Raw genomic sequence first — 54,771 nt, forward strand, 5'->3', positions numbered from 1 at the left:
GGGGGCCCCCCCGACGTTTCGGTGGGTTTCTGGTGGATTCAGCGAACTAGCACTGGGTGACCGGTGTGGCCTCGGTGATGCCGTATTCGGCCCGTCCGTCAAAGAGCAGCGGAATCAGCGACCGGCCCGGCTGGGCCAGGCTCACGTAGGCGCCGCCGTCCTTCTTCGTCCAGCTGATGCCGTGCAGCTTCATGGTCTTGCGGGTGTCCTTCAGCTGTGCGGCGCTCAGCTGGTAGCCGCACATCGGGTTGGTCTCCACGCCGGCGGAGGTGGTGGGCAGCATGTTGTCCTGGCCGGAGAAGTAGATGACACCTGAGCGGTCGGCGCCGGCCTGCGTGGCGCGTTCTGCTGCCTGCGCCGATTGCCGGGCCAGGGCCCCGCGGTTCTCCATCATCATCGACATGGTGCCCATGGCGCTGGAGTACTGGTCGGCGACGCGGCGGCGGTTCACCGCGGTGGCGCTCTGGTCTGCGTCGGCGGGGACGGCGCGTGACGCCGTTTCGGTCAGCTGGCCGGTGATGTGCCTCAGCCCGGTGTAGTTGCGCAGGATGCGCGCCTGGTGGTCGCCGGCGATCTGCTGGAACGCGACACCGTCCTTGACCAGCTCACCGTAGATGCCGGTGGTGTGTCCGCCGGCCTCGATCTGGGCCCCGGTGTAGTCGTTGACCATCCGCTGGGACAGGCCGTGGATCCTGGTATCGACGTTGCGGTTGCGCGGCCACAGCACCAGCGCCTGGGTGTCGTAGTACTCCCGCGGTCCGAACTCGTGCAGGTCGTTCATGACGTCCGGCTTCCAGTCGCCCATGATCTTGGCCAGCGTCTGGGCCTCGGGCGTTTCCAAGCCGAGGAAATCGCGGTTGACGTCGACTCCGTCGGCGTTGCCGCGGGTGTTGGCCTTCCATCCGTCGGGGTTGATGTTGGTGAACAGGACGGTGCTTTGCTGCAGCAGGCGTTTCCAGCTCGGGTCGTTGGTGGTGGACATGTCGCGGGCCATCTGCAGGCAGCCTTCGCGGCCGGAGGGCTCGTTGCCGTGGATGGAGCAGTTGAACAGGACCACCGAACCCTTTGAGGCGGTGGCCAGCGGTTGGGGTTTCGGGTAGCCGACGGAGATGAGTTCGATGGGTTGCTTGTTCCCGGATCGGCCGACGGTCTGGACCGTCACCCGGTCGCTGGAGGCATCGAGCTGGTGCCTGAACTTCCGCGCCTGTTCCACGCTGGTCCAGGTGGCGCCGTTGCTTTGTTCGAACGGTGTCTTCAGTCCGTCTTCGGGCGCTGCTGCCAGCGCGCGTTGGAGGGAATCGCCGTCGGTTTTCATGCCGGCCACCGATGCCGGGGCATCGGCTGCCTGGGCGGACGGGGTGGTGGCGGAGGTGAATTGGCCGGACGTCAGCAGGACTCCGGTCATGGCCGTGGCGCAGATGGCAGCAGTGATGCGAGTTCGTTTCATGCTGTTGCTCCTCAAAAAATGAGCCGCACTTCCAGCGTCGGTGGTCGGCACCGCACTGTGTGGCCCATCGGTCCTCCCATCCGATCAGGGGGCCTCCGGGGAGTCAAGGTTTGCAGAGGCAACTACTTGCGGGTAGGAAAAGATTTCGCGACGCAGGGCGACCTCGCTTCGTTTATTAGGTAAGGCTCAGCTAATATCGTGCCGTGAATCAATCGAAATTACCCGTCGTGCTCGAGGCGCGGGGGCTGGAGCTGTCCTATGGGGGCGCCGCCGTCGTCCACGATGCTGATCTGCGGCTGGAACCCGGACGCATCCTCGCCCTGGTAGGGCCCAATGGCAGCGGCAAATCGACCCTGTTGCGGGCGCTGGCCCGGTTGCACGACGCGACCTCGGGCAGTCTGGGCATCGAAGACGGTTCCGGATCCACCGATGCGCTGGCCCTCAAGCGCAGCGACTTTGCCCAGCGGGTCACCCTGCTCTCGCAGAGCCGTCCGGTGCCCAACGGGCTGAGTGTGCGTGACGTCGTGGAATTCGGCCGCCACCCCTACCGGGGGCGTTGGCGGGCAGCAGACCCGGACGGTGCGGCAGCCGTGGATCACGCCATGGAGTTGACCGGCATCGTCGCCCTGGCCGATCGCGGAGTCGACGAGCTCTCCGGCGGACAACTTCAACGGGTCTGGCTGGCCAGCTGCTTGGCCCAGGACACCTCGGTCCTGCTGCTGGACGAGCCCACCAATCACCTGGACCTGCGCTACAAGGTAGAGATCTTCGACCTGATCCACGAGCTGGCCCGGGACCACCAGGTCGCGATCGGTGTCGTCCTGCATGATCTGGACGAGGCAGCCGACGTCGCCGACACCGTCGCCGTGCTCTCCGCAGGGCGGGTGGTGGCCACGGGCCCGGCCCACGAGGCCCTCGACGCCACGTTGCTGAGCCGTGTCTACGCGATTGAGATCGTCACCCACCTCGATCCGTTCACCGGCCGGCTGCGCACCCGTGCCGTCGGCAAGCGCCAACATTCGCTCATCTGACCCACCACCATCACCCACACCCCAAGGAATCCCATGAAAGCACTGCGCTCCCTGACCATGATCGCCGCGGCGACCCTGCTGTTGGCCGGCTGCGGCACCACCGAGGCCGTCACCTCGGGCGCTTCGGCCGCCCCGTCGTCGCCGGCCGCCGGCCCCATCACCCTGAAGGATGCCCGCGGGAAGACCATTGCGCTGGACCATCCCGCAACACGCGTCGTCGGCACCGAATGGGGTGCTGTGGAGAACCTGGTGACGCTCGGGGTGATGCCCATTGGCGCCGCCGACGTGAAGGGCTACGGTGCCTGGGTGAAGGCGGAGCCGCTGGAAGGTTCCGTCAAGGACATCGGCACCCGCGGGGAGCCCAGCTTCGACACGGTTGCTGCCCTGGACGCGGACCTGATCGTTGCCACCAACGACCTCTCCGACTCAGTCATCAAGCAGCTGGAGGACCTTGCGCCGGTCCTGGTGCTCACGTCGGCCGATGCTGACCACCAGATCCAGCAGGCCGAGGACAACCTCGAGCTGGTTGCCCGGGCTACCGGCACCGAGAAGGAAGCCGCAGAGGCCATCGCCAAGTACGACTCCGCGGTGGTCGAGGGCAAGAGCGCGCTGCGGGAGGCCGGGATCACCGGCTCCCGCGTTGCGTTCGCCGACGGGTGGGTTGCCGATGGGCAGGTGTCCGTGCGCCCCTACGTCAAGGGATCGCTGCTGACCGACATCAACACCGAGCTCGGGCTGGACCCGGCATGGACGCTGAAAGGCGACCACGCCTACGGGCTGGCCCAGACAGACGTGGAGGGCCTGACCACCATCGACGCCGACCGATTCGTCTACATCGCCAACGACACCGACGGGGACTTCACGGACGCGCTGAAGGACAACGCCGTGTGGAAGTCCCTGCCCTTTGTGAAATCTGGCCAGGTCCACCGCCTCGACGACGGGGTCTGGATGTTCGGCGGCCCGTCGTCGATGACCCAGTACGTGAAGTCCCTGGTCGCCTCCCTGACCGCGAATTCCTAGGGAGCCGGAGCGCATGACCGTCACCACGAGCAGACCCGCCACCACTGGCTCCGTCGGCACCGATGTGCCGCAGGAGTCGCCGGGCCGTTCCGGCGTGGGGGTCTGGGCCATCGTTGCCGGCGGGCTCGCGCTCCTGGCAGTCTTTGCCCTGGTCCACATCACGCAGGGCACCGCATCCGTGGGACCGCGCGAAGTGCTCGGCCTGGTGTTCGGAAACGGCGACGACCAGCAGGCCGCCGTCCTGGTCGCCTCCCGGATACCGCGTCTGGTGGCGGGGCTTCTGGTGGGACTGGCGCTTGGGCTGGCCGGTGCTGCACTGCAGTCGGCCACCCGGAACGTGCTGGCCTCACCGGACACACTCGCGGTGGACGCCGGCGCCCATCTGGCGATTGTCGCCGTCGCTGCCTTCGGCATCAGCCTGCCCTCGCTGCTCTCCGGCGGGTTGGCCTTTGTCGGGGGCCTGGCCGCGGCGGCCCTGGTCATCGCGCTGTCCGGGGCGGGGGCCAGCGGCAGCGGCGGACCGATGCGGCTGGTGCTCGCCGGCTCAGCCCTGGCGTTGGGCCTGGCCTCGGTCACCTCGTCGCTGCTGTTGCTCTTCAGCGAGGAAACCACCGGGCTGCTGGCTTGGGGCAGCGGCAGCATCGGGCATACGAGCAGCAGCGACCTGCGTGAGTTCGCGCCGGTGATCCTGCTGGGCGCCGTGGGGCTGCTGCTGATCGCCCGACGGCTGGACCTGCTCTCCCTCGGCGACGATGCCTCCCGGTTGGCCGGTGCCGATCCCCGCGTGGCGCGGGTTGCCGCCGTCGTCCTCGCCGTCCTGTTGGCCGCATCGGCGGTGACCATCGCCGGTCCCATCGGTTTCGTGGGCCTCTGTGCGCCGGCGATCGTGCGGCTGCTGGCCTCGCGGGTCCGCGGCCTGGCCCGGCACCGGACGCTGCTGCCGGTGTCCGCGCTGAGCGGTGCCGTGGTGGTCATCGGCTCCGACGTCGTCGTCCGCGTGCTCCTCGGAGCGCGGGCCGGGGTGGAGGTGCCGACCGGTGCCGTCACCACGGTCTTCGGTGCGGTGTTCCTGGTGGTGCTCGCGTACCGGATGACCGACGCCGGCAGCAGTTCGATGGGGGATACCCTGGCCCGTCTGCGCCCGCGGGCCGTCCATCTCGGCGTGCTGGTGGTTTTGGTGGTGCTGCTGGTGGGGTTGGTGTGTGCCGGGGCATTGCTCGGAGATGCCAAGTTGCTCCTGGGTGATGTGTACAACTGGACGACCCAGCAGTCCGGACCCACGGTCACCGCGATCCTGAACACCCGGATGCCGCGCGTCACCGCGGCATTACTGGCCGGTGCCGCCCTGGCGCTTGCCGGGGCCCTCATCCAGTCGGTGTCACGCAACGCGCTGGCGGAGCCCGGGATCATCGGGGTCTCCGCCGGCGGCGGCCTCGGAGCCATCGCCGTGATCACCTCGGTTCCGGCGGCCGGCTCCTGGCTAGTGACCGGTTCGTCGTTGGCGGGTGCGGCCGTGACGGCCCTGCTGGTGTTCGGGCTGGCCTTCCGGGGAGGGCTGCAGCAGAACCGGCTGGTGCTCATCGGCATTGGTGTATCCGCCGGGTTGATGGCGATCATCGCGGTGCTGCTGGTCTCCACTGATCCCTACAACCAGACCAAGGCCCTGACCTGGCTGTCCGGGTCGACCTATGGGCGGAACTTCGCGTCGGTTATTCCGCCATTGGCAGCCCTGGCCCTGGCTATCCCGGTGTTGGCCGGCATGCGGCGCGATCTGGACCTCCTCGCCATGGACGACGATTCCCCGCGCGTGCTGGGTATCCCGTTGACCGCCGCGCGGCTGGTGCTGCTCGCGACCGCGGTGCTGCTCACCGCAGGAGCCGTCGCTTCGGTGGGCGTGATCGCCTTCGTGGGACTGGTGGCCCCGCATGCAGCACGCAGCCTGGTGGGCGCCCGGCATTCCCGGGTCCTGCCGGTAGCCGCCCTGCTGGGTTCCTGCACGGTGGTTCTGGCGGATCTCATCGGTCGCACGGTGATCTCCCCGGCGCAGATCCCGGCGGGCATCATGACCGCACTGGTCGGCACCCCCTACTTCGTCTACCTGCTGTGGCGGTCGCGGACGGCCCGGTAGTAGACCGGCTATGCGGTGTCCTCCACGTTCTCGCCGTTGATGACGGCATCGACCAGCAGTGCTGTGCCTTCATAGGGGCCGAGCTGGACGTGGAAACTGTGCAGGTCATCCACGGTGCCGACGTCCTCGCCGGAGAAGGCATCACTGACCTCCGACCCGGGTTCCAGGTCCTCGGAGCGGACGGTCCCGGCGATGTCCTGTCCGGAGAAGTTCAGGACGGTCACCTCCTGGCGGCCCGATTCCAGGGCGTGGACCATGACCAGCATTCCCTTGTGCGAGACGTCCGGGACATCGAGCAGGCCTCCCTGGGCGATGCCGTGCTCCTCGCGGACCTCCAGGACGCGGGCCAGTCGGCGGGCGAAGGATGACTCGTCCTGGAGCTGCTCCGGCAGGGTCCCGTACAGTGCCTGGGCGCGGGGCATGCCGGAGGTCGATGTCGTGGCCTCCGGGTTGAAGCCCATCAGGTCGTGGGCGCCCCGGTGGATCCACCGGGTATCGCCGCGGGAGAGCAGGTCGGTGACATCGCCGCGGCCCAGCGGGAGCATGCCGCACAAATCCCAGCCGGAGAGGGCGAAGACCCCTGGCTGGAGCGCGTTGTACATGGCCAGCAGCAGGTGGACCCGCTGGATCTCGTCCTTCTGCGCGTCGCTGATCGACCCCAGCTCGGTGATGCCCAGGACAGCGGTGATCACGCTCGCGGTGGTGCAGGCGATCCCATTGGCGGTGAAGACCAAGTTGTAGGGTGCAGCCTCGCCGGTGATGCCCTCGCGCAGGGTCTGCTGCACGTGGGCCGCCAACTCCGCGCCGGTGAAGTCCCGGCCCTCGAGTTCAAACACGTCATCCTGGTGGGCGCTGGCGAAGTGCACGAGTTCGTAGGTGAGCTCGTCATGGTTCTGCAGCGCGTGCACCAGGGAGGCCTGATCCACGCCGATCTCCTGGGCCAGGCGCAACGTCAAGCGCAGGAACTCGGTATCCGCGGTGACCAGCGCGTGGTGGTAGGCCGGGCGGGTCACGAAGTCGTAGGACAGGTCGGGGCCGGCGGCCGAGGTGGCCTTGATGTCGTCGATGCCCAGGTTCAGTTCCTGGAAGGTGAAGCCCCCGACCTTGCGGACCATGCTGCCGATGATCTGGTTGGCTGCGGCCGAGAGCGGGTGTCCTTCGGACCAGCCGGGCGTCTCCTCGGAACTCTTCTCCACCCCGAGGAAACCGTTGGCGTCCAGGCGCAGGGCGCCGGTGCCCAGGTCGACCAGCGAGTGCAGGGCATCTCCGACCACCAGCCGCATGCCCGCGAAGGAGGGATCCAGCCAGTTGATGGAGGGCTGGCCTTCCTTGAAATAGTGCAGGTAGACCCACCGGTGGTAGGTGCCCTCGGTATCGAGCACCGGGGGAGTGGCGCTCCAGTTCGTCTCCTTCACCCCCGGTTCGAAGAAGATGACCCGCTGCAGTTCGCCGATGATGTAGCCGGCTTGCTGGAGTGCCCGCTCGGTGGCGACGTCGATGTTCACCGCGTCGTGTCCCTCCGGGACGTCGGGCAACAGCGCCCAGTCCTCTTCGGGGATGTCGATCATGTGGTAGATCCCCGGATAGTCACGGAAGTTCATCTCGGCCAGCCGGAAGTCGGCACCTTTGCCCGTGTGCCCGGGGACGATGTCATCGAGGATCGTGCCATCGTGCTCCGCCGCGGTGGCGCACATGGCCCGGAACTCGTCCTCGGTGCCGAACAGCGGGTCGATGGCCATGCTGATCCGGTCGAAGTGCCCGTCCACGCTGGGGGTGTGGTCCCAGCCGGTCACACCGCCGGCGACCTTGACCGGGCCGATGTGGATGCCCTTGATGCCGATGCGCTGGAAGGCGGTCCAGAGCTCGGCGTCGCCGAGGGTGGCCAGGAAGGTCTGCTGGGGCCGGGTCATCAGCGACAGCGGGTAGGCGGTGAACCAGACGGAGGCCTTTTCCACGGCGGCCCGGGGGTTGGGGTGCGCGTACGGGTTCTGCCACATGCTGGCCTGGCCCGAGAGCTGGCGGGCCAGCGTCTTGGCGTCGCCGAGCATCGATTGGTTGCGCAGCCACTCGACGTAGACCCGGTTCCGGGCGTCCGGGGCGAAGGGCGGCCGGTCGGCGGTGAAGTGCCGCCGCCGTGCCCTGGGCCGGAGGGTGCGTGGCCGGGCCGGGTAGAACTGCTCGTCGAAGCTGGTTTCCGTCGTCGCGGCGTCGGCTTCGGGGGTCGGATCCGCTGCGGCCGGCACCTCGGAGGCGTCATCGTGCGGGGACTGCGGATCGGTCACGGGGCTACCTCCACGAACGGGTGTCCGGACATGCTGATCCGAACCGGCTGATGCACACACTGCCAGAAAGGGTGGGCGTTCCACTAGTCCGGCGCCGCCGGTGAGGGGACGTTACGCGGCGCCGGCCTCGTCCAGTTCGCTCAGGCGTGCATTCTCATCGGCCAGGCGGGTCTTGCGGACGCTCCAGGTATGGGTCAGCACCAGCAGCAGGGCCCCGGGAACGAGCCAGAGCGCCAGCTTCAGCAGGTCCATGCCGATCGCCTGGCCCGGGAAGTAGGCGATCGTCTGGACCGCATGCAGCCAGGCATTGCCGTTCCAGAAGGCGCTGAGCCCGGCGAAGAGTCCCGGCTGGACCTCGGGGACGAAGATGCCCCCGGAACTGGTGAAGTTCAGGGCCACGAAAAGCAGCGTCAGCACCGGCGTCGTCCAGTGTTTGAGCATCGGATGCAGGCCCATGCCCAGCAGGATGATCGCCGAGACGTAGAGCCAGGAGATGAGCCAGGAGCCCCAGATGTTGGCGTCGATGATGTGGTAGATCGGTCCGGCGATGATCATGCCGATGCCGGCGACGATGCCGCCGGCGCCGGCTGCCAATCCGAACCGGCCGGGCAGGCGGAAGCGCCCCATGTGCCCGGAGATGGGGATGGCGCTGGCGTAGCCGCCGATGCTCAGGGCAACCAGCAGGAAGAAGAGGCCCTGGCCGGTGCTGTCGTGTTCCCCGGCGGGGACCACATCGTCGATCTTCAACGGCAGGTGCTGCTGGTAGGCGACCGGCAGGAAGACCTTCTGTGCAATGTTCGCCGTGGTTTCCGAAGCGGCGCTGGAGATCATCAGCGTGGCGGCGTCCTGGCCCGGGGCGTAGGCGGCGTAGATCTGGCGGTCGGTGATCAGCTGCCGCGCGGTGTCCGCGTCGGAGACGGTGCGCACATCGAGTTCCTCGCCTGACTCGTTCTTCAGGGTCTGGGCGAAGACCAGCGTCTGGGGCGAACTGCCGACGACGGCGACCGGCAGGTGATGGGGGGCCGGCTGGTGGAAGGCCCCGAGGTAGGCCAGCCCCATCACGGTGGCCAGGAAGAAGGGGATCAGCATCATCAGGCCCAGCGGCTTCCAGACCCCGCTGGTCCTCGGGCGGCGGGGAGTGCTCTGGCTGTGCCGCGGCTCGGGCTGGTCCAGGATGTCGTCGGTGCGGGGTTCGGGGCGCTCATAGGCAGTCTGCAAAGTCATGTTGCCTCAAGAATACTCCAATGTTGCACTATGCAACAAAACGAAGGTGGCCGACCGCGAACCGATGGCCGCCACCCAGTGCCTAGGATGGGGGAATGGCCCACTCAGCGCGCGAAGCCGACATCCGCCAGACCTATGAACAGATCCAGGAGCTCTCCCGGCGGATCACCGACAGGTCCCGGAAGCTGGGCGAACCGCTGACGTTCGTCGAGCATTCGCTGCTGCGCTTCATCGCCTCCACGCCGGGCGCCCGGGCCATCGACATCGCCACGGCCTTCTCGTTGAACCGTTCCACCGTCTCGCGCCAGGTGGCCGGGTTGGCCCGCATGGGACTCGTCTCGGAGCTGGAGCACGACGCCGGGGCGCCGGCTCGGGGCAGGATCCTCGCCTTGACGCCGGAGGGCGATGCCAAGCTGGCGTTGGCCGCCGAGGCCCAGCAGGAAAGCCTGCGCGAACGCCTGGCCGGCTGGGACGACGACGAGGTCCACGCGTTCGCCGCGGCACTGGCCCGCTACAACCACCCCGGCTGAGTCAGCCCACCAGCAGGGCGGCGTGGTCGCTGGCGTACCGGCGGGCCCGGCGGATCTTTCGGGCATACAGCGGAACGCACACCACGATGGCGAGCACGAGCAGGACGGACAGGATCGTGATGAAAGGGTCCTGGGGCTCCTCCACGGCAAACCTGGCGTACTGCGTCAGCAGCGAGGCAAAGAGGTAGCCCAAGCTGAAATTCGCCAGCGGCAGGACCACCGGGACCACCGCTGCCATGCGGGCAGCCCCGAGCTGTTCGTCCTCATCGAGGGGGAGGTCCTTGTTCTTCAGCACCACCTTGCTGATGACCCGGTGCCGGGACACGTTCGCGCCCGAGGCCTCACGCAGTGCGGTGCCCAGGGGGTAGGTGGAGATGGCCGCGGCGAAGGTGGTCGCCAGCAAAATCCCCTGCAGGTAGAACGAGAGCGAGGACAGGGCCTCGCCGAGTGGCGATCCGGCGTGGGTGAGCCCGAACCCGAAGATACCGAGCAGCAGGCCGGCACCCAGGACCTCCCCGACGACGCGCAATTTCCGGGTGGTGATCGCCCGGGCCTCGGGCATCCACGAGAGTTCGGACAGGTCGTTGGCCACCGCGGGGGTGTCGGAGGGTTTCCGCAGGAAGCCCCGCCAGACCGCCGCGCCGCACACCACGAACAGACCCAACCCGGTGAGCAGGGGAGGAGCAGGCGAGGAGCCCGCAGCCAGCTGGCCGGCTCCCAGCATCCCGAACAGCACGATCAGGGTGCCGCCGATGGTGGTGGCGACGAAGAGTGCGACTTTCATGAGGCGGGCGCTTTCCTGAAGGCAAGGGTGTTCGGCAGTCCGTCCACCGTAACCCCCGCCGCACGCCGACGTGAGAAATCAGACGAAATTGACGCTGACCAGTAGTGATGCCCCGTGATGGTTCTAGGCTTCCCGCATGGCAATCGACCTTGAAGACATCTACCGTGACCTGCACGAACACCCCGAGCTCTCCTTCCAGGAGCATCGGACGGCGGGCATCGTCGCCGAACACCTCCGCCGGCTGGGCCTGGCGGTCCACGAGGGCATCGGGGGAACCGGCGTCGTCGGCGTCCTGGGCAACGGTGCCGGACCCACCGTCCTGCTGCGCGCCGACATGGAAGGGCTGCCGGTGCAGGAGGAGACCGGACTGGACTACGCCAGCCGCGCCCGTGCCACCGACCCGGACGGCAAGGACGTCCCGGTGATGCACGCCTGCGGCCACGACGTCCACGTCACGGCCCTGCTCGGTGCCGTCGAGCGGCTCGTCGCCGAGCGGTCGGACTGGAGCGGCACGCTCATCGCCCTCTTCCAGCCGGCCGAGGAGCGCGGCGGCGGCGCCCGGGCCATGGTCGAGGACGGATTGTTCCAGCGGGTGCCCACCCCCGACGTCGTCCTGGGCCAGCATGTGGCACCGTTCCCCGCCGGCTGGGTCGGGGTGCACTCCGGTGTGGCCATGGCCTCCGCCGATTCCCTCAGCGTCACCCTGCACGGCGTCGGTGGACACGGCTCGCGCCCCGAGGCCTCGATCGACCCGGTCATGATGGCCGCGGCGACGACGATGCGCCTGAACGGCATCATCTCCCGCGAACTGGCCGCCACCTCTTCGGCGGTGTTGACCGTCGGCCAGATGCACGCCGGCACCAAGCACAACATCATCCCCGACCACGCCACGCTGGGCATCAGCCTGCGGGCCTTTGACGACGCGGTCCGCACCCGGATCCTGACGGCCATCGACCGCGTGATCCGCGGCGAGGCAGCCGCCTCCGGTGCCGTGCGCGACCCGGACATCGTGCACGATGACCACTTCCCGGTCACGGTGAACGACGCCGAGGCCACCGAACGCACGCGGGCGGCTCTGGGCGCTGTCTTCGGCGGGGCCCAGGTCATCGATCCGGGGCATGTCTCCGGCAGCGAGGACGTCGGTGTGCTGGCCACCGCTGCCGGAGCCCCGTTGGTCTACTGGTTCCTGGGAGGAGCCGATCCGCAGGTCTTTGCCGGTGCCGCGGATCCGGTGGCCGTGGCCTCCGCGCTGCCCTCGAACCATTCATCCCGGTTCGCCCCGGCCATCCAGCCGACCCTGGACCACGGAGTCACCGCCCTGGTGACCGCGGCCCGGGAGTGGCTGGGGTCGGCGTCGTGAACGCCTGAGCCGGCCCGCTGCTAGGCGGCGTGATGTGAGGTGAGCTGGGCGTGGACGACGATGTTGTCCGCATGCCGCCCAATGCTCTTGTTGAACGCCCCGCCACAGGTGATCAGGCGCAATTCGGATCCGTCGGTGTTGCCGTAGGTGTCCATGCTGGAGAAGTCCGGCTTGGGGACCTCGACGATGCGGGTCACGGTGAACACGGCCACCTGTCCATCGGCGCGGGTGACGGAGATCTTGTCCTTTTTACGCAGGTCTCCGAGTTTGAAGAAGATCGCGGGGCCTTCTTCCTTGATCGCGGTGACGTGTCCCAGGATCACGGCCGGGCCCTGTTCGCCGGGCGTGGGGCCCCGGTCATACCAGCCGGCCGGGGAGTCGGTACCCAGCGGGGGTACTCCGATGCTCCCATCGGCTTGAAGCCCGACGTCCATCAGTGGGGTGTCCACGCCGATCGACGGGACCGTCAAACGGGTGGGGTGTGATTTCTTCATGACCAGCTCCTGGGCCTTCGCTGGCCGGGGAGCGGGTGTGGAGGTCTTCGGTGTGGCTTTCGTGCTGGATGGTGCCGACGTGCTGGGGGTCGGCGACGCAGCTGCTGGAGACGTCGGCGCCCCGATGGCCTCGGAGGCCGGCGGTGAAGGGGGAGGAGCCTCCCCCTTCACGCCGACTCCGACCAACACCGCTCCGACGAGTCCTGCCGTGACGACGACCGCAGCTGCATATACACGGCCCTTGCCTGGTTTCCTTCCGACATGTCTCATCGGTTCGTTTCCTTCCTGGTGTTGGCGGTGGTGTGGCTAGTCCTGGCCGACCTGGCGGCGGCGGACCATGTAGACGCCGGCTCCGGCAGCGAGCAGGACCAGACCGCCACCCAGGGCGATCATGCCGTTATCCATCCCGGCGGTGCTGCCACCACCGGTTTCGGGGTTGCCGACCGGCATGTCCATCTGACCGGCGACCAACGTCCCGCACAGCGCGGGCGAAGTAGCCGCCAGCGGCAGCTTCGGATCCAGGTCCGACTTGGCGTTGGCAGCCTTCTTGTTGAGCGTGGCCGGGTCCAGCCCGTGGACGACGACGGTGCCGTTGCCGGCCTCGATGGCCTGGATGGTCTTCGCGTTCATCGTGAACGTGCGTTCGTAGGTGAAGCTGCCACCCATTCCGGCAACCTTCAGGTCCAAGGCTGCCTTGTCGCTCGTGTCCCCCTTGCTAGAGAGCGTGGTCCCGATCATGCCGTAGGACGGCATTCCCTCGGTGGTGCTGATGACCCCGTCACCGTTCTTGTCTGCCTTCATGGTCGGGCAGACGCCCTGCCCGCCCGTGGTGATATGGACGTGCTGGACGTGCGGGTAGGGGGCGTCCATGAACGTCTCCGCCAGGCCGCTGACCTTCTCGGACACGGTGGCCTGATCGCCCTTGATGCTGAGCATCACCGTCCCGGTTCCGCCGCTTCCATTGAGTGCCTTGAGTTCGGTCTGGTAGGAGTGCGTTCCCTCATGCGCTGAAGCCCCTGCCGCAGTGGCAGCGACCATCCCCAACGCCATGACCGGAACGGCCAACATGTGTAGCTTTCTCATCGGATTCTTACCTTCCTCGGTGGTGTCGTCCCTGTTGGGCGGCACGTGAGTTCGTGAATCAGAACTGTGTTGCACCTCACGTTCGGAGCCATGGGGCACCGCGGATTGGATATGTGGCAAGTATTTTTTTGATGAACCACATCGTCATATGCAGGCGGGTTCCAGGGCGTGGCGCGTGCGGTGTGCGAGGCTGCCTTGGCCAGGTGTCGGCGACCGGCGGGAATTTGTGCGGCTATTCGCCCAATCCGGGAGTGCCCGTGAGGCGATACCGCCTCAGGACCAGGGCAAGGACCCAGCGCATTTCCGATCCAGGCGCCGGCAGGGTTTGTCGTATGGTGAGCCACGCATCCACATATGCGTCGCAGAGCAGCGCCTCAGTGCCCTCTTTGCGACCGAGAAGCCCCCGCGCCAATCCATACGTGACATGGCATGTGAGATCGTAGAACTCGCCCATGGCCTGGACATCGCCATGAGAGAGCCTCAGGGCGAGGGAGGTCAGTTCGTCTTGCTGGGGATTGCCTGGAGTGGGTTGATGCTTCCGAGGCCGGCTCATGCTTGTTGACCTCGACCGTCCAATGCCCGAAAGCCTTCGATGGAGCACAACATCCCCCTCTGCGGTGCTGCACGCCTTGCCGACTGCAGCAAGTCCAGTTTTACATTACGTGTTGAGGGTGTGCACTATTTTTGATTCTGTAGCGCGAAATGGTAGCAAGATGTGATCTCCAGGTTGTGCCGCACCAACTGATGAACGTCAGTGCCAGAGCGCCAGAGGAGTGCGCGACGTTGCGAATCGGGCCGAAACCTCGGCTGTCAGATGGTACGGGTCCTTTATTTGCCTGGCCGCGATGCCGCCACCGCTCGGAAGTGGCTCGCAGAAGGTGGCGCGGCGGGCGGCCTCAAAGGCTGCTGGTCAGGCGCCGGGCGGTACGGTGCGACTCAGCACGGCGGCGACGGCCATGGTCGAGGTCATGATCAGGATCTCCAGGCCGATCAACCGCCAAACAGGTGCGGTCGGCATCTTTCCGGAACGTACGGCGGCGACCATCCAGCGACGGTGCAGATACCCGATCACTCCGAGCCCGATCATGGCGCCGGTCTTCACGAGGACGAGGATCCCGTAGGGGGTGAGGAGCGCATCCAGCGATCCAATGCGGAGCACCGCGGTGGCCACACCCGAGGCGAACACGGCAGCATAGGCGATTCCGGCGAGCAGGGAAAAGCGTGTGAAGGTCCCGAGCGATTCCCCAGCCGTGCTCTGTCCAGGGCGGAGCAGATCCGCCAGCAGGCCCAGCACGATCACCCCACCGACCCAGACCGCGACGCCCAGCACGTGCAAGGCCAACGCAGTGGAGGCCCAGGGGACGTGGGTCGAGAGGGCATGGCCGTCCATGGACAGCGGCATGACCGCCGTGGCGGCGAGGGCGAACGCCGCCAGGTGCGCGTCGCCGCCCGGGCGAACCACGAGCAGGACCAGTACCACGAGTGCCACGGCCAGCACCACGGCACGGGCCCGTCCCGGTTCCGTGCCCCAGACATAGGTTTCGAATTCCGTGACGACACCGCGGTGGACGGAGAGCGGTTGCCCGAGGGTATCGGCGAACGTGAAGGCCAAGACGGCCGAGGCCGAAGCCGCCCACGCGATGGCTGCCCACCGCCCCGCGGACACGAGGCGGTCTGCCATCCGTGGATGCTTGAAGGTGGACGGGAGGACGCCCCAGGTGAAGGCCAGCGAACCCAGGACCACCGAGAGGGCCACATGATGGACGGCCAGCGCGGCGGGCAGCCCCCAGCGGACCAGGGCGCCGGGGTCGCCCAGGACGCGGGGTGCTGCGGTGCCGGCGACCGCCAACGCGCCGGCGAGGACCACGGCCGTCAGCGCGATGACCCCGCCGAGGCCCAGCGAGCGCCGAAGGGATCCCCGGGGCGGCGAGATGCTGGTCATGGTGTGTGGTCCTTGCTCGACGGCAGTGGGGGAAGTCCTTCACCTGATGTTCGGAGCCGGGGTCATGTCCGGATGGGGTGTCACCCCCGCACGGGTGGGAACCACTTGCCGATGGGCCTGGTGACGGGGACAGCCGGTACTCTGGTCGCACACGAAAAGGCGTCGGGGCTCCCCGCGCGTGGGGACAGGACGAGGAGGGATCCACCATGACGGTATTGATCGCCGGGTGCGGAGACCTGGGTACCGAGGCGGGGCTGCGGTTTGCCGCTGCCGGGCACCGGGTCGTCGGCTGGAGGCGCTCGCCAGGGCTGCTGCCTGACGCCATCGAGGGGGTGTCAGCCGACCTGGCGGGTGAGCTGCCGGCGATTCCCGCCGACACCGACATCGTGGTCTTCGCGCCGGCGGCGGGGGAGCGCAGCGTCGAGGCCTACCGCCGGGTCTACCTGGAGGGGCTGTCCCACGTGCTCGACGCCCTGGAACGCGAAGGCATCATTCCGCGCCGCATCCTGCTGGTCTCCTCCACGGCAGTCAACGCCGAAACCGATGGAGCCTGGGTCGATGAGTCCACTGCGGTCGAGCCGCCCACGGAAACCGCGGAGATCACCTATGCCACGGAGCAGTTGCTGGCGGCCCGCGCATCGCAGGGGATCGTGCTGCGCCTATCGGGGATCTATGGTCCCGGGCGCACCTGGCTGATCGAGAAGGTCCGCAAGGGAACCACCGGCGACGGTCCGGTCCGCTACACCAACAGGATCCACCGCGATGATGCCGCCGCGGCCATCGTGCACCTGGCCAGCGCAGTTTCCGATCCCGCACCGGTCTACCTCGGTGTCGACGAGGCGCCGGCCCCCAACGTCGAGGTCTTCGCCTACCTCGCCGAGCAGCTTGGTGTCGACGGCCAGCCGGGCCCCGCCGCCAGCGCACGGGCCACCGGCAAGCGGCTGCGCGGTGACCTGCTGCGCTCCACCGGATTCACCTTCACCTATCCGACGTACCGGCAAGGCTACGCCGCGGTCCTCGCGGGCCACGGCATCCGCCACCCTTGACGCAGCTCAGGGCCGACCCGGACGGGTCGACCCTGTACTGGTGCCGGTGGTGGGGCGGTGCTACTTCTGCGTCGGATCCAGCACGAAGTCGTAGTCGACCTGGACGCCGGTGCCCGAGGCTGCTGGCTTCGGGTCCAGCACCAGTTCCGGCTTCACCGCGGTGGCGATGTCGTCGTCGTTGTGCGGATCGCCCGGGAAGTACAGCTGGGCGGTCAGCAGCTCGTGGCCGGGGGCGGAGACCTTCAGGTGCAGGTGGGCCGGGCGCCAGGCGTGCCAGCCGGCGGCGGCGATCAGCTGGCCGCAGGCGCCGTCCGTCGGGATCTGGTAGGGCGCGGGCTGCATCGTGTTGATCTGGAAGTGGCCCTCGGCATCGGCGATGAACGTGCCGCGCAGGTTCCACTCGGGCAGGCCCGGGGCGAACTGCGAGTAGAAGCCGTCGGAGTCCGCGTGCCACAGCTCCACCTTGGCGTTCGGCAGTGCCGATCCGTCGGTGCCGCGGACCTGGCCCTGGAAGAGCAGCGGGGTCCCGTGCTCGTCCTCGCGCATGGAGATCGTGGCGGGGGAGTCCTGGCTCGGCGCGTCGGGGATGTAGTACGGGCCCTCGATGGAACCCTTGTTGCCCTCGCGGTGATCGGTGGCCACGTCTTCCACCGAGTGCTCCAGCCACACGTCCAGGAACAGCGGCCATTCGCCGTCCTCGCCGACCTTGATCAGCCAGGCCTTCAGGGCGTTGAACTCGTCGTAGCTGACGCGCTCTTCCAGGACGATGTCGTTCGCTGCCTTCACGAGCTTGCTGGCCAGCGTGTTGACGCGCTCGACGGACACGTCGGCGGTGCCGATCTTGCCGGACTCGCGGAAGCGGTCGGTGGCGGCATTGCCGGACTTGGCGGCGCTGGCTTCGGCTGTGGTTTCGGCGGTCATGGTGACTCCTTCGTCATTCGTGACGTCGTTTCCGGGCGATGGCCTCGCGGGGTGTGATCGGCGTCATGTTTCTGCTGTTGAGGATCAATCTAGACCCTCACATTGTGCCAAGGGAAATACCCATTTCGTCAGTATTCGGACGCTGGGCATATCAATCTTTCCGGGCGGCTAGCGGATCGAGTTGGGGTGCTTCGCCAGCGGGGTGACCTTGATGGTCATGTAGGCGTACATCGGGAAGCCGCTGAGGATCTCGTGCAACTCGTCGTTGGACTCGACGTCAAAGAGCGAATGGTTCGCGTATTCGCCCACGATCCGCCAGATCCCGGCCATCTTGCCCGACTCCTGCAGGCCGGCCGAATAGGCCTTCTCGCGGACCTGGAAATCGGCGGTCTGCTCGGCGGTCAGGTGATCGGGAAAGCGCACGTCCATGCGGGCGAGGAACATCATGGTGACTCCTGTCGGTGGGGTGGTGGGGTGTACGACGGCGGGGTGCCGGGTGCCGCGCTTAGTCCTGACGGTAGCGGGCGAGCTTGTCCTCGTCGATGGCTGCGCCAACGCCGGGAACCTCGCGGACGCGGATGCGCCCGTCGGTGATGGCCAGCGGCTCGGCCAGCAGGTCATCCGACATGTCCAGGAAGTTGGAGAGTTCCCCGGCCCGGCGGCTGGAGGCCTCGTGGGCGGCGCCGAAGGTGACGGTGGCCAGCGAGCCGACCTGGGTGTCGATCTGGTTGCCCATCGTCACGTCCACGCCGAGCCCGGTGCACAACCCCAGGATCTCGGTGGCCTCGGTGAAACCGCTGCGCGCGGTCTTGATGCAGATCGCGTTGGAACCGCCGGAGAGCAGCTCGCGGGAGACATCGCCGGCGGTAGGCACCGACTCGTCGCCGACGATCGGGATCGGGGACTTCTCCACGAGCCTGCGCCGGGACATCGCCTCCTTGGCGTCGCACGGTTCCTCGAGCATCGTCAGGCCCAGGCCCTCGGTGCGCCGCAGCACCTGCATCGCCTCGTTGGCGCTCCAGCCGCGGTTGGCATCGAGGTAGAGCTCGACGTCGTCGCCGAGCCCCTCGCGCAGGACGTGGCAGGCCTCGATGTCTAGGCCCAGCGGGCGCCGGCCGACCTTGAGCTTGAACGTGGTGATCCCGTACTCCTGGCCAAAACGCAGCGCCTCGTCGAGCAGCTCCTGGGCGGGCTTGAAGCCGAGCATGTGGGACACGCGCATCGACTCGGTGTAGCCGCCCAGCAGCTTGTGCACCGGGGTGGCCGTGGCCTGGCCGATGAGGTCCCACAGGGCGATGTCCAGCGCCCCCTTGGCGACCTGGTTGTGGATCGTGCGGCGCAGCACCTCGTGGACGCGCTCGCGGTCGAACGGGTCCAGTCCGATCAGCTGCGGGGCGAAGACGTCCTCGGTGATGGTGCGGATGGATTGCTGGGTCTCGCCATAGGTGTACGGCCGCGGCGGTGCGTCGGCGGTGCCGACCAGGCCCTCATCGGTGTGCACACGGATCAATACGTGGTCGGCCGTCGTGACCTCCCCGGAAGCGAAGCGCAGGGGGTGGTTGTACGGAATGGCGTAGGGGATCGCTTCGATGCGTTCGATCTTCACTGGGTGTTTCCTTCCGGGTGGGCCCAGGGGGCGCACAACTTCAGGAAGTTGTGCACCAGGGGGGCGTCGTTGCCGGCCTTCCAGCCCAGGGCCAGGTCGACGGTGGGTGCGTCGCGCAGGGGGCGGAACACCACCCGCTGGCTGGAGGGCAGGCGTGCGGCAGTGGGCATGAGCGCGACGCCGAGTCCGGCGTCGACGAAGGTGAGCAGGGTCGAGGTCTCGCGGGCCACCTGGACCACGCGGGGAATGAATCCGGCACGGCGGCAGGACTCCTGCACGATGAGGTTCACTGCGGAGCTGGCCGGGTAGCCGACGAAGGGTTCGTCGGCGAGGTCGGAGAGCGCCAGCTCCTCGCGTGCAGCCAACCGGTGCTTCTCGGGCAGGGCGACGCTGAGCCGGTCGTGTTCCAGGAACCTCAACTCGACGGCGGTGGAGCGCACCGGGGGGCGCAATACGGCGACGTCGAGGCGGCCCTCGACGAGGGCCTCCTCCATCTCGGGGGTCAGCATTTCGCCCTGGACATTCAGTTGCAGGCCGGGCATGTCCCGGCGGGCGGCCTCGACGATGCCGGGCATCAACCGGTAGGTCGCCGTGCCGGTGAAGCCGACGCGCAGCACGCCGCTGGCTCCGTCCCCGACGGTCCGCACGTCCTGGGCCAGCTGTTCCAGTTCGGCGAGCAGGTTGCGTGCCCGGCCCAGGAACATCTCTCCGGCAGGGGTCAGGTCAACCCGCCGGGTGGTCCGGGTCAGCAGGGGGGTGCCCAGCTGTTCCTCGAGCTGCTTGATCTGCTGGGACAGTGGCGGTTGGGCCATGTGCAGGCGCGCCGCGGCGCGGCCGAAGTGGCGTTCTTCGGCGACGGCGACGAAGTAGCGCAGGTGTCTGGTTTCCATGGGGCTCCGATGATCCGGTCCGCGCGGTTGCCGCGGTGGCGTCTCGTGAGAACTCTAGGCCGGGCCGCTCGGAGGGGGAAATACCTATTAGACGCCTATTGAGAGCCTACGCGTCCTAATCCGAAAAAGGCAGGAGCTCCGCGGCGATGGCCGCGGAGCTCCCGTTCCCCGGGTGGCCGGGGCGCCGGTGTGACGCAGGGTCAGCGGAAGGACGCCCCGTGGGAGGTGGGGGGCAGCAGGTCAGCACCGTCGCGACGCAGCCGCGAGCGCAGTGTCCCGGTCTTCGGTTCGGGGTCGTAGAGCCCGCGCTTGACCAGTTGGGGGACCACGAGTTCGGCGAAGTCGTCGAGCGTGCCGGGGCTGATCAACGGGTTGATCATGTAGCCGTCCAGGCCCGAAGCCGCGGAGTGTTCCTGGATCTGGTTGGCCACATCGTCGGGGGTGCCGATGAACAGCAGATCGGTGCCACGGGTGACCTGGGAGAACTTGCGGCGGACGTCACCGGCAGTGAGCGGTTGGTCCTGTGGTCCGCCCGTGACCACGTAGGAACTGAGACCGTTCGTCGAGGTCGTCAGCGGTTCGTTGTCGGCATATTTGTCCAGATCGATGCCGGTGTCCCCGGCGTAGCTGACCAGTTGCGCCTCGAGGTGGTAATTGCGCTGCAGGTCCTCGTACTTCGCCTGGGCCTGGCTGGCGGTGGGCGCCGTGATGATGCGTGCCAGCGCCATCGAGCGGACCTCTCCGGCCGGGCGGCCGCGGTCCAGGGCCCGCTGGTTGATGTCCGCCAGTCCGGCGGCGATCTCCTGCGGGTCCTTCTTGGGTAGGAGGATCACCTCGGCATGCTGGGCGGCGAACTCCCGGCCGCGTGGCGACCAGCCGGCCTGGAAGAGGGTGGGCGTGCGCTGCGGTGAGGGCGACGTGAGCGAGGGGCCATCCACGCGGAAGTGCTCGCCCTCATGGTGGATGGGATGCACCGCGCCGGGGCGGGCATAGATCGTGTACTCCTTGCTGCCGATGACTGCATCGCCGGCCCAGCTGCCCTCCAGGAGCTTGTAGACGACCTCCATGAACTCATCGCCCCGGGCATATCGATCCGCATGTTTGAGCATCTCGTCCAGGCCAAAGTTCCGGGCAGCACTGGAGAGGTAGGAGGTGACGATGTTCCACCCGATGCGTCCGCCGGACAGGTGGTCCAGCGTGCCGAACCGGCGGGCCAGCGAGAAGGGGTGCTCGTAGGTGGTCGAAGCGGTGATCACGAAGGCCAGCCGTTCGGTCAGGGCCGCCAGCGCCGGGACGTACATGAACGGGTCGTTGGCCGGGGCCTCCACCGCCCATCCCAGTGCCGCGTCGACGGCCCCGCCGTACACGTCGTAGAGCCCCAGGACATCGGCGAAGAAGAGGGCATCGAGATTCGCCTGTTCGGCGGTGATCGCCACGTTGCGCCAGCGATCCAGCGAGTTCACCGTCAGGCGGTCATCGAGGGGATGGGTCCAGAGGCTGGGGGCGCCGCCGCAGCCCACGGAGGCCTGCTCGTAGAGGGAAAACAGCAAAGGGGAGGGGGAGTCGCTCATCGGGAGGTGTCACTTTCGTTCGGGGAGGCCGGAGTCGTGCGGCCATGGCGGATGAAGTAGTAGAGATAGCAGGCGGCCACAAACGGGATGCCGAAGTAGAGGGCCGCCACCTGCTGGGGGTCGGCGGCGAGCCCGATGACGGAGACCAGGCAGAGGCCCAAGGCGAGTAGCGGCACCACCGGGTACAGCGGTGCCTTGTACACCAGGGCCCCCACGTCCCCGCCGCGCCGCACGAAGGCCCTGCGGTGGAAGAAGTGCGAGGCGGAGATGGACATCCACACGCCCACCACGGCAAAGCCGGCGATGGATACCAGGACCAGGTACACCGATTCTGCCGCCACCACGCTGGAGAGCAGCGAGGCCGCACCGCCGAGCATGCTCACACCCAGGGCGGTGAGTGGAATGCCCCGGCCGGTAAGCCTGCCGAAGGCCCGCGGTGCCAACCCCTCGTCGGCCAGCGAGAACAGCATGCGGGCGCAGGCGAACAGGCCGCTGTTGCCGGCAGAGAGCAGGGCGGTGATGATCACGAAGTTCATGACGTCGGCGGCATGGGGGATGCCGAGACCGTTGAAAACGGCGACGAAGGGACTCTCCTGCAGGCCGGCGTCACCGTAGGGGATGGTGGCAGCAATGACGGCGATGGCGCCGACGAAGAAGACCAGCAACCGGAAGACGGTCGCCCGCAGGGCCCGGGGGATGGAACGCTGCGGATCCGCTGTTTCACCGGCCGCAACACCGATGAGCTCGGAGCCGGAAAAGGCATAGAAGACGGCCAGGGTCGTGATCAGCACGCCCGTGAACCCGTGGGGGAACAATCCGTCCGGCGTGACGAAATTCTGGAGCAACACCGGCGGCCCCTGGGGTGCGGCCAGCGGACGGAACCCCAGCAGGGCGGCACCACCGATGACGATCAGCGCGACGATGGTGCCGACCTTGACCAGCGACAACCAGAACTCCGCCTCCCCGAACAGGCGGGCCGAGAAAGCGTTGACCCCAAAGACCAGGCAGGCGAAGACCAGGCACCAGATCCAGACATCGACCCCGGGAAACCACCGCTGCATGAGCAGCCCGCTGGCGGTGAACTCGGATCCCAGGGCGACGGCCCAGCACAACCAGTAGAGCCAGGCAGTGGTGAACCCGGTCGCCGGGCCGATCGAGCGTGCTGCGTAGATATGGAAGGCCCCGGCCACCGGGTAGGCCAGGGCCAGTTCACCCAGGCAGGCCATGACGAGGTAGACCACGAACGCGCCGATCAGGTACGCGATCACGGCTCCGAGTGGTCCGGCCTGCTCGATGGTGTATCCCGAACTGAGGAAGAGGCCCGAGCCGATCACCCCGCCCATGGCGATCATGATCAGGTGGCGCGGACCCATGGCCCGGCGGAGCCCACTGTCGGTGGCGGGATGGTGGACGCTCGGGCGCACCGGTGCGTCTCCGGGCGGTGACGTCGGGCGCCGTGAGGCGGCGGAAGTGGTGCTGGCGGGCGGCATGAAGGAGACTCCGGTGGGGCTGGGCAGGACAGGCGACGTCCCACATTAAGCAGCGTGCCGAGGTGCCGACGCATTGTGGCTCCGGGTTGCGCTGTGTGAATCGCGCAGCCTGGGAGATGACTTTTCGTGACCCACGGCTACGTGCCCGTTGAACCGGCACGGTGCCCAGTGTTAGCCAGCCCGCAGGCGTTCGAGGACCAGTGCCAGGGCCGGCCATGCGCTGCGTCCGCGGCGGGTCCGGGCGAAGGCACGCAGCCTCACCTCGGGGTCGTGGAGCGCCAGGATGGTGATGCCCGCGCGGGGTGGCCGGTTCGCGGGCAACAGGCCAACCCCGAGCCCGGCGAGGATCAGGTCCTCGACCAGGTCCAGGCTGTCGGACTGGTGGCGCAGTGCCGGCTCGAATCCAGCCATGGACGAGATCATGCGCAGCACTGTCTCGTCGGCAATGTTCCGGGAATTGCCGATCCAGTCGTGGTTGCGGAAGGCCCCGAAGACCTCGGCGGCCCGCGGATCGCCACCGGGGCCGTTTCGGCCGGGGAGCAGCCCGGTGGCGTCCGCATTGGGAACCCCCAAACCCCACGGATTGCTCCACAGCGGCAGCGTCTCGATGCCCGGGCCGACTTCATCGGGGGCCAGGCTGTAGTCGTAGGTCAGGGCCAGGTCGATCTCGTCGACGGCCAGCTGCCGCAGCGCCTCGGCCGGTTCGTGTTCGAGCACCTGGATCCCGACCTTGGGGTGGCGTTCGGCGAACTCGGCGATGACCGGCATCAACGTGGTGCGGATGGCAGTGGCGAAACCGGAGATGCGCAGCGTCCCCGATGGTTCGGCCGTCGGGTCCAGGTCCAGTCGGGCCGCATCGACAGCGGCGAGGATCGATTCGGCGTGCTCGGCCAACCGTCGGCCCGCGGGAGTGAGCCTGACCCCGCGGCCGTCGGGCTCCAGCAAGCGGGCCCCGGTGTCCCGGGCGAGCAAGGCGATCTGTTGGGAGACCGTCGAAGTCGTGGTGCCCAGCAGATCCGCGACCCCGCGCATCGAGCCCCTTCGGGAGAGTTCATAGAGGTATTGCAGGCGTCGGGTCTCCATGGAAACCATTGTGCAGCAATCCCGAATGGTTTGTTGAGGATTGTCACGTGGACATGGATGGACGACGTCGGATGGAATGGTCCCATGACCTCCCCACCTCGCGCGGCGCTGAGCCCTGCCGGCACCGGCTCGCTCATGGCGTTGGCCTCCATGACGTGCGTGCAACTGGGGTTGGCCGTCTCCGTCGGACTCATCGGCACCCTGGGGCCAGAAGGCGTCGCGTGGCTGCGGCTGGCGTGGGCCGCCGTCATCCTGGTCGTGATCGGGCGGCCGTGGCGGGTCAGGTTCAGCCGTGCCGCCTTGGGCGCCAGCGTCCTGCTGGGCGTGGCGACCGGTGGGGTGACCGTGCTGTTCATGCTTGCCGTCGAACGCATCCCGTTGGGCACCGCCAGCGCACTCGAATTCCTCGGTCCGCTCTCCATCGCGATCATCCAGGGTCGGGGCGCCGCCCGCTGGTGGGCCCTGGTGGCAGCCGCAGGCGTGCTGGGACTGACCGAGCCCTGGGTGGGGGCGACCGACCCGGTGGGCATCCTCTTCGCGCTGGGCGCCGCTGCCTGTTGGGCCGGCTATGTGCTCTTCACCCAGAAGGCCGGGGACACAGCGTCCGGGATCAGCGCCCTGGGCATCTCCATGCCGGTGGCGGCCATCGTCGCCACCTGCGTGGTCGGCCCCTCGATCCTCCAGCACCTCGACTGGCAGATCCTGCTGGTCGGCTTCGGCCTGGCCCTGTTGCTTCCGGTCATCCCCTTCAGCCTCGAGATGCTGGCCCTGCGCAAGCTGACCACCGCTGCCTTCGGGACCCTGATGTGCCTGGAACCGGCCATCGCCGTCGTCATCGGTCTGACCATCCTTCACCAGATCCCGCGCCCAGCAGCGGTGGTGGGCATCGTCCTGGTCGTCCTGGCCGGGATCGGCGCCACGCGCACCGGACAGCGGCGGATTCCGGTCTCCGTGGAGGCCACCAGCCCGGCGACCCCCGCGCTCACCCCTCCGGGGACGGCCCCCGAGGACTCCTAATCCATGGCGGGCGTGTCACGGGTCAGGATCAACCGTGCGCCACCGCCCACGGCCAGCGTCACTTCCCGGGCACTGCCGACCGGAGTGAAAGTGAACAGGACGCTGCTGATGGACAGCCCGGACGCGTAGATCTTGGCCAACCGCCGATGGTCCTCGGTGGAGAGCAGGAAGTGCTCGCCGTCGTAGCGCAGGTCGTACGGTTCGCCGGTCATGGTGGCATCCTAGTGGCCCGTCCCGAACGTGCCAACGGCGCCGCGCGGTGCGCGACGCCGTCGTTTTCGAGGAGCTCGGGGTGTTGACCGCGGGGTGTTGACCGGTGGGTCAGTGGATGTCAGCGGACTCCCGGGGGTCCCGCCCACCGGGTAGCAGCCCGGCCTCCGCCTGGGCGGCGATCTGGCGGACCCGGCCACGGCAGGCATACCACCCGGCCATCATCGCCGGGACGATGACCACGATCGACGCCACGGTCCAGGTGCCCACGGGAGAGTCGAACGCCATGAGGACCACCACGAAGAGCAGGAACGCCAGGGTCAGGTACCCGCTCCAGGGGGCGAAGACCATGCGGAACGCCGGGCGCACCGCTTCCCCGCGCTGGGCCAGCCGGTGGAAGGCCAGCTGGCAGAGGATGATCATCGCCCAGCAGGAGATGATGCCCAGCGAGGCGATGTTCAGCACGATCTCGAAGGCCTGCGACGGAACGATCGCATTGAGGATCACGCCGAGGACGGCGATCACCGCGGTCAGCATGATGCCGCCGTAGGGCACGCCGTTGCGGTTCATCCGCGACGCGTACCTGGGGGCGGATCCGGCCAGCGCCATGGTGCGCATGATCCGGCCGGTGGAATACAGTCCGGCGTTCAGCGAGGACAATGCCGCGGTGAGGACCACCAGGTTCATGATCGCGTCCATTCCCGAGACGCCAATGGAACCGAAGAACGTGACGAACGGGCTCTCACCCTCCTTGTAGGAGGTGAACGGCAGCAGCATGGACAGCAGCAGCAGCGAACCGATGTAGAACACCACAATGCGCACGATGACGGTGTTGATCGCCTTGGGCATGATCTTTTCGGGGTTCTCGGTTTCCCCGGCGGCGGTGCCGAGCAATTCGATCGAGGCGTAGGAGAAGACGACGCCCTGCATGACCACCAACACCGGCAGCAGCCCGTTGGGGAGGAGCCCGCCATGATCGGCGATCAGCGAGAAGCCGACCGGCTGCCCATCGACCGGGGTCTGGAAGACGACGAAGTAGATGCCGACCACCAGGAAGCCCACCAGGGCCACGACCTTGATCAGCGCGAACCAGAACTCCAGCTCGCCGAAGACCTTCACCGAGACCAGGTTGGCGCCCAGGACCAGCAGCAGGGCGGCCAGCGCCCAGGTCCACTGCGGTACGGCCCCCATCCAGGGGACGTACTTGGCGAAGAAGTGCATGTACAGGGCTGCAGCGGTGATGTCCACGATCGCGGTCATCGACCAGTTCAGCCAGTACATCCAGCCGGTCACGAACGCTGCCTTTTCCCCGAAGAACTCCCGGGCGTAGGAGACGAACGAGCCCGAGGTCGGGCGGTGCAGCACCAGTTCACCCAACGCACGCAGGATCAGGAACGCGAAGAACCCGCAGACCGCGAACGCGATGACCAGTCCCGGTCCGGCGTCGGCCAGGCGGCCGCCGGCCCCCATGAACAGCCCGGTGCCGATGGCGCCACCGATGGCGATCATCTGGATTTGGCGGTTCTTCAGGCTCTTTTTGTAGTCGCCGTCGCCGACGGTCAGGGCCTGCCCGGAGGCGTGCTGCTGTGCCGGCTTGCCCGGCGGCTGGGGAGTGGCGGTCATGCGGTGTCCTTTGATCGGGTGAAGGAGCGGTGCGAGGTGGGCTAGGGGTGGTGCGCCGACTCAGTCGGAGAGGTTGGCCAGGCGCTCGGGGCGCAGCAAGTCATCGAGTTCGGCGCGGCTGAGCAGGTTCTGCTCGATCACCAGCTCGGCGATCCCGCGGCCCGAATGCAGTGCCTCCAGGGCAATGGCGGTCGAGGTGGCGTAGCCGAGTTGCGGCGTCAGGGCGGTGACCAACCCGATCGAGTTTTCCACATTCCTGCGCAATAACTCGACATTTGCGGTGATTCCGCTCACGCAGTTGCGGGCCAACGTCTGGCAGGCAGCCTCGAGGTGGCGCATCGAGAGAGTCAGCGAGTGCACGATCACCGGTTCGAAGGCGTTCAGCTGCAGCTGCCCGCCCTCGGCGGCCATCGAGATCGTCACGTCGTGCCCGATGACCTGGTAGGCCACCTGGTTCACGACCTCGGGGATCACCGGGTTGACCTTGCCGGGCATGATCGATGATCCGGCCTGTACGGCGGGCAGGTTGATCTCGTTGAACCCCACGCGTGGTCCGGAGGAGAGCAGGCGCAGGTCGTTGCAGATCTTCGAGAGCTTCACGGCGACGCGCTTGAGCACCCCGGAGAGGTGCACGAAGGCGCCCACGTCCTGGGTGGCCTCGATGAGGTCCGGCGAGGTGGTCAGCGGCAGACCGGTCAGCTCGACCAGGTGGCGGCAGGCGGCCTCGGTGTAGCCGGCCGGGGCGTTGAGCGAGGTGCCGATCGCGGTGGCGCCGAGGTTGATCTCGTGCACCAGCTCCAGGGACTCGGCCAGCCGGTCGCGGTCCTCGCGGATCGTCACCGCATAGGTGCCGAACTCCTGGCCCAGCGTCATCGGCACGGCGTCCTGGAGCTGGGTGCGGCCCATCTTCACCACGGTGCGGAATTCCAGCGCCTTGGCAGCGAAGGCCGCCTCGAGCTCCTCGATCGCCGCCAGCAGCGGCACTGCGGTGAAGGACGTCGCGACGTTCACCGCGGTCGGGTACACGTCGTTGGTGGACTGCGAGAGGTTCACGTGGTCGTTGGGGTGCAGGTACTGGTATTCCCCCCGCGCATGGCCCAGGATCTCCAGTGCCCGGTTGGCGATGACCTCGTTGGCGTTCATGTTGGTGCTGGTCCCGGCCCCGCCCTGGACGACATCGACGATGAACTGATCGTGCAGTGCCCCTTCGGCGATCTCGGTGCAGGCGGCCTCGATGGCGTCGGCGCGGCTGGCATCGAGCAGGCCGAGCTCGCGGTTGGCGCGTGCCGCCGCCTGCTTCACCAGCGCCAGGGCGCGGATCAGGTGCGGGTTGGTCGCCAGCGGCTGGCCCGTGATGTGGAAGTTCTCCGAGGCGCGCAGCGTGTGCACGCCCCAGTAGGCGTCGGCAGGGACCTCGCGGTCGCCGATCAGATCGTGCTCGAGGCGGGTGGCAGCCAGGCTGGTGGTGGGCATGACGGGGTGATCTCCTGTGATGGGTGGTGCGGTGTGGTGTCGGTGGTGGGGCCGGGGTTTTCTAGTGCACGACGGCGGTGAGCTCGCCGACGCGATGCCCACCTCCGAGCGCGGGGACCGAGAGCAACGGCTGCAGTGCGGTGGCCACTGCGTGGTCCTGGACCAGCCGGGTCAGTGCCGCTGCGGCAATGGGCATCCGGGCCCGGTCGCCGCCGTCGGAGACCTTCAGCGCCAGGCCGGTGCCATCGGCGAGTCCGATGACCTGGATGCCCTCGAACCCGTCCTTGGCGACGAGCCCCGGCACCGCACGCATGACGGCGGTGACGTCCCGGCCCTCGCCGGCGACCAGCTCGGGGTGGGAGCGCATGGCGTCGGCGACCCGGCGCTCGGCGGTGCCGTCGGCAGTCGAGGCCAGGCGGCCGAAGGCGCGGGCCATTCCGGGCAGGCCGATCGTGTAGACCGGGGTGCCGCAGCCATCGGTGCTGGTGGCGCCGACCGGTTCTCCGGTCAATTCCTCGACAGTGGTGCGCAGCAGTTCGTTCACCGGGTGGGACGCGTCGAGGTAGCCCTCGACCGGCCAGCCGCGCTGCACGCACAGGGCGGCCAGGGCCGCGTGTTTGCCGGAGCAGTTCTGGGCCAGCTGGGTGGGGCCGTTGCCGGCCTGCAGCCACGCCTCGCGTTCTGCTGGGCCGTAGGGCAGGTCGGTGCTGTTCGCCAGGGCGGACTCGTCGAGTCCGGCGGCGGCCAACGTCGAGAGTGCCACCTGCTGGTGCCTTTCCGAGCCGTTGTGGCTGGCGGAGGCCAGGGCGAGCTGTTCGCTGGTCAGCTCCAGCCCGGCGCGGAGCATGCCGACGGCGAAGAGCGGTTTCAGCGCCGAGCGGGGGTAGAAGCCGGCCTGGGCGTCGCCGATCGCGTCGATCACCGAGCCGTCGGGGCCGGTGGCGACGAGTGACCCGTAGTGGATCGATTCGACGGCTTCCCCGCGGGTCTGTGCGGCCAACGGTGCGTGGGAGGGGAGGTTCACTGGTATCCGTTCCTGACGAGGTGGTCCACGGCGCCGCGGACGGCCCCGAGATGTTCCTGCATGGCGTCTTCTGCAGCGTGGGGGTCACGGGCCTCGATGGCTGCGACGATTTTTTCGTGCTCGCGGTTGGAGGGCTCGCGGCGTCCGGCGATCAGGTTCAGGGTCTCGGACTGGCGGGCCATGGCATCGCGGATGTCCCCGACGACCTTGATGAAGACGCCGTTGCCGCTGGCTGCGGCGATGGCGAGGTGGAAGGTGGCGTCGAGCTCCACCCAGGCGCCGGCGTCGTCTTCGGTGTGCATGGCCTCCATCAGCGTCTTCAGACGTGCGAGGTCCTCGGCGGTGCGGCGCAGGGCAGCGAGCCGGGCGGCGGGGGCCTCGATGTGGGGGCGGGCCTCGAGCAGGTCGGTGGAGGAGAAGCTGCCGAGCACCAGATCCTGCCGTGGTTCGGCGGCGATGACGAACGTGCCGCGGCCCGTCTCCGTGCGGGTCAGGCCCAGGGCGGCGCACGAGCGCAAGGCCTCACGCACCACGGAGCGGCTGACGCCGAACTGGGCGCCGAGGGTTGCCTCGGAACTGAGTTTGGTGCCGACCACCAGGTCGCCGGATTCGATGGCCGCACGCAGGGAGCGGAAGACCGCCTCGGACGCACTGGTGCGTTCGATCGGCTGCTGTCCTGCTGTCCAGCTGTCTGACAGGTTCATGGTGAGTACTATGGCACGGCTCACAGGACGTGGTCAAGATGTGGCCGGTGGGTCGGCCGGGCCGGGGGAGAACGTGGCGGTTTTACCGGGTGGATTCACCGGTCCGGCTCCTGCGGTCGTGCCGCATCGCACTCTGGCGTAGGGTGCAAGGGGACGGACACCAGCGGCATCCGGGCCGACCGCGGGCTTGGCCCTGCGCGATGCACCGGACGCCACCAGCGAAGGAGCCACCATGACGTTGAAACCAGCCGAACGCCAGGCCACCAGCGAGCAGCTTGCCGCCAACTTCGAGCGCTCGGGGCTCTCCCGCGAGCAGGTCTGCGAGGATCTCGAATTCAGTGACAACGAACTCGACGCCTCGCTGGAACTGCGCGACATGGTGGATCCGGTCGACGTGTGGGTGTTGCGTGACTACCTCGAGCTGGCGGTGCGCCAGGCCGATGCCGAACCTGTCGAGTTCACCGTGCTGACCGAGGAGGCCCGGACCGAGGCCTACAAGTGGTACATCCTGCGTGATGCGCCGCAGCCAGGCAGTGCGGCAGGCGCAGCGGCCACGGAGAGCGCCGACGTCGACTGATCCCCGCCGTGGCTACCCGCTGCCCGGTCCGGTCAGGCGGGGAGGTGCGCCTCGATTGCACCGACGATGGCCGGGTCGTCCGGTTCGGTCCTGGGGCGGAAGCGCAGCGTCTCGTCGGAGGGCAGGATGAGGAACTTCTCGAAATTCCACGTCACCCGACCGGCTTTGCCCGCGGCGTCCGGCGTCTTCTTCAGTTCCGTGTACAGGGGATGCTCGCGTCGGCCGTTGACGCGCACCCGGTCGAACACCGGAAATGTCACCCCGTAGGTCATCGAGCAGAATTCCTGGACTGCCTCGTTGCTCCCCAGTTCCTGCAGGAACTGGTTGCTGGGGAACGCCAGCACCGTGAAGCCGCGGTCGCCGTAGGTGCGTTGCAGGGCCTCGAGTTTGGTGTATTGCGGGGCCAGGCCGCACCGTGAGGCGACGTTGACGACCAGGACGACCTGGTCGGCGTGCTGGGCGAGCGTCGTGGTCGTTCCATCCATCGTGGCGATGGGAATGCTTCGAAGGTCCATGTACAGGCAACGAGCGGTGTGCGCTCGCCATTCCCGACACGGGTGCCGCGGGAAGCCGTTGTGGTGTCAATGTCGGGCCGCCGATCACGGGGGCGGACGGAGTACCGAGGATGACCCGGGCGCGCGTCACGAAGTGCTGGACAACATCGCGACCTCTTGCAAGGATCGGATCATGACCCGCAAAGAGAGCCTGGAAGCGTCCGGATTGGTTCTGGCCCTGGCCGTGATCGTACTGGTGGTCGGCCTGGCTGTGCACCTGAACCCGGCCACGGTGACCATTCTGGTGGCCGTATTCGCTGCAGTCATCGGTCCGCCGGTGGCCATCCGGTGGGCCAAGCGGCATCGGAGCGCCACCGGGGACTAGGGCACTATCGACTGTTCCAGCGCGTAGCGCCGTCCGGCTCCCACCTGCCGGATGTAGTACGCGGTGAGCATGATGACGACGATGGCGAAGACGACTCCGAGGAGCTGCGAGCCGAAGGATGATCCGACGACTGCTCCCGTCTCGACTTTCTGGGCCACCTGCGACAAGAACAGCAGGGGGAGGAACTGCAATGGGAAGTGCAGCAAGTACGGCAGGGCCGTGGCGTAGCGGACTCCCTGCCGTCCCATCTCGTCGTCCGGCGCACGACCGTCATGCTTCATGACCCGACGATGCAGCTCGCGAACATGGTCGGAGTTCACCCGTGCATCGAGCAAGATCCGATCCCGGATGAACGTTCCGTAGAGCATCGTGGCCATGCTGGTGAGGAAAAGTGCCAGTTGGAGTCCCGACAGCAGCCGGGAGTTCCAATCGAGGGTGGAATAGTCGAGCAGCAGCGAAAACCAGAAAATCAGGGACGACCCGATGGCGAGGCAGCAGGAGCCCAGGGCGATCAGATGTTCAGCGGTGGGGAGTCGCAGGGAAGCGGATGCGGTGTCGGCTTCACGGTTTTCCGCCAGGCGCCTGCCCACCGACGTGGCAGCGAATCGCAAGGCGACCCCCGAAGCCAGCGTGACGACGGAGGGAAGGAGCGGGCCGCCGAAAGCAAGGGGGTAGAGGATCGACAACATCGACCCCAGCATCCAGGTGGTCAGGCCCACCCGCTTCCACCAGGTGAGCCCGCGGAAACGGGCCGGCTCGATCGGCCCGCCGGCCAGGAATCGGTCCAGACCGAACAGCCACGCGGAACACCACAGCGCGGTCGGCGCCAACGCCGCCAGGAGTTGGTCCTCGGACGATGCGCCGGTGTTTCCTGCGATGAGCCAGGTGGAGAGGCCTGCCGTGTAGGCGAGGCCGGCCAACAGCGCGGACAGGTAGATCAGTACTCTCAACTCGTGGGATCCCTCGGTTGTGGGTAGCGTTGCCCTCCACGGTATTTCATTTGAGATAGGGGACGTTTGATGCGGTTGTATCTGGTGCGGCATGGGCAGACGGCGTCGAACGTCGGGGGCTACCTGGACACCACGGTTCCCGGTGCACCGTTGAACGACCTGGGCCTCGAACAGGCCCGGCGGCTCATTGATGCCCTTCACGAGCACCCCTTCGAAGCGATTTATGCGTCGACCCAGCAGCGGGCCCAGCAGACCGCGGCTCCCGTGGCCGCGCACCGGGGGCTCGACGTCGTCGTGCGTGATGGGTTGCGGGAGATCTCCGCTGGTGAGCTGGAAATGCGCAACGACGAGGATGCGGTCCGCTCCTACTTCATGGGGTTTGGCGCCTTCGCCGCCGGAGACCTGCGAGCCGGCATGCCCGGCGGTGAAACCGGCGCCGATGTCCTGGGGCGGTTCGACGCGGTCATCGAGGAGATCCTCTCCAGCGGTGTCGAGTCCGCGGCCATCGTCAGCCACGGGGCCATGCTGCGGACCTGGTCCGGGTACCACTGCGCGAACCTGGACGTGGACTTCGTCATGCGCAACCCGTTGACCAACACGGGAGTCATCGTCGTCGAGGGCGACCCGGTATCGGGCTGGCATGCCGACACCTGGATTGGCGAGCCGGTCGCTTCCTCCGCGGAAGACGCCGGCCCGACGGGCGAATCCGTCGATGAAGCCACCCAGGATGCCCCGCCGAAACGCACCGATCGCGGGTTCTGAACCTGGTCCAATGGCAGACTGGCTGCATGCATCCGGGACCACCGCTGATCGAAGCCGCCATCGCCCAACTGGATCGCCGCTGGCCAGGGGGTGACGGCGTCGCAGCAGCGCTGGCCCTGGACGACGGCTCCATCGTGACCAGCGTCGGTCTGGACAACTTCAATGCAGCGGTTAATCTGTGCGCCGAGACGGGCGCCCTGTGCCAGGCCTTCACCCTGGACCGGGCCGTCACGGCGACGGCCTGCGTTGCCCGGGTTGGAGAGGACATCGTCGTCCTCGCGCCCTGCGGGGTCTGCCGGGAGCGGTTGGCGCTGTGGGGCCCCGACGTGCAGGCGTTGGTGCCCGATCGAGATGCCCCGGAGGGGTGGGAGGCTCTGAGTCTGGCCGAGCTGAATCCGCACTACTGGGCGCAGCAGTTCACCGCCGGTGGGGTATGGCCGAGCGCTGCGGAACACTCCGGGTAGGGCGGTTCCCAGCCCGCCGGCGATTGCGGCAGCTACGCCTTGCGCGCCAACCAGGCAGTGCGGGTCCCGGAGAGCTTCAGATCGGTGCGGTGCCTCAACCCCGCCTCGTCCTGCGGATCCAGGAGTCGATCGAGCGTGGACAGGTCCCCGGCGTCGAGGTGGTCCTTGAGGAACGTGCGGATGCGCGAGAGGTAGGCGGCCGCGTAGTCCCCGGTGCCCTCCGGTGCGGGGTCCTGGGCGGTGTCGAACTGGCGCTGGGCCACGACGTCGAACCCGGCGCTGCGCAGCGGTTCCGTCCAGTCGGGGTGGTGGTTCCACCCCTGGGCGGCGATGACCTCATGGCAGCGGTCCTCCAGCCCGGGGCGTCCGATCCCGAGGTCTTCGGGCAGGTAGCGGGGGAGGGCATCCATTTCGACGACGGCGAGCAGGCCGCCCGGCGCCAGCATCTCGTGGATCGAGCGAAGGGCACGGTCGGGATCGGCGAATTCGTGCAGCGACGAGGCGGCCCAGACCAGATCGGCGGCGGGCAGCGAGGGCCACGCCTCATCCAGGTTGGCCTGGACAGGAAGTATGCGTGAGGAGAGGTCGTGGGCGCTGGCCCGGTCCGCGATGCGCTCGATCATGGTGGGCGACTGGTCCACCGCGTGGAGGATGGCCGCGGGGAAGCGGCGGGCCAGGGCGAGGCTCCCGGTCCCCGTGCCGGCTCCCACATCGATGATGGTTCCGGTGACCTGCGGTGCGTGCTCGGCCACCCAGCCGGTCAGTGTCATCAGGTAGTCCTTGAGGATCGCTGCATCCAGATCCAACAGCCCGGCGAGGTCCTCGCCGTGGTCGTGGTGGTGCCCTGCGTGGTGCTGGTGTCCTGCATGGTCGTGGCGTCCCGCTGCGTGCTCTGTCATGGTTCAAGGTTAGGCGGCGTGTGCCATATACGCATACCATTTTGCGTATGACGCAAGAACTTGATCTGGATACCCTCATCCGTCTGCGGATCCGCGGGATGCGGCAGGCCCGGGGGTGGTCGTTGGACGCGCTCGCCGCCCGCTGCCACCTGAGCCCCTCGACCCTGAGCCGGATCGAAACCGGTCAACGCCGGATCGCCGTGGACCAGCTGGTGGTCATTGCCCGCTGCCTGGACACCACGCTGGACCAGCTCGTGGAATCCGCTGACGACTCCGACGTGGTGATCCGCCCGGAACCCGAACATACGCCGGGACTGACCACCTGGCTGCTCTCCCGTGACGGTGCCACCCCCGGGATGGGCGTGGCGAAGATGCGCATCACTGCCGAGCGGCCCACGGGGCCCGCCAGTCAGGGGGTGCATCCCGGGCGTGAATGGTTCACCGTCCTGTCCGGCACGGCGCACCTGCAATTGGGCGAACGGCTCCTGGTGGTCCGCGAGGGCGAGGCCGCCGAGTTCTCCACCATGATCCCGCACGTGATCAGTGCGCCGGATGGCCCCGTGGAGCTGCTGGTCATCCTGGACCGTGACGGCCAGCGAGCCCATCTGCATGAGGGGCACGAACACCAGCACTGAGCCCCCGGGCTCCCGGCTCGCGGCCTCGTCATCTCGGGACCACTAACGGTGCAATTTGGCTGCTCCCGGCCCATACTGGTGGGAGGGGCCGCCGCCGGAGGGGCTGGCTGTGGCGGTCCCGCCCACCATGGCCGGGGCCAGCCGTGGCCCTGGACCTGCCAGTCGGGAGTGTATAGATGCAGCCCACACGTCCAATCGGGCTACTCGCCCTCGGAGCCATCGCAGCGCTCGTGCTGTCCGCCTGCGCCTCGGGAAACCAGGGCGCCACCCCCGCCACGCCAGCACCGGCCTCCGCCAGCGCCCCGCCGTCGTCGTCCATGAAATCCGGGCAGGACCCCACCCATCAGCCGTTGCGCGGGGAACCCGCAGTAGTCGTCGACGGGTTGGAGGCGCCGTGGTCGATCGTGTTCCGGGAGAGGACGGCGCTGGTCAGCGAGCGCGACAGCGGACGCATCCTCGAGCTCACCGACGACGGCGACACCCGGGAAATCGGGGTGGTCCCCGGAGTGGTACATGGCGGGGAAGGTGGACTGCTGGGCCTGGCGCTTCAGGGCAAGCGCCACCTGTATGCCTATTCGACCGGGGAGGGCGGCAACCGCGTCCAGCGCTTCGAACTGGTCGGAAAGCCGGGCGCGCTGTCGCTGGGGAAGGGCACCACCCTGCTGCAGGGAATCCCCGCGGGGGCCAACCACAACGGTGGGCGGCTGGAATTCGGGCCCGATGGCATGCTCTACGTGACCACGGGGGACGGCGGGCAGGGGGCGTACGCCCAGGACCCTGACAACCTGGCCGGCAAGATCCTGCGGATGACCCCCGACGGCAAGGTCCCGGGCGACAACCCGTTCGACGGGTCGTACGTCTACAGCCTGGGGCACCGCAACCCGCAGGGCCTGGCCTGGGCGGACGACGGGACCCTGTACGCCTCGGAGTTCGGGCAGAACACGTGGGATGAACTCAACGTCATCACCGCCGGTGCCAACTACGGGTGGCCGCGTGCCGAGGGCATCGCCTCCCGCGACGGCTACACCGACCCGGTGCAGCAATGGGATCCCAGCGAGGCGAGCCCCAGCGGGATGGTCCTGGCCGACGGGACGATCTTCCTGGCCAACCTGCGCGGGGCCTCCCTGCGGACGGTCGCGCTCGCCGACACCTCCACCTCGACCGAACACTATGTGGGGGAGTACGGACGGTTGCGCGATGTGGCGATCGCCCCCACTGGGGATCTGTGGTTTTTGACGAACAACACCGACGGCCGCGGCAGCCCCGGGCCGGAGGACGACATGATCTTCAGCGTTGGCCGGGCCGCCGGGGGCTAAGGGGGACTTCGCGACGGACCCTGCCGTGGAGGTCGCCAGTCTCCGGGCCCTGGACAGGGACGAGCGGACGGCCCAAGATCAAGACAACGAACCAGGTGGAGGCAATGATGGGCACCATCCAGACCGGGCAGACCCGGATTGTGATCAGTCCGGCGGTGGCGGGCGGCATCGTCGGCTGGGCGGGAACGGTGATCGGCCCACCCCGGGTCGATGGGCCGGAAGCCGCCCGGCCCGGAGTATTCGCGGCGATCGAGGGTGCCGAAACCACCGCGGGGGAGGAAATCCCCGAAGCCCTGCGGGCTGGCGGTTCCGGTGGGCAGTCCGGAACGGAGCAGGGGTGGATCTGCCTGACGGAGGCCCATGACGGAGGCGACGCCGACTAAACCGTGCGGCCCCGAAGCGGGACGGCGGGCGGAGTGCAACACCCGCCCGCCGGACCGGACGCCTGGCTAGAGCGCCGGTTCCAGCCGGTGGATCCCCGTGGCGGAGAGGTGGATGACGTTCGCCGTGGAGAGGTCATAGAACAGGCCCACCAGATGCAGCGACCCCGACTCGACCCGGTCGCGCAGCCGCGGATGGGCCGCCAACGTCTCCAACTGCACGGCGATGTTCACCAGGGCCAGCTGGTCCACCGTGCAGTATCCCGCCTCGACGGCGTCGCGCAGCACCGGGTGGTCGGAGTCCAGGGCCGTGCGGCTGGCGTGCAGTCCGCCCAACCACGCATCCACCGGGTGGGCTCCGGCGTCGCCTGCAGGGGGCGGATCGGCGGCGAGCAGGGCCTGCATGGCGCCGCAGTTGGAGTGCCCGCACACGGTGATCGTGCTGACGTCGAGCTTGTCGACCGCGAACTCCAGGGCCGCCTCGAAGGACAGGTCGCTGCCGGTCCGGTCCACGGCGTTGCCGACGTTGCGTACGGTGAGCAGGTCCCCGGGTCCGCTGGAGGTGATCACGTTGGGCACCACGCGGGAGTCCACGCAGGTCAGGAACAGCGTGGTGGGATCCTGCCCGCCGGCCAGGGCCTCCGTGTCGTCGCGGACCAGCGCGGCGTGGCGTTGCAGGTAGTTCTCCACCCCTTGCAGGACCGGGAGCGTTTCCGGCCGCCCGGCGGGCCCGCCCGTTGCCGTCCGAGGTTGCCAGCTCTTCCAGGGGGCCAGGCCGCTGCTGGCGGCGGAACGGAAGACGCCGCGGCGCGGAGTCCCCTCGGCGGCGGCACCCAGCGGGAACGTCCCGTGGTCCTGGACGGACACGCTGCCACCGGTCGCCTCGTGTTGTCCGCGCCAGGAGGCGACTGCCTCATAGACCGACAGGTCGATGAAGTCGGCCTCCAGGCGCACGCCCACGCGGGCACCGGCGGGGATCGACTGCAGCGTGCGGTTCAGCCGCGGCAGGGTCAGGAAACTGCAGGAGCCCTCGATGGCCACCTTCCAGACCTGCTGTCCACCGTCGTCGTGCGTGTGTTCGGCATGGATGGAGCTGCGGACCACGCGGATCAGCACCAGCAGGACGGCCAGCGCGAGTCCGACCATGACCCCTTCGAGCAGGTTCGCGAACACGACCAGGGTGACCGTGACGGCATAGACCAGGAAATCGCCGGTGCGCAGCGCCGACTTGATGTGGGCGAACTTCACCAGCTGCACGCCGATGACCACCAGCAGCCCGGCCAGGACCGCCTGCGGGATCATCATGAGGACGGAGGCCAGGAAGACCGAGAACAGCAGGATCCACACACCGTGCAGGACGGCCGAGGCGCGGGTCCGGCCCCCGGCCTCGACGTTCGTGGCGCTGCGGACGATCACTCCGGTGACCGGCAGCCCGCCGAGCAGGCCGGAGGTGACGTTGGCCGCCCCCTGGCCGACGAGTTCGCGGTTGAAGTTGGTCCGGGGCCCGAACTGCATCTTGTCCACGGCGACCGCCGAGAGCAGGGATTCGACGCTGGCGATCAACGCCATGGTCAGCACCCCGATGCCCACGGCACCCCAGGCACCGTCGGGCAGCACCGGCGCGCTGATCGCCTGGAGTAGTGAACCGTCCAGCGAAATGCGTTCCACCGAGCTGCCCCAGGCCAGGGACAGGGCGGTGGCCAGCACGACGGCGACGAGTTGGCCCGGGATCTGCTGCATCGTGCGCGGGAGCTTCTTCCAGACCAGCAGCAGCACGATCACCGTGGAGCCGAGGATGAGTGCCGGCGGGTTGACTGCGGCCAGGCTGGCCGGCAGTGAGCCGATGTTCTCCGTTGCCTTGCTGCCCGGGGTCGAGCCCAGCACGACGTGCAGTTGCTGCAGCACGATGGTGATGCCGATGCCGGCGAGCATGGCATGGACGACGACGGGGGAAATGGCCAGCGCGGCCCGGCCCACCCGGCTGAGGCCCAACAGGATCTGCAGGCATCCCGCAGCGACGGTGATGGCGCAGGTCGCCGGCCAGCCGAACTGGTCGATCAGCCCGGCGACGATGACTGTCAGCCCCGCTGCTGGACCACTGACCTGCAGCGGGGACCCGCCCAGGCTTCCGGCGACGATGCCGCCGACGGCTGCGGCGATGAGTCCGGCCATGACCGGGGCCCCGGAGGCGACGGCGATGCCCAGCGACAGGGGTAGCGCGACGAGGAAGACCACCAGGGAGGCGGGGACGTCGCGTCGAAGATCGGCCCGCGAGGGCAGGATCGGTGTTTTGCGCGGTGGTGCGGTGGTGGATGTGTGTTCTTGCATGGCAGTCCTTCGGTCGGTGTTCCCCGGGACCCTTGGGCTCCGGGTGGACAGAGGCCGCGACGGCCCGCGGAGCGGATCACGCTCCAGGGCGGGCTCACTCCCGACGGGCGGTTACCGATCGGCAGGACAACGGATGCGAATATTCTACTTTTTCTGTGAAGTGAGTGGCATATGCAAAGAGTCACGTCACATTTGGTTGAAATCTGCGGACGACGATGAAGTTACCGGGCGGTTTTGTCCGGGGCGGGTTTCTTAAAGGTTTCTGAAACCCCCCGGCGCAGACTGGTGTCCGACCGCCCCCGACGCATCGGAGAACCATGGCTTCCCTGGCCCGCAACACATCCACCGCCTCCCCGCCCGGCCGCCTCGCCGGGATGCCCCGGCGCTGGTGGCCCGTGGCCGCCGCCGTGCTCTACGCCCTGGCCCTGCTCCTGGGCCTGTGGGCCAAGGGTGCTGGCCGCTTCAGCGGCGAACTCGGCTGGGACATCGAGCTCAGCCACGAGCGGATGGGCGTGCTCTCCGCCGTCGCTTTGTGGATCAATGTGGTCCTGCAGCCGCTCGGCGGGGTGGTGATCCTGGCGGTGGCCTGCCTGCTGCTGTGGTCCCGCCGCGGCCTGCCCACCGCGTTGGCCTTCGGCAGCACCGTGAGCGTGGCCTGGCTGCCCGCCGCCCTGGGCAAGATCCTCGTCGACCGGGCCAGGCCGCCACTGACGGTGACCCACGCGCTGGTGCCCGAGTTGGGCGGCGACAGCTTCCCCAGCGGGCACACGGAACTGGCGGCGTCCCTGGTGCTGGGAGCCGTGCTGGTCATCGCCGTCACGCCCCGGGACCGCCGGCTGATCGGGGGGATCGGAGCCGCGTTCGTCCTGGTGGTCGCCGTCTCCCGGCTCTACCTGGGCGTGCACTATCCCACCGACGTGCTCGGCTCGCTGCTAGTCGCCACCGCCGGGGCGCTGCTGTGGACGTGGCTGTGGCGCGGGTGGATCTCCCCGTGGCTGGACCGGCGCTTCCCGCATCTGGGCGGAACCTGGGGCACGACGACGGGAGGCCGCCATGTTTGATCCCTCATCACTGCTGGTGGGCGCCGGACCGTGGGTCGCCGCCGTCGTCTTCGTCATCATCTTCATCGAATCCGGGTGCCTGTTCCCCTTCCTGCCCGGCGACTCGCTGCTCTTCGCCGTCGGCATGCTCCACCACCAGCTCGGCCTGCCGCTGCCGGTACTGCTCATCGTCGCTGCCGTGGCGGCGATCGGCGGTGATTCCGTCGGCTACCTGATCGGCAGCAAGGTCGGGAGGCGCTGGTTCAGCGACGATGCCCGGATCCTCAAGACGAAGTACCTGGTCCAGACCGAAGAGTTCTTCGCCCGGCACGGGGGAGCGGCGCTGGTGCTGGCACGGTTCGTGCCGATCGTGCGAACCTACACCCCGCTGGCCGCCGGTGCGGCGCACTACCGCTACCCCCGGTTCCTGGCCTGGAACGTCTCCGGGGGCATCCTCTGGGCCGTGGGGGTTTCCCTGCTGGGCATCTGGCTGGGTGGTTTCGATGTGGTGGCGAACCACATCGATGCGTGGATGGTGGCGGTGGTCATCGTCTCGGTGCTGCCGCCGGTCATCACGTTCCTGAGTCGGCGCCGGCGTTCGGCGACGGGCGCCTGAGACGCCGGGGGCTGCCCCGGAACAATACTCTGGAACAATGGGGTTCCATGAGCCCCGTCCCCGCCCCGCGTCTGCTGCTGGTCGAGGACGACCCCGCGCTGGGACCGCTGCTGGTGGAGCTGCTGGCCGACGGGTTCGCCCCGGAACTCGCGGTGGACGGACCCTCCGGACTGCAACGCGGGCTCAGCGGTGACTGGGACGCGCTGATCATCGACCGCGGCCTACCCGGAATCGACGGCATCCGGCTGATCTCAGCCCTGCGCGCCCACGGCATCGAGACGCCGATCCTCATCCTGACGGCCCTGGGGGCCGTCGCCGACAAGGTCGACGGCCTGGACGCCGGCGCCAACGACTACCTGGTCAAGCCGTTCGACGTCGACGAGCTCGCCGCCCGGCTGCGCGCGCTGACCCGCGGCGGGATGCGGCAGGGCCCCGGCGGCCCGGCCGACCGGATGGAGATCGGCTCCTGGGAACTCGCCCGGGCCTCGCGTCTGCTGAGCTCACCGTATGGGGACCGCGTTGAACTCTCCCCGGCGGAGACGCGGCTGCTGGCGATCCTCGCCGCCGAGCCGGAGCGGGTCTTCACCCGGGCCGAACTCCTTCAGGCGGCGTTCACCGCCGAGGAGGGGCCGGGCATCGTGGACACCTACGTCCACCACCTGCGCAAGAAGACCGCACGATCCATCATCCGCACCGTCCACGGCACCGGATACCACCTCGGAGGACTCGAATGAGCAGGAACCAGCCCGGTGGCCAGGGCGCATGGGAGGCCAGCGCCCTGCGCCACGCCGCCTGGCGCGTGGGATGGCAGCTGGCCGCCGTCACCGCTGCAGTGGTGCTGGTGGTCCTGGCCATCGGTGGCGCCTACATCGCCCTGCATGCCGCCCCCTCCGCGGGCGTCGATGGGGAAGCGCAGGTGCGCATCTCCCTGGAAGTCGTGGATCTGCTCCAGCTGCTGATCCTGGGCGGGGCAGCAGGCATCGTGCTCTCCGGAGTCGTCGGGGTGCTCAGTGCCCGCCGCGCGGTCAGGCCGTTGGGCGCCACGTTGGAGGTCCAGCGCCGCTTCGCCCAGGACGTGAGCCACGAACTGCGCACCCCGCTGACCGTGCTCGACGCCCGGCTGCAGCTGCTCCAACGCCGGGCCGGCGCCGGGCACGAATTCGCCGAGGAACTGGATACGCTGCGGCGCAACTCCACCCAGCTGGCCCGGGTGATCGATGACCTGCTCTCCACGGTCGACGGCGGCACCGAGTTGCGCACCGAGCGGCCGGCCGACCTGGACGCGCTGGCCGCCGAGACGGTCCGCGAGCTCGAGGTCCTCGCCGACCCGCGCGGGGTCACCCTGCACCACGTTGCAGCGGAGGAGCCGGTACCCGTCCCGCTGGCCGAGGTCGCCGTCCGGCGGATCCTGACCGGGCTCATCGAGAACGCCACGAAGTACACCCCCTCCGGTGGCACGGTCACCGTCACCACGCAGCGCAGTGGGGCCATGGCCCGGCTGACGGTCACCGACACCGGCAGCGGGATCTCCGGGATCGAACCGCAGCGGATCTTCGACCGCCACGCGCACGGTGCCGCCGGCGAATCGGGAACCCCGCGCAGCACCGGCATCGGATTGTCCCTGGCCCGCGAAATGGTGGTGCGGGCCGGCGGGACCATCGGCGTGCTCGCCACCGGTGCCGGCGGAACGAGCCTGCGCGTGGAGTTGCCGGTGCACCCGCGGACCGGGACGGGGCGTTCCCGGTGAGTGCGGGTGGGGTGGACTTCGTCGGCACCCGGAAGGCGTCCGTCCCGGGGACCGACCACTCCCCGGCGATCACCAGTGACTACACCTCAGGAAGGACCAGATGGACGCATTGACGGCGCAGGGCCCCCGCTTTTCGCGGATCTTCCTGGTATTCAACCCCGACCCGGAGAAGACGGCCCTCTACCTGGCCCGACTGCTACGGGACGAGATCGCCGAGCGCCTGCCCGGTGTCCCCGTCGAGTTCCATGCCACCGACCACGCGGGCCACGGGCGGGAGCTGGCCCGGCGTGCCGCCGCAGGGGCCGACCAGGACGGCGGGCCGCCGGTGCTGATCGTCTCCGTCAGCGGCGACGGCGGATACCACGACGTCGTCAACGGGGTCATGGACGTCCCGGGGAGCACCGCGGTGTGTGCGGTCCTGCCGGCGGGCAACGCCAACGACCATCGCCGCAGTGTGGAATCGCTCCCGGTCATCGATGCCATCGCGGCCGGTGCCGTCCGGGGCATGGATCTGTTGCGCCTGCACATCGGAGACGGAGGGGACTCCCCGGACATCCGATACGCCCATTCCTACATCGGCTTCGGGCTGACGGCCGAGATGGGCCGCGGGATCGAACGGGCGGGCAAGGGCGGGGTGCGCGAGCTCCTCGGGGTAGCCAGGACGCTGCCGCGGTTGCGGCCGTTCGAGATCGAGCGGGCCGATGGGGCGCGGGCGCAGTTCGACAGCCTGATCCTGGCCAACGTCGCCGGGATGGCCAAGTACGGGACAGTCAGCGACGCCGTCGTTCCCTCCGACGGCCGGTTCGAGGTCATCGCCCTGCCGCACTCGAGTCGATGGGCCCTGGCCCTGATGACGCTGCGGGCGGTCACCATCGGGCTCGGCCCGCAGAGCAGCGTGGAACGCTACGCCTTCACGACGCCGACTCCGCTTCCCGTGCAGCTGGACGGCGAATTGCTGACGGTGCCGGCCGGATCCTCCGTCGTCGTCGAAAGTGCGCACCGGGCCATCCGGGTCATCGGATAGCCGGCGGCCGGGATCGGACGGGCCACGCCGTGCCGGGCCTTCATCCCCGGGTTCCTCGGGTTGACGACGAACGTCCTCCCGCGCCGGCGGACCGCCTACCGCTCGAGGATGACTTCCTCGGTGTTGGGGAACATCACCTTGTAGCTGACCCCGGCGATCGCCGCACCGACCAGGGGCGCCAGGATGAACAACCAGACCTGGCCCAGTGCTTCGGGCCCGGCGAACCACGCGACGCCGAGTGAGCGGGCCGGGTTCACCGACGTGTTGGTCACCGGGATGGCGACCAGGTGGATCAGGGTCAGCGACAGGCCGATCGCCAAGGGGGCGAAGCCCGCGGGAGCCCGGGTATCGGTGGTCCCGAGGATGACGTACAGGAACACGGCGGTCAGGACCACCTCGACGATCAGCGCCGAGAGCATCGAGTAGCCGTCGGGGGAGCGGTCTCCGTAGCCGTTGGAGGCGAAGCCGGATTCGGTAGCGCTGAACCCGTCCTTGCCGTTGGCGATGGCGAACAGGACCAGCCCGGCAAAGGTGGCGCCGACGAGCTGGACCAGCCAGTAGGGGAGCACCGACTTCCACTCCAGTCGTCCGGCCAGCGCGGCGCCGAGGGTCACCGCTGGGTTGAAGTGCCCGCCGGAGATGTGGCCGACGGCGTAGGCCATCACCAGGACGGTGAGGCCGAAGGCCAGGGCGACGCCGAGGAACCCGATGCCCATGTTGATCGGGCCGTCGGCGAGGACCTGGGCGGAGAAGATCGCGGCGCCGCAGCCGCCGAAGACGAGGACAAACGTTCCGAGGAATTCTGCCGTGAGGCGGGGAAGCAATGCGGTGGTTTTCATGTCGGCACCTTCTGCGTGGACTTTCACGGATGAATCGAGGCCTTCAACAGTCCCGTCATGGGACAGTCGAATACGCTGAAGTATGGCAGGAGGGTCGTGCTTTCCGCCAGTGTTTTGCCGATCTGACCTGCGGTGTTCATGTCAGCGTCACCACGCAAGGAAGCCCCGCCGTCGTGGTCCAGAAGACCACCACGGCGGGGCTTGACCCGGCTGCTTACTTGCCGAAGACGTCCTTGGCGGCGTCCTGCACGTGCTCGGCGGCCTGCTTGGCCTTGGCACCGGCCTGGTCGGCCACGCCCTCGGCCTTCAGGTCCTCGTTGTTGGTGACGTCGCCGAAGGCCTCCTTGGCCTTGCCGCCGACTTCCTGTGCCTTGTTGCCGATCTTGTCTCCGAGTCCCATGATGTTCTCCTCTGGTGTGGGTTGGGTGTTGCGGACTAGTGGGTTCAGCTGGTTTTGGCGACCGAGTATTCGATGGCCAGATGCTGCAGCGGCCGGCCCAGGCACTGCACGACGTCGGCCGCGACTCCCGCGGTCAGCGTCTGCGTGAGCTCGGGCAGGGAGGTGGACGGTTCGGTGTGCACGTGGAGCAGCAGATCCGGTGCGTCAGCACTTCCGCGCAGTACGGCCTTCGCGGCTGCCACCTGGGGCAGCGCCGCTGCCGCGTTGGCTGCCGCCGATTCGAGCACCTTCGGGTCCAACGTCGTGGATCCGGCACCCGGGTCGGCGGTGAAGCGCAGGGTCTCCGCCCGCTGGGAGCGGGGAACCTGCCGGCCCAGCCAGGCCAGACCGAGCAGCAGGACGATGGCGCCGACCGCGATCAACGTGGCGGGCAGCCACTGCTGCTCCAACAGGTCGGACGCCCCGGGGGCGGCGGAGGCACCCGGCTCGGCGAGCAGGCCCGAAGCGCCCGATGGTGCGGACCAGCCGGTGGTGGCCGCCAGCCAGGGCCAGACGATCCAGAGTCCGCCGACCAGCAGCACGAATCCGATGATGATCAGCAGGGTGCGGTTCAGGGCCGTGGGGTAGGTCCTCATGAGGTGCTCACCATCCTGACGTTGGTCTTCGGGATCCGGCCGTCCAGGTTGGCGGCCAGGACGTCGTCCGTGACGGTCTGCACCGCACGGGCGAGCTCATCGTGCTCCCGCAGTGGTGTCCTCACGGTGACCGACAGCTTCGTGCCGCTGAGCCGGGCGGAGCAGGAGCCCACGCCGTCGAGGGCACGCACCCGGTTTTCCACCAGATGCTGCGTTCCGCGACGGGTGACGGCTGCTTCGGCAGTCTCGACCGATTCGCCGGCCGCTGGCACCGGGGTGCTGCGGCTGGACGAGCGGCCGGGAAGGATCCCGCACAGGACCATGACCAGGCCGATCAGGGCCAGGATGCCACCGCCGGCGGCGATGGAGCGTGCGCCCCATTGCCGGTTTCCGGCGTCGGCGAGGAAGGTCGCGGCGGAGGGCCACGCACCGTCCTGCAGGCGCAGGATGGCCAGCACGGCCAGCGCCGCGCCGAGCAGGATGAGGACCACGGCGGCGATCGTGGCAGGAACCACGCGTGCGGGTCGTGGCCGCAGTGATGTTCTCGTCATAGGACCCTCCTCTGGGGTGGCGAGGCTTCCAGCCACTCCACCTGGATGTCCACGGGGGTGGCGGTCACCCCGGCGTATCGGTGCAGGTCATCGACGATGCCCTGGCGGACTTCATCGGTGGCGGTGCGGATGTCGCTGGGGAACCGGAGCCCGATCTTGACGGACACCGACGCGGTGCTCCCGGCCACGGTGGCCGAGACCGGGGGCAACCCGCTGAAATCCTGGCTGGACCCCACTCCGAGGACGCCGCCCGAGCGGGCGCCGACTGCGGGGTGGGATGCCGCGGACTTGGCTGCGAGTCGGCTGACCACCCGTTCGCTGATGGTCAGCCGACCCCGATTGTGGGGGGCGTGGGTCATGCCCGGGGCAGAGCCGGGGGAGGCATCCTGGTTGATGGCGCCCATGTCAGCGCCGGCCTTGGATGCGGCCCGCCCAGTCCTGCAGGTCGACGCGTCCTTCCAGGACGCGGCCGACACCGAATGCGACGGCGGCCACGACGGCTACCAGCAGCATCCGCCAGAACCCTCCGAAGGCCCAGACGGTACCGAGGACCAGTCCGACGAGGACGCAAAAGCGTGCGCTGTTCATGGGTTACTCCAAACGGTCTGAGCGGTCGGAAGCGGCGTCTTCGTCGTCTTCGGGCAGGTGCACGTCGGTGACGTTCACGTTGACCTCGATGACTTCCAGGCCGGTGCCGTGCTCGACGGCCTGGATGATGCTGCGGCGGATGTCCTCGGCGACCTCGGCGATGGCGACTCCGTATTCCACGACGATGCTCACGTCGATGGCTGCCTGGCGCTCACCGGTCTCGACGCTGACGCCACCGGAGACGTTGGTCTGCGATCCGGGGATGCGCTCGGCGAGGTTGGAGAACGCGCGGCGTGCCGCGTTGCCCATGGCAAAGACGCCCGGGACCTCGCGGGCTGCGACGCCCGAAAGCTTCTGGACGACGGTGTCGGCGATCGTGGTGTTGCCGTGCTCGGTCTGCAGCGGGCCCTCGGGCTTGCGCTCGGCCTGGCCGGCGGTCGCGGCGCGCGACTCCTCGGTGGTCTGGGGAAGTCGGGAGTTGGTGTTCTCAGCCATGATGTTCTCCGTTTCGTCTGACGTCTGAAATGCGTCTTACACCAGTACAGACGTTGGCCGGCGGACAATCGTCACGGCCAATCTCGAAAAACTTTTTCCTAGCCCTTCGGCCGGGGTGCCGGGCCGCCGTCCGCGCCAGTGTCCGGCACCCCCTGCTCGAGCACCGTCACCGTCACCGAGGACAGGTCGATCCCGTGGCCGGTGAGCACCCGGTGGACCAGTTCCTGCACGGAGGCGCTGACATCGGCGGCGCGGTGTCCGGCGGCCACTGCAATGTCCAGCCGGGCCTCGGTGGGGCCGGTGCCCCCGGAGAGCCGCAGCGCAGCGGAGGGCTCAGCGGTGCGTGTGGCCAGGGACCTGACGACGGCGAGCGTCGGCGGGAACACGGTGGCGACGCCTTCCAGGCGCAGCACCTGGTCGATGGCATCGGCCCGGGCGGCCGAGGCGGGCGAAAGCTGGGTTGGGCTACTCATCGATGATGTCCTCCACGGTGACGTCCACTGCTGCAGGGGTGATGCCGAGTTCCTCGGCGAGACGCTCCGTGACCGCGCTGCGCAACGTTTCGGCGACCGCGGCGGCCTCCATGCCGACCCGCAGATGCACACCGAGCTGGCAGACGACGGCGGGATCCCCGTCCTCGTCCAACGCGGCGGTGGCGCCGTGCTTGCGCAACTCGATGCCGTCGATGGTGTCGGCGGCCCGGCGGATGACGTCGTTGAGGACGTACACGCTGATCTCCAGCGGGCCGTGCGGTGTGAGCCGGACACGGATGCGCCGGCCGCGGCGGATTTCGGCGCGGATGCCGTCCATGGCGGATCGGCGGATCCGGTCCAATGCCGCATCTTCATCGGCGAGTACCTGCGGCGCCTCACGGAGCCGCCGGGTGGCCAACAACAGGGGTTGGAGGCGTCGTCGTTGTTCCTGGCACTGGGGGCAACGCAGTTCGTGCTCGTCAGGTGGCAGATCGAGCCGCTCCCAGACATCCTCCTCGGAGCGGTCGCAGGCCGGCACGTCGCCGGAGTGCGGTCCGGTGTTCATTTCCACGGGTCCATCCTTTCGGCGAGTGCGGTGCGTGCGCGGGCGATACGCCCTCTGATCGTGGCCAGGGTTTCACCGGTGATGTCGGCGATCTCCTGGTAGCCCAGGCCCTGGACCTCGCGCAGGGTCCAGGCTTCGCGTTGGGCGACGGGCAGCGCCGCCAGGTGCCGGGTCAAGGCGTCCAAGGCCAAACGGGTCTCGGCCTCGCCGGCCGGGCCGGCCTGGGATATCCGGCCTGCCTCGCTGTCGGTGCGCAGTTCCTCCTGCTCCGCCGGGTCGCCACCGTCGGGGCGGCGTTTGCGGATCGTGTCGATGCAGCGGTGGGAGGCGATGCGGTACAGCCAAGTGGAGGCGGCCTCGGTGGCGCGCAGGGTGGGCAGACGCCGCCAGGCGGTGACCATGACATCCTGCACCGCGTCTTCGGCGTCGGGGGCGTTGCCGAGCATGCCCCGGCAAAAACGAAGTAGCCCGCGCTGGTAGCGGCGAACCAGCTCCTCGAACGCGTCGAGGTCCCCCGACTGGGCTCGCGCGACCAGTGCCGGGTCGGCCAGCGCCGTCATCGTTTCGTTCATGTGCTCCCTTGCCGTGTGTGGCGTCGTTCGTTGGACCCCCTGGAGCGCTGTGTGCCTGAAGCCGTGGGTCCAATCCCGAGGCTAGCACGCTCCTCGAGGCCCCAGCCCGCTGGATCGGGGGCGTATCCGGCGCTCCGCCAACGTGCCGGGGGTTCGGCCGGTCTGGACCCTACCCGTAGGGGCCGGGCACGCCGCGTCGACGCAAAAGATCGACGTCTATCCCAGAGGGGCATAACGTCAGGGACATGGGACTTGTACTGACGCTGATCATTGTTGGAGTTATCCTGCTCATCCTGGGCGTCGCTGTGAAGGCAGCGATGTTCCTGCTGTGGATCGGCATTGCCTTGCTGGTCATCGGCGCGGTGATGTGGATCCTGCGGGGAATCAAACGGCGCGTCTAAACACGCCGGAACAGAGAACCTCTGCGGCTGCTGCCACACCCTGACATATCGGGGTGCGGCAGCAGCCGCTTGTGGTGTGGCGCAGAGGCGGACGTGCCCGGCTGTCCTAGCGACCCTTGGGCACCCGCACCGTGAACGAGCTGCCTTCGCCGGGTACGCTGCGGACCGTGAGGCTTCCACCATGGGCCTCCGCCAGTTCGCGGGCGATCGAAAGTCCCAGCCCGGTGCCTGGAATGCCGGATCCGCGGGCACTCTCGGAGCGGTAGAAGCGGGTGAACAGCTGTTCGACTTCCTCCGGCGACATGCCCTGCCCCGTGTCGGTGACCGATACTTCGGCGATATCGCCGTCCTCGTGGACGTCCACGGTGATCCGACCGCCGGACGGCGTGTACTTCACGGCGTTGGAGACGAGGTTGTCCACGATCTGCCCCAGGCGTTCGGGATCGGCACGCACCGGCAGCGATGCCGGCCCTTCAAGGTGCAGGTCCAGACCCGCGGAGCGTGCCGCCTGCTCCTGGGATGCCACGGAGGCGGCCACGATGTCCACCAGGTCCGTATCGCGCGGATGTAGTTCCATGGTGGTCGAGGCCGCCGTGAGCAGGTCGTTGACCAGATGCAGCAGTCGCTGGGCATTGCGTTCGGCGATCGTGATGGATCGAAGCGCCGGGCCGGGCACGCCGGGGAGATCCTGGACCATCTCGAGGTATCCCAGGATGGAGGTCAGGGGCGTGCGCAGTTCGTGACTGACGCTGGCCAGGAAGCGGTCCTTGGCCTGGTTGGCCTGGACCAGCTCGGTGACATCCTTGAAGACGATGACGGAGCCGCCGAAGTCCCCCTGGGCATCGGTGAGCCGACGGGCTGAGACAGCAAGTGCCTCGGCAGATTCGGCGGGTCCGCTCCAGAGGAGTTCATCGGTGAACTCCGCTCCGCGCACAGCCCGGTGGACGGGACGATCCCCGGGGGCCAGGGGAGTGTCCAACCGTTCGCTGCGGTGGCCCGCGCCGAAGAGCAGGAGCTGCTCCTCGGTTGGGTCCATGATGCCGTCCGGGGTCCCCGCGGCGTGGTGGAGCCGCTGCCTGTCGTTCATCAGGATGTCGTGGCCGTCGCGGTCCACCGCCACGACGCCCACGCTGGCTGCGTTCAGCACGGCGTCGAGGAGTTCGGTTTGGGTGTGCGCGGCATCCAGTGCCTCGGCCAGACGGCGGTCGGTGGCCATCATGCTCTCCACGGCGATGTTGGTGGTGACTGCCAATGCCAGGATGATGACGGGCATGACCACGGGACGGCCGTAGGTGGACAGGCTGAGGTCCAGGCCCGCGTGCCAGTACTGCAACCAGCAGATGAACAACGTGGCGACGAAGCCGACGACGACCGTGCTCCGCGGATACAGGGCCGACCACGCCATCCAGAACACCGGGAACATGGCCAGCATCGGCAAGCCGGTCAGCACCGGGTAGGCGCCAGCAGCCAGGAAGGCGATCCCGATCAGGTCGAGCAGCGGGATCACCCAGTAGCTCCCTCGGGCGAACCGCTGCCAGGGGACGGTCCCGGCGGCAACCGTCAGGACCGCGATGATGAGAAGACCGGTTTGGAACCAAGGGTCGGCAATGACCTGCCCGCCGGCGAAGAGCAGATCCACCAGCACCATCAGGGCCGAGGCCAGCGTCAACGGCAGCTGGCTCAGCAGGATACGGCGTCCCAACGGCAGCTCACCGAAGTGGCGGCCGCCCATGAGGATCCGGAGTACAGGGCGGAACGGGGACATGGGGACAAGCTCCTCGACGGTGGCGCCATCGCCCCCGGCGGGGCGACCAGGCACCATCCTACGGTCCGGCAGCAGGGCGGTACGGGGAGCCGATCATCTGCCCCACCCGGGTCTTCCGAGCGGCTACCTGGCGCGGGAAGGAACCCGTACCGCCGCAGGCACTACCTGTGCCAACCGTTGGAGGGCATCGCGCAGGCTGGCAGCGCCGACCTCGTGGGACTCCACCCGGGAGCGCGCGTCCTGGGCCAGGTCGGGGTGGTCGGTCACGATGCCGGCGGCCCCGTCGTACAGGTATTGGCGCATCCTGTCCTCGCGGTTGACCGTCCACACGTAGACGGGCCGGTGTTGGGCCTTGGCCTCGGCCATGAGACGGGGGGAGTAAGACGCCTGCTCGACGACGTAGAAGTCGCAGTCCACGTTGGGGGCGCCGCCGGCGGTCATGGCGATGGTGTAGCCGACCGAGAGATCGGGGCGCCGTGCCTTCAGCCCCTCCACCACGTCTGCATCCAGCGAGTGGTAGATGTTGTCTTCCAACGGGCCCACGCTCTCGAGCTCGCGGACCAGCCGGTCCATGAAATCCGGGGTCTCGTGGCCGTGGACCTTGGGCTCGATCAGAAGTTTGATGCCGAGCTTCTTGGCGTGGCGGACGTAGTCCACCATCGAGGGGATCGTGTCGGAGAAACCACGGGCGCTGACGGAGGTCGCCTCGGCCTGGGCCAGCGTCAGGTCGTAGGTGTTCACGTTGTGGCCGGAGAGCACCATCAAGTTGGTGTCGTGGCTGGCAATGAAGTGTCCGTCCTTGGTCTGCTGCACATCGACTTCGACAATGTCGGGATGCTTCGTGGCAGCGGCATCCAGGGCGCTGATGGTGTTCTCGACGCCTCCCCACACGAAACCCCGATGGGCGATGACCAATGGGTCGGACGTCGCTACGGGTGCTGCGGACACGGAGGGGGCACTGACGAACACCATCGCCAGGACTGTGGCGCCGGCACCGAGTCGGAGAGCCACGCGGCGCGCGCCGGACATCGGGGCCTGGGCGCGGATGGCCGGGGCCTCCACGGTGTCGGGCGAAGCCGGTGAGGGCTCTGACGCCACGGAAGGTGCGGCCTCCAGGCAGCGGAGGAGCAGGAACTGCAGGGCGAGAACCGTGGCGGCGATCAGGACCACGAACATCACCGCATGGGACAGGCCCTGCCCCAGCGCGGCGGTCAGCCGCGAGTCGCTCTCCAGCAGGGTTCCGGGGAGTTCGGCCACCGCAGCCAGGGAACGACCCGGCACCTGGTAGGCCAACAGGGCGGCGGCCACGGGGGAGACCAGCAGCAGGGGCAGGCGCAGGCGGCGTCCGCCGGTGGCCGTCCAGCTGGCCACCATGGCTCGCAGCGGCGTCACCCGGTGCACCACCAAGGCGGGCAGGGTCGCCAGCAATCTGAGGTTGAGATAGAACAACGCGCTGGTTGCGGTGAGATAGAGGCCGAGACTCAGCGGCTTCTTCAGGTACTCGGCGGTGACGAACGGTGCGACGCCGATCTGATGGGTCAGGGGCGAGAGCTCCCCGAAGCCGCTGATGGGCAGGAGCAGCAGCAGATACAGGCCCATGAGGGGTGCCTGCCAGCCCAGTGCCCTGCCGGTGGCACGCAGGGCCCGGCGTGCCGTCGTCGTGCCAGGATGTGGGGATCCGGTGTGCAGGCCGTGGGCGAGGGCCACGATGGAGGTGTACTGCAAGGTCAGTGCCGCGGTGGCGATCGGGCCGGTGGCCAGCAGCCAGAGCAGGGACGCCGGGTCGTTCAGCAGCAGGGCGAAGTTCTGATCGGTCAGGTTCGGCGTTCCGGCTGCGTCCAGGGTGCGCCGGAACGTGAACTGGACCACGGGAAGCACCACGAGCAGGATCAGGCCCTGCCAGAGGACGAGGGCACCGGCGAGGGTGGAGAGATTGCGTGGGGACCAGCGCCGTCGGGTGCGTGGTGCGGTGGAGGCCTGCGGCTCGCCGGGGCGTTCGCCCACTGCTCCACGTTCGTTGATGACGCCTTGCACGTTCCCTTCTGGCCCGGTTGCACCGCGCCGAATCAGGGCGATGCACGAATTGTTCGGGTCCAATTTACCAACTGTTCACCAGTGGCGGCTCATTGTGGGACCGTCGCCACGTATCGATGTGATGACGGAAACGGTGCCGTGGAGTGGATGGCTACCATGGACCATGGCACTTCGACTCAGTGAACTCGTCCTGGAAACGCGCGCGCCGGAGGAGCTGGCCCGCTTCTGGTGTGCGGCACTGGACTACGTCATCTTGGACCGCGAAGACGACGGCTCCGTGGAGATCGGGCCAGCAAGCGGTTTCGGGGGAGCGCAGCCGACGATCGTGCTCAGCCAGTGTGCTGACCCCACTCCGCACCAGGGTCGGCTGCACTTCGACGTGAACGCCATGGAATCGACCCAGGAGGACGAGGTGGAACGTCTGCGGGCGCTCGGCGCCACGGATCTGGACGTCGGTCAGTCGGGCGACGAGGGCTGGGTGGTCCTCCAGGATCCGGAGGGCAACGCGTTCTGCGTGCTCCGGGCGGTGCTGGAACCCTAGCTGGAGGCAGGCGTTGGGGGCACCCGTTTGGCCAGCACGCTGGAGCAGATGACCACCAGGACTCCGGCGATCGGCACTACGAGTAGGCCGGTGGCTAGCGACGAGCGGTCGGCGATGGCTCCGACGATCGGCGGCGAGAACAGGAACCCCAACCGCATCAGCCAGCCCAGGATGGTCAGGCCGGTGCCGGGGCGCAGGCCCGGTAGTTCGTCGGCGGCGTGCATGGCTGCCGGCACCAGGGTGGCGGTCCCGAACCCGGCGAGACCGAATCCGATGATGGTGCTCGGCACACTGGGGAACGCGAGCGCCACACCGAACGCGACGGCGATCAGGACACCGCCGGTTTGGGCGACCGCTCGTTGGCCGAAGCGGTCCACCAGTCGGTCGCCGATCATCCTGCCGACGAATTGGCAGCCGACCAGGGCGACGAAACCCAGGGCTGCGACGGGAGCGATCGCGCCGAGGGACCCCTTGAGGTAGATCGCCGACCAGGAGCTGCCGGCATCCTCCACGAGGGCACCGCCGATGGAGACGAGCACCAGCGCGGCCAGGATGGCCGAGGTGCGCAGCCAGGAGGGATGCACCCGGGAGATGCCGACGTCGTGGCCGGTGGCGGTATCGGAGCTGGCGCCGTCCTGCGCGGTGACGAGGGTGGTGGTGCGGGTGTCGGGCCCGGGGAGCAACAGGGGCAGGCTGATCAGGGCGACGATGCTGAAGAGGGCCAGCGAGATGCCCAGGTGGATACCGCGGGGAATGCCGAGGCCGGCGGCGGCACCGCCGAGGAGCCCGCCCAGCATGGCGCCGATACTCCAGACGGCGTGGAAGGAGTTCAGGATCGAGCGGCCGTAGGCGCGTTGGACGCGCAGTCCGTGGGAGTTCTGGGCGACGTCGGTGATCGCGTCCATGGCGCCACCGAGGAAGAGGGCTCCGGCCAGCATCGCCCAGCTGGGGGCGAGGCCGGCCAGCAGGACGCCGGTTCCGGTGAGGATGGTGCCGATGACGGCGACCCGTGCGGAGTGGAAGCGGCGGATCAGCGATGCGGCGGCCAACCCTGCGATGAGCGCCCCGAGCGGAAAGGCCGCGACGGCGGCACCGAACGCCCCGTTGGAGAGCCCGAGATCCTCCTTGAGCGCGGGGTACCGCGGAAGGATGTTCGCGAACAGGGCGCCGTTGGTCAGGAACAACAAGGACACGGCCAAGCGCGCTCGCCGGTTGGTCCGTGTGGGGCCGGGGTCTGCGGCGGAATTCGTGGGGGTGCTGGTCACTGTCCTACCGTATGCGGTGGTGCCCGGCGCAGGCGCGACGACGCACT

At 68.4% G+C, this 54,771-nt stretch carries 57 protein-coding genes and 1 pseudogene; 21 read left to right on the forward strand and 37 right to left on the reverse strand.

The genetic code is table 11. The features are described 5' to 3' along the window. Positions 1-46 precede the first annotated feature (46 nt). The gene (locus ABD088_RS10380; RefSeq protein ID WP_343901859.1) at positions 47-1,447 is read right to left on the reverse strand and encodes a M14 family zinc carboxypeptidase; all 1,401 of its coding nucleotides are present in this window, start codon (positions 1,445-1,447) and stop codon (positions 47-49) included. A 203-nt stretch (positions 1,448-1,650) separates the two neighbouring features. Between ABD088_RS10380 and ABD088_RS10385 the strand changes: the two genes are divergently transcribed. Genes ABD088_RS10385 through ABD088_RS10395 form a run of 3 tightly spaced genes read left to right on the forward strand, consistent with a single transcriptional unit; the run spans position 1,651 to position 5,626 of the window. Beyond that, positions 1,651-2,478 carry an ABC transporter ATP-binding protein gene (locus ABD088_RS10385; RefSeq protein ID WP_343901860.1) on the forward strand — a complete coding sequence of 276 codons (828 nt, stop codon included), beginning with the start codon at positions 1,651-1,653 and terminating at the stop codon, positions 2,476-2,478. A gap of 33 nt (positions 2,479-2,511) precedes the next feature. After that, a complete protein-coding gene (locus tag ABD088_RS10390; RefSeq protein ID WP_343901861.1) occupies positions 2,512-3,498 on the forward strand; it encodes an ABC transporter substrate-binding protein in 987 nt (328 codons plus the stop codon). Positions 3,499-3,511: 13 nt separating this feature from the next. Then, positions 3,512-5,626 carry an iron ABC transporter permease gene (locus ABD088_RS10395; RefSeq protein ID WP_343901862.1) on the forward strand — a complete coding sequence of 705 codons (2,115 nt, stop codon included), beginning with the start codon at positions 3,512-3,514 and terminating at the stop codon, positions 5,624-5,626. 8 nt (positions 5,627-5,634) lie between these two features. On the opposite strand, the gene treS is transcribed toward ABD088_RS10395, so the two are convergent. Then, the gene (treS, locus tag ABD088_RS10400) at positions 5,635-7,908 is read right to left on the reverse strand and encodes a maltose alpha-D-glucosyltransferase (RefSeq protein WP_372711082.1); all 2,274 of its coding nucleotides are present in this window, start codon (positions 7,906-7,908) and stop codon (positions 5,635-5,637) included. Between the two features lie 111 nt (positions 7,909-8,019). Continuing rightward, complete coding sequence (locus ABD088_RS10405; protein ID WP_343901863.1) at positions 8,020-9,132, reverse strand: YhgE/Pip domain-containing protein; 1,113 nt, start codon at positions 9,130-9,132, stop codon at positions 8,020-8,022. 95 nt (positions 9,133-9,227) lie between these two features. Here ABD088_RS10405 and ABD088_RS10410 point away from each other — a divergent pair, with 95 nt between their 5' ends. Continuing rightward, a complete protein-coding gene (locus tag ABD088_RS10410; RefSeq protein WP_343901864.1) occupies positions 9,228-9,662 on the forward strand; it encodes a MarR family winged helix-turn-helix transcriptional regulator in 435 nt (144 codons plus the stop codon). Position 9,663: 1 nt separating this feature from the next. Here the strand turns inward: ABD088_RS10410 and ABD088_RS10415 are convergent, their stop codons facing one another. Further along, complete coding sequence (locus ABD088_RS10415) at positions 9,664-10,446, reverse strand: hypothetical protein (protein ID WP_343901865.1); 783 nt, start codon at positions 10,444-10,446, stop codon at positions 9,664-9,666. 136 nt (positions 10,447-10,582) lie between these two features. On the opposite strand from ABD088_RS10415, the gene ABD088_RS10420 reads away from it, so the two are divergent. After that, the gene (locus ABD088_RS10420) at positions 10,583-11,806 is read left to right on the forward strand and encodes an amidohydrolase (protein ID WP_343901866.1); all 1,224 of its coding nucleotides are present in this window, start codon (positions 10,583-10,585) and stop codon (positions 11,804-11,806) included. Between the two features lie 20 nt (positions 11,807-11,826). Here ABD088_RS10420 and ABD088_RS10425 read toward each other — a convergent pair whose 3' ends face one another. The 3 genes from ABD088_RS10425 to ABD088_RS10435 all read right to left on the reverse strand — a co-directional run bounded on the left by ABD088_RS10425 (position 11,827) and on the right by ABD088_RS10435 (position 15,325). After that, on the reverse strand, positions 11,827-12,300 hold the full coding sequence (locus tag ABD088_RS10425; RefSeq protein ID WP_343901867.1) for a class F sortase: 474 nt from the start codon (positions 12,298-12,300) through the stop codon (positions 11,827-11,829). Positions 12,301-12,606: 306 nt separating this feature from the next. After that, positions 12,607-13,383 (reverse strand): hypothetical protein, encoded by a 777-nt coding sequence (locus ABD088_RS10430; RefSeq protein ID WP_343901868.1) that lies wholly within the window; start codon positions 13,381-13,383, stop codon positions 12,607-12,609. 910 nt (positions 13,384-14,293) lie between these two features. Further along, on the reverse strand, positions 14,294-15,325 hold the full coding sequence (locus tag ABD088_RS10435; protein WP_343901869.1) for a copper resistance D family protein: 1,032 nt from the start codon (positions 15,323-15,325) through the stop codon (positions 14,294-14,296). A 206-nt stretch (positions 15,326-15,531) separates the two neighbouring features. Here ABD088_RS10435 and ABD088_RS10440 point away from each other — a divergent pair, with 206 nt between their 5' ends. Beyond that, the gene (locus tag ABD088_RS10440; protein WP_343901870.1) at positions 15,532-16,371 is read left to right on the forward strand and encodes a Rossmann-fold NAD(P)-binding domain-containing protein; all 840 of its coding nucleotides are present in this window, start codon (positions 15,532-15,534) and stop codon (positions 16,369-16,371) included. Positions 16,372-16,431: 60 nt separating this feature from the next. On the opposite strand, the gene catA is transcribed toward ABD088_RS10440, so the two are convergent. From catA to ABD088_RS10475, 7 genes are all read right to left on the reverse strand, one after another. Next, entirely contained in the window at positions 16,432-17,292 is an 861-nt protein-coding gene (gene catA, locus ABD088_RS10445; RefSeq protein WP_343901871.1) for a catechol 1,2-dioxygenase, read from the reverse strand. Positions 17,293-17,460: 168 nt separating this feature from the next. After that, positions 17,461-17,739, reverse strand: a complete 279-nt coding sequence (gene catC, locus ABD088_RS10450; protein ID WP_343901872.1) for a muconolactone Delta-isomerase — start codon at positions 17,737-17,739, stop codon at positions 17,461-17,463. A gap of 58 nt (positions 17,740-17,797) precedes the next feature. Then, the gene (locus tag ABD088_RS10455; RefSeq protein WP_343901873.1) at positions 17,798-18,898 is read right to left on the reverse strand and encodes an enolase C-terminal domain-like protein; all 1,101 of its coding nucleotides are present in this window, start codon (positions 18,896-18,898) and stop codon (positions 17,798-17,800) included. Continuing rightward, positions 18,895-19,788: a LysR substrate-binding domain-containing protein gene (locus ABD088_RS10460; RefSeq protein WP_343901874.1), complete on the reverse strand. Its 894-nt coding sequence runs from the start codon at positions 19,786-19,788 to the stop codon at positions 18,895-18,897. The genes ABD088_RS10455 and ABD088_RS10460 overlap by 4 nt, the downstream gene beginning before the upstream one ends. A gap of 200 nt (positions 19,789-19,988) precedes the next feature. Beyond that, the gene (locus tag ABD088_RS10465; protein ID WP_343901875.1) at positions 19,989-21,359 is read right to left on the reverse strand and encodes an NtaA/DmoA family FMN-dependent monooxygenase; all 1,371 of its coding nucleotides are present in this window, start codon (positions 21,357-21,359) and stop codon (positions 19,989-19,991) included. Continuing rightward, the gene (locus tag ABD088_RS10470; protein ID WP_343901876.1) at positions 21,356-22,849 is read right to left on the reverse strand and encodes an amino acid permease; all 1,494 of its coding nucleotides are present in this window, start codon (positions 22,847-22,849) and stop codon (positions 21,356-21,358) included. The genes ABD088_RS10465 and ABD088_RS10470 overlap by 4 nt, the downstream gene beginning before the upstream one ends. 171 nt (positions 22,850-23,020) lie before the next feature. After that, on the reverse strand, positions 23,021-23,932 hold the full coding sequence (locus ABD088_RS10475; RefSeq protein ID WP_343901877.1) for a LysR family transcriptional regulator: 912 nt from the start codon (positions 23,930-23,932) through the stop codon (positions 23,021-23,023). An 84-nt stretch (positions 23,933-24,016) separates the two neighbouring features. On the opposite strand from ABD088_RS10475, the gene ABD088_RS10480 reads away from it, so the two are divergent. Further along, positions 24,017-24,949, forward strand: a complete 933-nt coding sequence (locus ABD088_RS10480) for an EamA family transporter (RefSeq protein ID WP_343901878.1) — start codon at positions 24,017-24,019, stop codon at positions 24,947-24,949. On the opposite strand, the gene ABD088_RS10485 is transcribed toward ABD088_RS10480, so the two are convergent. The 5 genes from ABD088_RS10485 to ABD088_RS10505 form a co-directional block, all read right to left on the reverse strand. After that, positions 24,946-25,161, reverse strand: a complete 216-nt coding sequence (locus tag ABD088_RS10485; RefSeq protein WP_343901879.1) for a hypothetical protein — start codon at positions 25,159-25,161, stop codon at positions 24,946-24,948. The genes ABD088_RS10480 and ABD088_RS10485 overlap by 4 nt on opposite strands. Before the next feature lie 109 nt (positions 25,162-25,270). Beyond that, entirely contained in the window at positions 25,271-26,782 is a 1,512-nt protein-coding gene (locus ABD088_RS10490; protein WP_343901880.1) for an amino acid permease, read from the reverse strand. Positions 26,783-26,842: 60 nt separating this feature from the next. Then, on the reverse strand, positions 26,843-28,255 hold the full coding sequence (locus tag ABD088_RS10495) for an aspartate ammonia-lyase (RefSeq protein WP_343901881.1): 1,413 nt from the start codon (positions 28,253-28,255) through the stop codon (positions 26,843-26,845). 61 nt (positions 28,256-28,316) lie between these two features. After that, entirely contained in the window at positions 28,317-29,279 is a 963-nt protein-coding gene (locus ABD088_RS10500) for an asparaginase (RefSeq protein ID WP_343901882.1), read from the reverse strand. Then, on the reverse strand, positions 29,276-29,983 hold the full coding sequence (locus ABD088_RS10505) for a FadR/GntR family transcriptional regulator (protein ID WP_343901883.1): 708 nt from the start codon (positions 29,981-29,983) through the stop codon (positions 29,276-29,278). The genes ABD088_RS10500 and ABD088_RS10505 overlap by 4 nt, the downstream gene beginning before the upstream one ends. 232 nt (positions 29,984-30,215) lie before the next feature. Here ABD088_RS10505 and ABD088_RS10510 point away from each other — a divergent pair, with 232 nt between their 5' ends. Next, on the forward strand, positions 30,216-30,560 hold the full coding sequence (locus ABD088_RS10510; protein ID WP_343901884.1) for a DUF2316 family protein: 345 nt from the start codon (positions 30,216-30,218) through the stop codon (positions 30,558-30,560). A gap of 32 nt (positions 30,561-30,592) precedes the next feature. On the opposite strand, the gene ABD088_RS10515 is transcribed toward ABD088_RS10510, so the two are convergent. Beyond that, complete coding sequence (locus ABD088_RS10515; RefSeq protein WP_343901885.1) at positions 30,593-31,075, reverse strand: glutathione peroxidase; 483 nt, start codon at positions 31,073-31,075, stop codon at positions 30,593-30,595. Positions 31,076-31,247: 172 nt separating this feature from the next. On the opposite strand from ABD088_RS10515, the gene ABD088_RS10520 reads away from it, so the two are divergent. Continuing rightward, positions 31,248-31,439, forward strand: a complete 192-nt coding sequence (locus tag ABD088_RS10520; protein WP_343901886.1) for a hypothetical protein — start codon at positions 31,248-31,250, stop codon at positions 31,437-31,439. On the opposite strand, the gene ABD088_RS10525 is transcribed toward ABD088_RS10520, so the two are convergent. After that, positions 31,436-32,389, reverse strand: a complete 954-nt coding sequence (locus tag ABD088_RS10525) for a hypothetical protein (protein ID WP_343901887.1) — start codon at positions 32,387-32,389, stop codon at positions 31,436-31,438. The two genes, ABD088_RS10520 and ABD088_RS10525, sit on opposite strands and share 4 nt — an antisense overlap. Positions 32,390-32,458: 69 nt before the next feature. On the opposite strand from ABD088_RS10525, the gene ABD088_RS10530 reads away from it, so the two are divergent. Next, positions 32,459-33,151 (forward strand): histidine phosphatase family protein, encoded by a 693-nt coding sequence (locus ABD088_RS10530; RefSeq protein WP_343901888.1) that lies wholly within the window; start codon positions 32,459-32,461, stop codon positions 33,149-33,151. 26 nt (positions 33,152-33,177) lie between these two features. Then, a complete protein-coding gene (locus ABD088_RS10535; RefSeq protein ID WP_343901889.1) occupies positions 33,178-33,615 on the forward strand; it encodes a cytidine deaminase in 438 nt (145 codons plus the stop codon). Between the two features lie 32 nt (positions 33,616-33,647). On the opposite strand, the gene ABD088_RS10540 is transcribed toward ABD088_RS10535, so the two are convergent. Beyond that, complete coding sequence (locus tag ABD088_RS10540) at positions 33,648-34,514, reverse strand: class I SAM-dependent methyltransferase (protein ID WP_343901890.1); 867 nt, start codon at positions 34,512-34,514, stop codon at positions 33,648-33,650. 47 nt (positions 34,515-34,561) lie between these two features. Here ABD088_RS10540 and ABD088_RS10545 point away from each other — a divergent pair, with 47 nt between their 5' ends. From ABD088_RS10545 to ABD088_RS10555, 3 genes are all read left to right on the forward strand, one after another. After that, a complete protein-coding gene (locus tag ABD088_RS10545) occupies positions 34,562-35,149 on the forward strand; it encodes a helix-turn-helix domain-containing protein (protein ID WP_343901891.1) in 588 nt (195 codons plus the stop codon). A 176-nt stretch (positions 35,150-35,325) separates the two neighbouring features. Next, the gene (locus ABD088_RS10550; protein WP_343901892.1) at positions 35,326-36,465 is read left to right on the forward strand and encodes a PQQ-dependent sugar dehydrogenase; all 1,140 of its coding nucleotides are present in this window, start codon (positions 35,326-35,328) and stop codon (positions 36,463-36,465) included. Between the two features lie 104 nt (positions 36,466-36,569). Continuing rightward, on the forward strand, positions 36,570-36,848 hold the full coding sequence (locus ABD088_RS10555; RefSeq protein ID WP_343901893.1) for a hypothetical protein: 279 nt from the start codon (positions 36,570-36,572) through the stop codon (positions 36,846-36,848). Between the two features lie 66 nt (positions 36,849-36,914). Here the strand turns inward: ABD088_RS10555 and ABD088_RS10560 are convergent, their stop codons facing one another. Continuing rightward, positions 36,915-39,173 carry a SulP family inorganic anion transporter gene (locus ABD088_RS10560; protein WP_343901894.1) on the reverse strand — a complete coding sequence of 753 codons (2,259 nt, stop codon included), beginning with the start codon at positions 39,171-39,173 and terminating at the stop codon, positions 36,915-36,917. 317 nt (positions 39,174-39,490) lie between these two features. Between ABD088_RS10560 and ABD088_RS10565 the strand changes: the two genes are divergently transcribed. The 5 genes from ABD088_RS10565 to ABD088_RS10585 all read left to right on the forward strand — a co-directional run bounded on the left by ABD088_RS10565 (position 39,491) and on the right by ABD088_RS10585 (position 43,600). Continuing rightward, on the forward strand, positions 39,491-40,234 hold the full coding sequence (locus ABD088_RS10565) for a phosphatase PAP2 family protein (RefSeq protein ID WP_343901895.1): 744 nt from the start codon (positions 39,491-39,493) through the stop codon (positions 40,232-40,234). Continuing rightward, positions 40,227-40,829 carry a VTT domain-containing protein gene (locus tag ABD088_RS10570; RefSeq protein ID WP_343901896.1) on the forward strand — a complete coding sequence of 201 codons (603 nt, stop codon included), beginning with the start codon at positions 40,227-40,229 and terminating at the stop codon, positions 40,827-40,829. Before ABD088_RS10565 ends, ABD088_RS10570 begins: the two co-directional genes overlap by 8 nt. Positions 40,830-40,876: 47 nt before the next feature. Further along, a complete protein-coding gene (locus ABD088_RS10575; RefSeq protein WP_343901897.1) occupies positions 40,877-41,563 on the forward strand; it encodes a response regulator transcription factor in 687 nt (228 codons plus the stop codon). Next, positions 41,560-42,576 carry a sensor histidine kinase gene (locus ABD088_RS10580; RefSeq protein WP_343901898.1) on the forward strand — a complete coding sequence of 339 codons (1,017 nt, stop codon included), beginning with the start codon at positions 41,560-41,562 and terminating at the stop codon, positions 42,574-42,576. Before ABD088_RS10575 ends, ABD088_RS10580 begins: the two co-directional genes overlap by 4 nt. Positions 42,577-42,676: 100 nt before the next feature. Then, positions 42,677-43,600, forward strand: a complete 924-nt coding sequence (locus tag ABD088_RS10585) for a diacylglycerol/lipid kinase family protein (RefSeq protein WP_343901899.1) — start codon at positions 42,677-42,679, stop codon at positions 43,598-43,600. Positions 43,601-43,626: 26 nt separating this feature from the next. Here ABD088_RS10585 and ABD088_RS10590 read toward each other — a convergent pair. The 11 genes and pseudogenes from ABD088_RS10590 to ABD088_RS10640 form a co-directional block, all read right to left on the reverse strand. After that, a pseudogene (locus ABD088_RS10590) lies at positions 43,627-43,692 on the reverse strand (50S ribosomal protein L36); the annotation flags it as partial. A gap of 3 nt (positions 43,693-43,695) precedes the next feature. Further along, a complete protein-coding gene (aqpZ, locus tag ABD088_RS10595) occupies positions 43,696-44,439 on the reverse strand; it encodes an aquaporin Z (protein WP_343901900.1) in 744 nt (247 codons plus the stop codon). Between the two features lie 214 nt (positions 44,440-44,653). Continuing rightward, positions 44,654-44,839: a CsbD family protein gene (locus ABD088_RS10600; RefSeq protein WP_343901901.1), complete on the reverse strand. Its 186-nt coding sequence runs from the start codon at positions 44,837-44,839 to the stop codon at positions 44,654-44,656. Positions 44,840-44,883: 44 nt separating this feature from the next. Then, positions 44,884-45,474, reverse strand: coding sequence for an alkaline shock response membrane anchor protein AmaP (amaP, locus tag ABD088_RS10605; RefSeq protein WP_343901902.1), 591 nt, complete (start codon positions 45,472-45,474; stop codon positions 44,884-44,886). Further along, positions 45,471-46,025, reverse strand: a complete 555-nt coding sequence (locus ABD088_RS10610; RefSeq protein ID WP_343901903.1) for a DUF6286 domain-containing protein — start codon at positions 46,023-46,025, stop codon at positions 45,471-45,473. The genes amaP and ABD088_RS10610 overlap by 4 nt, the downstream gene beginning before the upstream one ends. Then, positions 46,022-46,429 (reverse strand): Asp23/Gls24 family envelope stress response protein, encoded by a 408-nt coding sequence (locus ABD088_RS10615; protein ID WP_343901904.1) that lies wholly within the window; start codon positions 46,427-46,429, stop codon positions 46,022-46,024. Before ABD088_RS10615 ends, ABD088_RS10610 begins: the two co-directional genes overlap by 4 nt. Before the next feature lies 1 nt (position 46,430). Then, entirely contained in the window at positions 46,431-46,613 is a 183-nt protein-coding gene (locus ABD088_RS10620; protein ID WP_343901905.1) for a DUF2273 domain-containing protein, read from the reverse strand. Between the two features lie 3 nt (positions 46,614-46,616). After that, the gene (locus ABD088_RS10625; RefSeq protein ID WP_343901906.1) at positions 46,617-47,108 is read right to left on the reverse strand and encodes an Asp23/Gls24 family envelope stress response protein; all 492 of its coding nucleotides are present in this window, start codon (positions 47,106-47,108) and stop codon (positions 46,617-46,619) included. Positions 47,109-47,206: 98 nt separating this feature from the next. Beyond that, entirely contained in the window at positions 47,207-47,581 is a 375-nt protein-coding gene (locus tag ABD088_RS10630) for a hypothetical protein (RefSeq protein ID WP_343901907.1), read from the reverse strand. Beyond that, positions 47,574-48,152 (reverse strand): Asp23/Gls24 family envelope stress response protein, encoded by a 579-nt coding sequence (locus tag ABD088_RS10635; protein WP_343901908.1) that lies wholly within the window; start codon positions 48,150-48,152, stop codon positions 47,574-47,576. The genes ABD088_RS10630 and ABD088_RS10635 overlap by 8 nt, the downstream gene beginning before the upstream one ends. After that, positions 48,143-48,718 carry an RNA polymerase sigma factor gene (locus ABD088_RS10640; RefSeq protein ID WP_343901909.1) on the reverse strand — a complete coding sequence of 192 codons (576 nt, stop codon included), beginning with the start codon at positions 48,716-48,718 and terminating at the stop codon, positions 48,143-48,145. Before ABD088_RS10640 ends, ABD088_RS10635 begins: the two co-directional genes overlap by 10 nt. Before the next feature lie 245 nt (positions 48,719-48,963). Here ABD088_RS10640 and ABD088_RS10645 point away from each other — a divergent pair, with 245 nt between their 5' ends. After that, a complete protein-coding gene (locus tag ABD088_RS10645; RefSeq protein WP_343901910.1) occupies positions 48,964-49,119 on the forward strand; it encodes a hypothetical protein in 156 nt (51 codons plus the stop codon). Positions 49,120-49,225: 106 nt separating this feature from the next. Here ABD088_RS10645 and ABD088_RS10650 read toward each other — a convergent pair whose 3' ends face one another. Next, positions 49,226-50,884 (reverse strand): sensor histidine kinase, encoded by a 1,659-nt coding sequence (locus tag ABD088_RS10650; protein WP_343901911.1) that lies wholly within the window; start codon positions 50,882-50,884, stop codon positions 49,226-49,228. 123 nt (positions 50,885-51,007) lie between these two features. Continuing rightward, positions 51,008-52,918: a glycerophosphodiester phosphodiesterase family protein gene (locus ABD088_RS10655; protein ID WP_343901912.1), complete on the reverse strand. Its 1,911-nt coding sequence runs from the start codon at positions 52,916-52,918 to the stop codon at positions 51,008-51,010. A 163-nt stretch (positions 52,919-53,081) separates the two neighbouring features. Between ABD088_RS10655 and ABD088_RS10660 the strand changes: the two genes are divergently transcribed. Next, positions 53,082-53,459, forward strand: coding sequence for a VOC family protein (locus ABD088_RS10660; protein WP_343901913.1), 378 nt, complete (start codon positions 53,082-53,084; stop codon positions 53,457-53,459). On the opposite strand, the gene ABD088_RS10665 is transcribed toward ABD088_RS10660, so the two are convergent. Beyond that, positions 53,456-54,724: an MFS transporter gene (locus ABD088_RS10665; protein ID WP_343901914.1), complete on the reverse strand. Its 1,269-nt coding sequence runs from the start codon at positions 54,722-54,724 to the stop codon at positions 53,456-53,458. The two genes, ABD088_RS10660 and ABD088_RS10665, sit on opposite strands and share 4 nt — an antisense overlap. Positions 54,725-54,771: the final 47 nt, after the last annotated feature.

It is taken from the genome of Arthrobacter rhombi, from assembly GCF_039526245.1.
Lineage (GTDB): Bacteria > Actinomycetota > Actinomycetes > Actinomycetales > Micrococcaceae > Arthrobacter_H > Arthrobacter_H rhombi.

Bases quoted from the DNA above. Each gene is read 5' to 3' on its own strand.
- ABD088_RS10560 (WP_343901894.1), bottom strand. From the start codon at position 39,173: ATGCAAGAACACACATCCACCACCGCACCACCGCGCAAAACACCGATC.
- ABD088_RS10490 (WP_343901880.1), bottom strand. From the start codon at position 26,782: ATGACCGCCACTCCCCAGCCGCCGGGCAAGCCGGCACAGCAGCACGCC.
- ABD088_RS10570 (WP_343901896.1), top strand. From the start codon at position 40,227: ATGTTTGATCCCTCATCACTGCTGGTGGGCGCCGGACCGTGGGTCGCC.
- ABD088_RS10495 (WP_343901881.1), bottom strand. From the start codon at position 28,255: ATGCCCACCACCAGCCTGGCTGCCACCCGCCTCGAGCACGATCTGATC.
- ABD088_RS10660 (WP_343901913.1), top strand. From the start codon at position 53,082: ATGGCACTTCGACTCAGTGAACTCGTCCTGGAAACGCGCGCGCCGGAG.
- amaP (WP_343901902.1), bottom strand. From the start codon at position 45,474: ATGAGGACCTACCCCACGGCCCTGAACCGCACCCTGCTGATCATCATC.
- ABD088_RS10440 (WP_343901870.1), top strand. From the start codon at position 15,532: ATGACGGTATTGATCGCCGGGTGCGGAGACCTGGGTACCGAGGCGGGG.
- ABD088_RS10405 (WP_343901863.1), bottom strand. From the start codon at position 9,132: ATGACTTTGCAGACTGCCTATGAGCGCCCCGAACCCCGCACCGACGAC.
- ABD088_RS10515 (WP_343901885.1), bottom strand. From the start codon at position 31,075: ATGGACCTTCGAAGCATTCCCATCGCCACGATGGATGGAACGACCACG.
- ABD088_RS10435 (WP_343901869.1), bottom strand. From the start codon at position 15,325: ATGACCAGCATCTCGCCGCCCCGGGGATCCCTTCGGCGCTCGCTGGGC.
- ABD088_RS10425 (WP_343901867.1), bottom strand. From the start codon at position 12,300: ATGAAGAAATCACACCCCACCCGTTTGACGGTCCCGTCGATCGGCGTG.
- ABD088_RS10465 (WP_343901875.1), bottom strand. From the start codon at position 21,359: ATGAGCGACTCCCCCTCCCCTTTGCTGTTTTCCCTCTACGAGCAGGCC.
- ABD088_RS10585 (WP_343901899.1), top strand. From the start codon at position 42,677: ATGGACGCATTGACGGCGCAGGGCCCCCGCTTTTCGCGGATCTTCCTG.
- ABD088_RS10380 (WP_343901859.1), bottom strand. From the start codon at position 1,447: ATGAAACGAACTCGCATCACTGCTGCCATCTGCGCCACGGCCATGACC.
- ABD088_RS10565 (WP_343901895.1), top strand. From the start codon at position 39,491: ATGGCTTCCCTGGCCCGCAACACATCCACCGCCTCCCCGCCCGGCCGC.
- ABD088_RS10600 (WP_343901901.1), bottom strand. From the start codon at position 44,839: ATGGGACTCGGAGACAAGATCGGCAACAAGGCACAGGAAGTCGGCGGC.
- ABD088_RS10470 (WP_343901876.1), bottom strand. From the start codon at position 22,849: ATGCCGCCCGCCAGCACCACTTCCGCCGCCTCACGGCGCCCGACGTCA.
- ABD088_RS10480 (WP_343901878.1), top strand. From the start codon at position 24,017: ATGACCTCCCCACCTCGCGCGGCGCTGAGCCCTGCCGGCACCGGCTCG.
- ABD088_RS10520 (WP_343901886.1), top strand. From the start codon at position 31,248: ATGACCCGCAAAGAGAGCCTGGAAGCGTCCGGATTGGTTCTGGCCCTG.
- ABD088_RS10550 (WP_343901892.1), top strand. From the start codon at position 35,326: ATGCAGCCCACACGTCCAATCGGGCTACTCGCCCTCGGAGCCATCGCA.
- ABD088_RS10555 (WP_343901893.1), top strand. From the start codon at position 36,570: ATGATGGGCACCATCCAGACCGGGCAGACCCGGATTGTGATCAGTCCG.
- ABD088_RS10505 (WP_343901883.1), bottom strand. From the start codon at position 29,983: ATGAACCTGTCAGACAGCTGGACAGCAGGACAGCAGCCGATCGAACGC.
- aqpZ (WP_343901900.1), bottom strand. From the start codon at position 44,439: ATGAAAACCACCGCATTGCTTCCCCGCCTCACGGCAGAATTCCTCGGA.
- ABD088_RS10630 (WP_343901907.1), bottom strand. From the start codon at position 47,581: ATGAGTAGCCCAACCCAGCTTTCGCCCGCCTCGGCCGCCCGGGCCGAT.
- ABD088_RS10545 (WP_343901891.1), top strand. From the start codon at position 34,562: ATGACGCAAGAACTTGATCTGGATACCCTCATCCGTCTGCGGATCCGC.
- ABD088_RS10530 (WP_343901888.1), top strand. From the start codon at position 32,459: ATGCGGTTGTATCTGGTGCGGCATGGGCAGACGGCGTCGAACGTCGGG.
- ABD088_RS10460 (WP_343901874.1), bottom strand. From the start codon at position 19,788: ATGGAAACCAGACACCTGCGCTACTTCGTCGCCGTCGCCGAAGAACGC.
- ABD088_RS10485 (WP_343901879.1), bottom strand. From the start codon at position 25,161: ATGACCGGCGAACCGTACGACCTGCGCTACGACGGCGAGCACTTCCTG.
- ABD088_RS10645 (WP_343901910.1), top strand. From the start codon at position 48,964: ATGGGACTTGTACTGACGCTGATCATTGTTGGAGTTATCCTGCTCATC.
- ABD088_RS10625 (WP_343901906.1), bottom strand. From the start codon at position 47,108: ATGGCTGAGAACACCAACTCCCGACTTCCCCAGACCACCGAGGAGTCG.
- catC (WP_343901872.1), bottom strand. From the start codon at position 17,739: ATGATGTTCCTCGCCCGCATGGACGTGCGCTTTCCCGATCACCTGACC.
- ABD088_RS10610 (WP_343901903.1), bottom strand. From the start codon at position 46,025: ATGACGAGAACATCACTGCGGCCACGACCCGCACGCGTGGTTCCTGCC.
- ABD088_RS10410 (WP_343901864.1), top strand. From the start codon at position 9,228: ATGGCCCACTCAGCGCGCGAAGCCGACATCCGCCAGACCTATGAACAG.
- ABD088_RS10620 (WP_343901905.1), bottom strand. From the start codon at position 46,613: ATGAACAGCGCACGCTTTTGCGTCCTCGTCGGACTGGTCCTCGGTACC.
- ABD088_RS10540 (WP_343901890.1), bottom strand. From the start codon at position 34,514: ATGACAGAGCACGCAGCGGGACGCCACGACCATGCAGGACACCAGCAC.
- ABD088_RS10640 (WP_343901909.1), bottom strand. From the start codon at position 48,718: ATGAACGAAACGATGACGGCGCTGGCCGACCCGGCACTGGTCGCGCGA.
- ABD088_RS10575 (WP_343901897.1), top strand. From the start codon at position 40,877: ATGAGCCCCGTCCCCGCCCCGCGTCTGCTGCTGGTCGAGGACGACCCC.
- ABD088_RS10535 (WP_343901889.1), top strand. From the start codon at position 33,178: ATGCATCCGGGACCACCGCTGATCGAAGCCGCCATCGCCCAACTGGAT.
- ABD088_RS10650 (WP_343901911.1), bottom strand. From the start codon at position 50,884: ATGTCCCCGTTCCGCCCTGTACTCCGGATCCTCATGGGCGGCCGCCAC.
- ABD088_RS10395 (WP_343901862.1), top strand. From the start codon at position 3,512: ATGACCGTCACCACGAGCAGACCCGCCACCACTGGCTCCGTCGGCACC.
- ABD088_RS10615 (WP_343901904.1), bottom strand. From the start codon at position 46,429: ATGGGCGCCATCAACCAGGATGCCTCCCCCGGCTCTGCCCCGGGCATG.
- catA (WP_343901871.1), bottom strand. From the start codon at position 17,292: ATGACCGCCGAAACCACAGCCGAAGCCAGCGCCGCCAAGTCCGGCAAT.
- ABD088_RS10510 (WP_343901884.1), top strand. From the start codon at position 30,216: ATGACGTTGAAACCAGCCGAACGCCAGGCCACCAGCGAGCAGCTTGCC.
- ABD088_RS10415 (WP_343901865.1), bottom strand. From the start codon at position 10,446: ATGAAAGTCGCACTCTTCGTCGCCACCACCATCGGCGGCACCCTGATC.
- ABD088_RS10420 (WP_343901866.1), top strand. From the start codon at position 10,583: ATGGCAATCGACCTTGAAGACATCTACCGTGACCTGCACGAACACCCC.
- ABD088_RS10430 (WP_343901868.1), bottom strand. From the start codon at position 13,383: ATGAGAAAGCTACACATGTTGGCCGTTCCGGTCATGGCGTTGGGGATG.
- ABD088_RS10390 (WP_343901861.1), top strand. From the start codon at position 2,512: ATGAAAGCACTGCGCTCCCTGACCATGATCGCCGCGGCGACCCTGCTG.
- ABD088_RS10580 (WP_343901898.1), top strand. From the start codon at position 41,560: ATGAGCAGGAACCAGCCCGGTGGCCAGGGCGCATGGGAGGCCAGCGCC.
- ABD088_RS10475 (WP_343901877.1), bottom strand. From the start codon at position 23,932: ATGGAGACCCGACGCCTGCAATACCTCTATGAACTCTCCCGAAGGGGC.